At 73.4% G+C, this 57,671-nt stretch carries 49 protein-coding genes and 1 pseudogene (1 of these 50 cut by a window edge); 32 read left to right on the forward strand and 18 right to left on the reverse strand.

What is annotated here, in order from left to right:
- Positions 1–634: 634 nt before the first annotated feature.
- Positions 635–3,361 carry a hypothetical protein gene (locus tag AB0K14_RS13315; protein ID WP_360450172.1) on the forward strand — a complete coding sequence of 909 codons (2,727 nt, stop codon included), beginning with the start codon at positions 635–637 and terminating at the stop codon, positions 3,359–3,361.
- A gap of 192 nt (positions 3,362–3,553) precedes the next feature.
- Here the strand turns inward: AB0K14_RS13315 and AB0K14_RS13320 are convergent, their stop codons facing one another.
- The 3 genes and pseudogenes from AB0K14_RS13320 to AB0K14_RS13330 form a co-directional block, all read right to left on the reverse strand.
- Complete coding sequence (locus tag AB0K14_RS13320) at positions 3,554–4,345, reverse strand: SDR family oxidoreductase (RefSeq protein ID WP_360450175.1); 792 nt, start codon at positions 4,343–4,345, stop codon at positions 3,554–3,556.
- Positions 4,346–4,554: 209 nt separating this feature from the next.
- Positions 4,555–5,918 (reverse strand): annotated as a pseudogene (locus AB0K14_RS13325) (MFS transporter).
- A 21-nt stretch (positions 5,919–5,939) separates the two neighbouring features.
- The gene (locus tag AB0K14_RS13330; protein WP_360450178.1) at positions 5,940–6,569 is read right to left on the reverse strand and encodes a LysE family translocator; all 630 of its coding nucleotides are present in this window, start codon (positions 6,567–6,569) and stop codon (positions 5,940–5,942) included.
- Between the two features lie 210 nt (positions 6,570–6,779).
- Between AB0K14_RS13330 and AB0K14_RS13335 the strand changes: the two genes are divergently transcribed.
- The 5 genes from AB0K14_RS13335 (at position 6,780) to AB0K14_RS13355 (ending at position 12,215) form a co-directional block, all read left to right on the forward strand.
- A complete protein-coding gene (locus AB0K14_RS13335; protein WP_360450181.1) occupies positions 6,780–7,328 on the forward strand; it encodes a hypothetical protein in 549 nt (182 codons plus the stop codon).
- Positions 7,329–7,337: 9 nt separating this feature from the next.
- Entirely contained in the window at positions 7,338–8,543 is a 1,206-nt protein-coding gene (locus tag AB0K14_RS13340; RefSeq protein ID WP_360450183.1) for an ROK family transcriptional regulator, read from the forward strand.
- A gap of 232 nt (positions 8,544–8,775) precedes the next feature.
- Complete coding sequence (locus AB0K14_RS13345; RefSeq protein ID WP_360450186.1) at positions 8,776–9,957, forward strand: ROK family transcriptional regulator; 1,182 nt, start codon at positions 8,776–8,778, stop codon at positions 9,955–9,957.
- A 99-nt stretch (positions 9,958–10,056) separates the two neighbouring features.
- Positions 10,057–11,214 carry a Gfo/Idh/MocA family oxidoreductase gene (locus AB0K14_RS13350; RefSeq protein ID WP_360450189.1) on the forward strand — a complete coding sequence of 386 codons (1,158 nt, stop codon included), beginning with the start codon at positions 10,057–10,059 and terminating at the stop codon, positions 11,212–11,214.
- A complete protein-coding gene (locus AB0K14_RS13355) occupies positions 11,211–12,215 on the forward strand; it encodes a sugar phosphate isomerase/epimerase family protein (protein ID WP_360450192.1) in 1,005 nt (334 codons plus the stop codon). The genes AB0K14_RS13350 and AB0K14_RS13355 overlap by 4 nt, the downstream gene beginning before the upstream one ends.
- A 139-nt stretch (positions 12,216–12,354) precedes the next feature.
- On the opposite strand, the gene AB0K14_RS13360 is transcribed toward AB0K14_RS13355, so the two are convergent.
- Positions 12,355–13,524, reverse strand: coding sequence for a cytochrome P450 (locus AB0K14_RS13360; RefSeq protein WP_360450195.1), 1,170 nt, complete (start codon positions 13,522–13,524; stop codon positions 12,355–12,357).
- Between the two features lie 62 nt (positions 13,525–13,586).
- On the opposite strand from AB0K14_RS13360, the gene AB0K14_RS13365 reads away from it, so the two are divergent.
- Together AB0K14_RS13365 and AB0K14_RS13370 are read left to right on the forward strand one after the other, a co-directional pair.
- Entirely contained in the window at positions 13,587–14,891 is a 1,305-nt protein-coding gene (locus AB0K14_RS13365) for a CoA transferase (RefSeq protein ID WP_360450198.1), read from the forward strand.
- Positions 14,892–14,899: 8 nt separating this feature from the next.
- The gene (locus AB0K14_RS13370; RefSeq protein ID WP_360450201.1) at positions 14,900–15,916 is read left to right on the forward strand and encodes a hypothetical protein; all 1,017 of its coding nucleotides are present in this window, start codon (positions 14,900–14,902) and stop codon (positions 15,914–15,916) included.
- On the opposite strand, the gene AB0K14_RS13375 is transcribed toward AB0K14_RS13370, so the two are convergent.
- Positions 15,893–16,729 carry a hypothetical protein gene (locus AB0K14_RS13375; protein WP_360450203.1) on the reverse strand — a complete coding sequence of 279 codons (837 nt, stop codon included), beginning with the start codon at positions 16,727–16,729 and terminating at the stop codon, positions 15,893–15,895. The two genes, AB0K14_RS13370 and AB0K14_RS13375, sit on opposite strands and share 24 nt — an antisense overlap.
- Before the next feature lie 265 nt (positions 16,730–16,994).
- Here AB0K14_RS13375 and AB0K14_RS13380 point away from each other — a divergent pair, with 265 nt between their 5' ends.
- Together AB0K14_RS13380 and AB0K14_RS13385 are read left to right on the forward strand one after the other, a co-directional pair.
- On the forward strand, positions 16,995–18,653 hold the full coding sequence (locus tag AB0K14_RS13380) for a serine/threonine-protein kinase (RefSeq protein ID WP_360450206.1): 1,659 nt from the start codon (positions 16,995–16,997) through the stop codon (positions 18,651–18,653).
- A gap of 1 nt (position 18,654) precedes the next feature.
- Positions 18,655–19,179, forward strand: a complete 525-nt coding sequence (locus AB0K14_RS13385; RefSeq protein ID WP_360450209.1) for a GNAT family N-acetyltransferase — start codon at positions 18,655–18,657, stop codon at positions 19,177–19,179.
- Positions 19,180–19,189: 10 nt separating this feature from the next.
- Here AB0K14_RS13385 and AB0K14_RS13390 read toward each other — a convergent pair whose 3' ends face one another.
- Positions 19,190–20,131 carry a GNAT family N-acetyltransferase gene (locus tag AB0K14_RS13390; protein ID WP_360450212.1) on the reverse strand — a complete coding sequence of 314 codons (942 nt, stop codon included), beginning with the start codon at positions 20,129–20,131 and terminating at the stop codon, positions 19,190–19,192.
- A gap of 66 nt (positions 20,132–20,197) precedes the next feature.
- Here AB0K14_RS13390 and AB0K14_RS13395 point away from each other — a divergent pair, with 66 nt between their 5' ends.
- Complete coding sequence (locus AB0K14_RS13395; RefSeq protein WP_360450215.1) at positions 20,198–22,414, forward strand: M20/M25/M40 family metallo-hydrolase; 2,217 nt, start codon at positions 20,198–20,200, stop codon at positions 22,412–22,414.
- 13 nt (positions 22,415–22,427) lie between these two features.
- Here the strand turns inward: AB0K14_RS13395 and AB0K14_RS13400 are convergent, their stop codons facing one another.
- The 4 genes from AB0K14_RS13400 to AB0K14_RS13415 all read right to left on the reverse strand — a co-directional run bounded on the left by AB0K14_RS13400 (position 22,428) and on the right by AB0K14_RS13415 (position 27,743).
- The gene (locus AB0K14_RS13400) at positions 22,428–23,876 is read right to left on the reverse strand and encodes a nitrilase-related carbon-nitrogen hydrolase (protein WP_360450222.1); all 1,449 of its coding nucleotides are present in this window, start codon (positions 23,874–23,876) and stop codon (positions 22,428–22,430) included.
- Entirely contained in the window at positions 23,860–24,435 is a 576-nt protein-coding gene (locus tag AB0K14_RS13405; protein ID WP_360450225.1) for a TetR/AcrR family transcriptional regulator, read from the reverse strand. The genes AB0K14_RS13400 and AB0K14_RS13405 overlap by 17 nt, the downstream gene beginning before the upstream one ends.
- 108 nt (positions 24,436–24,543) lie before the next feature.
- A complete protein-coding gene (manD, locus tag AB0K14_RS13410) occupies positions 24,544–25,773 on the reverse strand; it encodes a D-mannonate dehydratase ManD (RefSeq protein WP_360450228.1) in 1,230 nt (409 codons plus the stop codon).
- Positions 25,770–27,743: a cellulase family glycosylhydrolase gene (locus tag AB0K14_RS13415; RefSeq protein ID WP_360450230.1), complete on the reverse strand. Its 1,974-nt coding sequence runs from the start codon at positions 27,741–27,743 to the stop codon at positions 25,770–25,772. The genes manD and AB0K14_RS13415 overlap by 4 nt, the downstream gene beginning before the upstream one ends.
- A gap of 69 nt (positions 27,744–27,812) precedes the next feature.
- On the opposite strand from AB0K14_RS13415, the gene AB0K14_RS13420 reads away from it, so the two are divergent.
- Positions 27,813–28,853, forward strand: coding sequence for a LacI family DNA-binding transcriptional regulator (locus tag AB0K14_RS13420; protein ID WP_360450233.1), 1,041 nt, complete (start codon positions 27,813–27,815; stop codon positions 28,851–28,853).
- 10 nt (positions 28,854–28,863) lie between these two features.
- Positions 28,864–29,736 carry an NAD-dependent protein deacetylase gene (locus AB0K14_RS13425; RefSeq protein ID WP_360450236.1) on the forward strand — a complete coding sequence of 291 codons (873 nt, stop codon included), beginning with the start codon at positions 28,864–28,866 and terminating at the stop codon, positions 29,734–29,736.
- A 5-nt stretch (positions 29,737–29,741) separates the two neighbouring features.
- Here the strand turns inward: AB0K14_RS13425 and AB0K14_RS13430 are convergent, their stop codons facing one another.
- Positions 29,742–30,365, reverse strand: coding sequence for a class I SAM-dependent methyltransferase (locus tag AB0K14_RS13430; protein WP_360450239.1), 624 nt, complete (start codon positions 30,363–30,365; stop codon positions 29,742–29,744).
- A 132-nt stretch (positions 30,366–30,497) separates the two neighbouring features.
- On the opposite strand from AB0K14_RS13430, the gene AB0K14_RS13435 reads away from it, so the two are divergent.
- Entirely contained in the window at positions 30,498–30,992 is a 495-nt protein-coding gene (locus AB0K14_RS13435) for a SigE family RNA polymerase sigma factor (protein ID WP_360450242.1), read from the forward strand.
- Positions 30,993–31,002: 10 nt separating this feature from the next.
- Positions 31,003–31,968: a hypothetical protein gene (locus AB0K14_RS13440; protein WP_360450245.1), complete on the forward strand. Its 966-nt coding sequence runs from the start codon at positions 31,003–31,005 to the stop codon at positions 31,966–31,968.
- Between the two features lie 9 nt (positions 31,969–31,977).
- On the opposite strand, the gene AB0K14_RS13445 is transcribed toward AB0K14_RS13440, so the two are convergent.
- The 3 genes from AB0K14_RS13445 to AB0K14_RS13455 all read right to left on the reverse strand — a co-directional run bounded on the left by AB0K14_RS13445 (position 31,978) and on the right by AB0K14_RS13455 (position 34,459).
- Entirely contained in the window at positions 31,978–32,484 is a 507-nt protein-coding gene (locus AB0K14_RS13445; protein ID WP_360450248.1) for a DUF6463 family protein, read from the reverse strand.
- A gap of 80 nt (positions 32,485–32,564) precedes the next feature.
- The gene (locus AB0K14_RS13450) at positions 32,565–33,218 is read right to left on the reverse strand and encodes a response regulator transcription factor (protein ID WP_360450251.1); all 654 of its coding nucleotides are present in this window, start codon (positions 33,216–33,218) and stop codon (positions 32,565–32,567) included.
- Positions 33,215–34,459, reverse strand: coding sequence for a histidine kinase (locus AB0K14_RS13455; protein WP_360450253.1), 1,245 nt, complete (start codon positions 34,457–34,459; stop codon positions 33,215–33,217). Before AB0K14_RS13455 ends, AB0K14_RS13450 begins: the two co-directional genes overlap by 4 nt.
- Positions 34,460–34,727: 268 nt before the next feature.
- Here AB0K14_RS13455 and AB0K14_RS13460 point away from each other — a divergent pair, with 268 nt between their 5' ends.
- Genes AB0K14_RS13460 through AB0K14_RS13500 form a run of 9 tightly spaced genes read left to right on the forward strand, consistent with a single transcriptional unit; the run spans position 34,728 to position 44,612 of the window.
- Positions 34,728–35,555, forward strand: coding sequence for a hypothetical protein (locus AB0K14_RS13460; protein ID WP_360450256.1), 828 nt, complete (start codon positions 34,728–34,730; stop codon positions 35,553–35,555).
- Complete coding sequence (locus AB0K14_RS13465) at positions 35,552–36,502, forward strand: polysaccharide deacetylase family protein (RefSeq protein ID WP_360450258.1); 951 nt, start codon at positions 35,552–35,554, stop codon at positions 36,500–36,502. Before AB0K14_RS13460 ends, AB0K14_RS13465 begins: the two co-directional genes overlap by 4 nt.
- Positions 36,499–37,665: an O-antigen ligase family protein gene (locus AB0K14_RS13470; RefSeq protein ID WP_360450261.1), complete on the forward strand. Its 1,167-nt coding sequence runs from the start codon at positions 36,499–36,501 to the stop codon at positions 37,663–37,665. The genes AB0K14_RS13465 and AB0K14_RS13470 overlap by 4 nt, the downstream gene beginning before the upstream one ends.
- A complete protein-coding gene (locus AB0K14_RS13475; protein WP_360450264.1) occupies positions 37,640–38,710 on the forward strand; it encodes a glycosyltransferase in 1,071 nt (356 codons plus the stop codon). Before AB0K14_RS13470 ends, AB0K14_RS13475 begins: the two co-directional genes overlap by 26 nt.
- On the forward strand, positions 38,707–39,750 hold the full coding sequence (locus tag AB0K14_RS13480; protein WP_360450267.1) for a hypothetical protein: 1,044 nt from the start codon (positions 38,707–38,709) through the stop codon (positions 39,748–39,750). The genes AB0K14_RS13475 and AB0K14_RS13480 overlap by 4 nt, the downstream gene beginning before the upstream one ends.
- Complete coding sequence (locus AB0K14_RS13485) at positions 39,744–41,009, forward strand: glycosyltransferase 87 family protein (RefSeq protein ID WP_360450270.1); 1,266 nt, start codon at positions 39,744–39,746, stop codon at positions 41,007–41,009. The genes AB0K14_RS13480 and AB0K14_RS13485 overlap by 7 nt, the downstream gene beginning before the upstream one ends.
- Positions 41,006–42,412, forward strand: a complete 1,407-nt coding sequence (locus AB0K14_RS13490; protein WP_360450273.1) for an oligosaccharide flippase family protein — start codon at positions 41,006–41,008, stop codon at positions 42,410–42,412. Before AB0K14_RS13485 ends, AB0K14_RS13490 begins: the two co-directional genes overlap by 4 nt.
- Positions 42,409–43,497: a glycosyltransferase gene (locus tag AB0K14_RS13495; protein WP_360450275.1), complete on the forward strand. Its 1,089-nt coding sequence runs from the start codon at positions 42,409–42,411 to the stop codon at positions 43,495–43,497. The genes AB0K14_RS13490 and AB0K14_RS13495 overlap by 4 nt, the downstream gene beginning before the upstream one ends.
- Complete coding sequence (locus tag AB0K14_RS13500) at positions 43,494–44,612, forward strand: glycosyltransferase family 4 protein (protein WP_360450278.1); 1,119 nt, start codon at positions 43,494–43,496, stop codon at positions 44,610–44,612. Before AB0K14_RS13495 ends, AB0K14_RS13500 begins: the two co-directional genes overlap by 4 nt.
- Here AB0K14_RS13500 and AB0K14_RS13505 read toward each other — a convergent pair.
- Positions 44,584–46,041, reverse strand: coding sequence for a putative glycoside hydrolase family 15 protein (locus tag AB0K14_RS13505; RefSeq protein WP_360450280.1), 1,458 nt, complete (start codon positions 46,039–46,041; stop codon positions 44,584–44,586). The two genes, AB0K14_RS13500 and AB0K14_RS13505, sit on opposite strands and share 29 nt — an antisense overlap.
- Positions 46,023–47,429, reverse strand: coding sequence for a sugar transferase (locus AB0K14_RS13510; RefSeq protein WP_360450282.1), 1,407 nt, complete (start codon positions 47,427–47,429; stop codon positions 46,023–46,025). The genes AB0K14_RS13505 and AB0K14_RS13510 overlap by 19 nt, the downstream gene beginning before the upstream one ends.
- Before the next feature lie 342 nt (positions 47,430–47,771).
- Here AB0K14_RS13510 and AB0K14_RS13515 point away from each other — a divergent pair, with 342 nt between their 5' ends.
- Together AB0K14_RS13515 and AB0K14_RS13520 are read left to right on the forward strand one after the other, a co-directional pair.
- Positions 47,772–48,599, forward strand: coding sequence for a glycosyltransferase (locus tag AB0K14_RS13515; RefSeq protein ID WP_360450284.1), 828 nt, complete (start codon positions 47,772–47,774; stop codon positions 48,597–48,599).
- Complete coding sequence (locus tag AB0K14_RS13520; RefSeq protein ID WP_360450287.1) at positions 48,599–49,915, forward strand: FAD-dependent oxidoreductase; 1,317 nt, start codon at positions 48,599–48,601, stop codon at positions 49,913–49,915. The genes AB0K14_RS13515 and AB0K14_RS13520 overlap by 1 nt, the downstream gene beginning before the upstream one ends.
- Here the strand turns inward: AB0K14_RS13520 and wecB are convergent.
- On the reverse strand, positions 49,833–51,065 hold the full coding sequence (wecB, locus tag AB0K14_RS13525; protein ID WP_360450290.1) for a UDP-N-acetylglucosamine 2-epimerase (non-hydrolyzing): 1,233 nt from the start codon (positions 51,063–51,065) through the stop codon (positions 49,833–49,835). The two genes, AB0K14_RS13520 and wecB, sit on opposite strands and share 83 nt — an antisense overlap.
- A gap of 182 nt (positions 51,066–51,247) precedes the next feature.
- Here wecB and AB0K14_RS13530 point away from each other — a divergent pair, with 182 nt between their 5' ends.
- Positions 51,248–52,195, forward strand: a complete 948-nt coding sequence (locus tag AB0K14_RS13530) for a lysyl oxidase family protein (RefSeq protein ID WP_360450292.1) — start codon at positions 51,248–51,250, stop codon at positions 52,193–52,195.
- Between the two features lie 146 nt (positions 52,196–52,341).
- On the forward strand, positions 52,342–53,241 hold the full coding sequence (locus AB0K14_RS13535; protein ID WP_360450295.1) for a serine/threonine-protein kinase: 900 nt from the start codon (positions 52,342–52,344) through the stop codon (positions 53,239–53,241).
- Positions 53,242–53,316: 75 nt separating this feature from the next.
- Here the strand turns inward: AB0K14_RS13535 and AB0K14_RS13540 are convergent, their stop codons facing one another.
- The gene (locus AB0K14_RS13540; RefSeq protein ID WP_360450297.1) at positions 53,317–54,117 is read right to left on the reverse strand and encodes an alpha/beta fold hydrolase; all 801 of its coding nucleotides are present in this window, start codon (positions 54,115–54,117) and stop codon (positions 53,317–53,319) included.
- An 80-nt stretch (positions 54,118–54,197) separates the two neighbouring features.
- Between AB0K14_RS13540 and AB0K14_RS13545 the strand changes: the two genes are divergently transcribed.
- The 4 genes from AB0K14_RS13545 to AB0K14_RS13560 all read left to right on the forward strand — a co-directional run.
- Entirely contained in the window at positions 54,198–55,526 is a 1,329-nt protein-coding gene (locus AB0K14_RS13545; RefSeq protein WP_360450300.1) for a PLP-dependent aminotransferase family protein, read from the forward strand.
- A gap of 79 nt (positions 55,527–55,605) precedes the next feature.
- Positions 55,606–56,709, forward strand: a complete 1,104-nt coding sequence (locus tag AB0K14_RS13550; RefSeq protein ID WP_360450303.1) for an ABC transporter ATP-binding protein — start codon at positions 55,606–55,608, stop codon at positions 56,707–56,709.
- Positions 56,706–57,350 (forward strand): ABC transporter permease subunit, encoded by a 645-nt coding sequence (locus AB0K14_RS13555; RefSeq protein ID WP_360450305.1) that lies wholly within the window; start codon positions 56,706–56,708, stop codon positions 57,348–57,350. The genes AB0K14_RS13550 and AB0K14_RS13555 overlap by 4 nt, the downstream gene beginning before the upstream one ends.
- Positions 57,343–57,671, forward strand: the beginning of a protein-coding gene (locus AB0K14_RS13560; protein ID WP_360450308.1) for an ABC transporter permease. The gene runs 358 nt beyond the window's last position; 329 of the gene's 687 nt are visible here — the first part of the coding sequence; the start codon lies at positions 57,343–57,345; its stop codon lies beyond the right edge, outside the window. The genes AB0K14_RS13555 and AB0K14_RS13560 overlap by 8 nt, the downstream gene beginning before the upstream one ends.

Here is a 57,671-nt window from a genome sequence, read left to right on the forward strand (position 1 = left end):
GAGAACGTAACCGTTCGTGTTTTGAGGAGGCAAGCACTGGGCGGCAATGGGTGACTCTCGTCACGTTTGCGGGTGAGCGCCGCTACGCTCTGTTGCCTGGGTCGTCACTCTGGTGTCAGAACGGTAACGGCCGGGGAAGCGGCGCGGCCCTGAACGGCGTGAACCCCGGGCTCACCGCCACGTCCACGCCCGTCAGCGGGTCGTGGGAGAGCTGCCAAGCGGGCCCGAGCGCGGCCACAGCCCACCCGGCACCACCACCCGGCACCACCACTCAGTCCCGCGCCGTCGGTCTCTTCGTCATAGCGACGGACACCGCCTGCCGTCCATAGCGACGGACACCGCCTGCCGTCGCGGTGTGACGACCAGTCCGGGGGCACGGCCAGGAGCGGCACTCCGGACCTGCGCAGGGCGACGCTCTACCCGCTCCGCCGCGTTCACCGGGCCGTTTCGCGCCATCCCGCACGAACCCGGACCACCGGGGGTGCCGTGACCGCCACCCCGAACCCGCAAGACTGCGGTGACATGGGGAAACAGTGGCGAAACCGCCCGAACCGGACGGCCCCGGCGGCTACAGTCGGAAGTCCTGCGTCACGCCGGAGAGGGTGCGACGAGGCTGGTCCGCACGAGGAGTCCGGTGGCCGAAGACGGTGCAGGGCAGGGTTTTTCGTCGGTCGAGGTCGTGGACGAGCTGGTCAAGCTCCTCCAGGACCTCACCGAACGACCGAGGTTCGGCGAGCTGCCCGGCCGCCGGGCGGGCGCGCGGGCGGGTGGCGATCGGGGCATCCCGCTGGTCTGCCTGGTCCGCGGCAAGCAGGCCGAGGGCCTGCTCGGCGCGCTCCGCTCGCACCTGCGCGGCGCGCACCCCGGCCGCGTGCCGCACGCCTACCACCGCTTCCCCGAACCGCGACCGGACGTCGTCACGCCCGAGCCCGCCACGGTCGAGGCGGTCGGTGCGGTGCTGGTGCACATCGCCCGCGAGCTGGCCCACGGCGCCAACGACCGCTACGGGCGGCACGAGTTCCGCCGCTTCGAACTCGTCTACTGGCTGATGAACCAGCGCGTGGACGGCTCGAACGCGGAGTCGGCCGCGACGTTGCTGACCCGATTACGGGAACGGGACCTGAGCCGCCGCAGCGGTGACGACCTGAAGGACGTGCTGGACAACGCCGCGGAGACCGCGCCGTGGTGGGTGCGGCTGGTGGTGCGCCTGGTGCCGTCCTTCCTGTTCCGGGCGAAGCTGCGCGGGCTCGTGCCGGGCAGCGAGTACCGGTGGCTGCTGCGTCAGCCCTACCTCGCGCCGCACGACCCGGGCACGTTCATCGGCTTCGCCGAGCGGCTCACGTCGGCGCTGGTGCCCGGCCAGAGCGCCGAGCCGCGCGAGGACACCGGCCAGCTGGCGAAACTGCTGGTCAACGCGTTCCTGGAGGACGTGCGCCACGCCTACCGGCGGTCGTGGTGGCGGATCAGGTCGGCCCGCCGCACGGTGTACCCGGTGGTGCTGCTGGACGGCATCCGCCGCGACAACGGCGGCTACGCCGTGCTGAAGATCATCAACGACGTCCGCAACGACACCGGCGCGTTCGACCCGCTGGTGATCATCAGCGGCAGCGCCAAGGTGCCGCCGGACGCGGAGAACACGGCCGAACGCGCGCCGGCGCCGGTCGGCCAGGCCGTCCACGCCTACGAGACGTGGGCCCGCAAGCTGGCCACCGACAGCCGCGCCCGCCGCCCCACCGCCTGGTTCCTGCCGTTGCAGGTGCCGGACGTCTCCTTCGTGCGGGGCGAGGTGCCGCCCACGGCCACGTTGTCGGTGCGCCAGGCACCGGTCTGGTCGCGGACCCCGGTGCTGGTGGTCGTCGTGCTGCTGCTGCTCGCGTCGGTCGCCACGGTCGGCTACCGGCACGTGCGCGGGATCAACGCCGCGAACGAGCAGTGGCGCTACGAGCACTGCGGGCTCGACCAGGACAACCCCGACGCGCACACCCTCAAGCGGATCGGCGACGACTGCGTGGGCGTCACCACGGGCCACGTGCCGTTGTTCGGCCAGGCCGACGGCGAGGACCTCAAGCGCTTCAACCGGATCCAAGAGCTGATCGTGGACCAGAACCGGCGGGTGCTGGAGGCGCACGCGCGCGACGCCACCCGCCCCTACGCGACCGTGGTGTACGTGTCGGCGATGAGCGCCGGCCGCGACGCGCTGGCCAGCAACACCGCCCGGCTGGTCGGCGTCGCGGCCCGCCAGGCGCGGCTGCTCGACCGCACCGACTCCGACGACCCGCTGATCCGGGTCCTGCTCAGCAACGCCGGGTCGGCCATGCAGCACGGTGAGGTGGTCGCCGACAAGCTCCGGTCGATGCTGGAGCACGACAAGAGCATCATCGGTGTGGTCGGCATGGCGTTGAGCAGCACGCCGACCAGGAACACCATCACCGCGCTGGGCGAGGTCGGCCTGCCGGTGGTCGCCGCGACGCTGTCGGACGACGCCATGCCCACCGCGTCCCGGATGTACTTCCAGGTCTCGCCGACCAACGACCGCCAGGCCCAGGTCGCGGCAGGGCACGTGCGCGCGGCGCACCCCGGCAAGCGGGGCGTGGTGATCGTGCACTCCAGCGCCGAGGAGGACTCCTACGCGGACAACCTGCGCGTCGACGTGGCCAAGAGGTTCGGCGAGCAGGGGTTGCGGGTGCGCGAGGAGCCGTACCGCCCGGTGACGGCCGAGCAGGGCTCCGACGCCAGGCGCCTCGGCCAGGACCTGTGCGCCGTGGGCGACGAGGACGTGGTGTTCTTCGCGGGCAGGCCGGCGGACTTCGGCAAGCTGATGGACGGGCTGAGCGCCGGGTGCAAGAACGACCCGCCGTCCCTGCTCGCCGGTGACGACGTCGCCCGTTACGCGGCCGACGACACGTTGCGCGGGCAGCACCCCGAGATCCCGTTCGAGTACGTCTCGTTCGCGATCGGCGCCCAGGGCTGCGCGGCGGCGACCGAGATGCACCAGTCGTTGCGCGAACTCCTGCCGGAGGAGTGCGAGGGCGGCGCGAACCCGTCGCTGGACGGCCACGCCGCCCTCACCTACGACGCGCTGTACCTCTTCGTGCACGCCATGATCCAGCTGGGGAGGATCCCCGTCTCGCCGGGCCACATCTGGAAGGAGATGGGTGACATCGGCGGGGCGAGGGCGTTGTCCGGCGAGAGCGGCGTGATCGACTTCGGCGGCGGCCAGGTGCCGATCGACAAGTTCCTGGCCGTGCTCCGGGTGTCCGACGGCGAGCCGCCCACCGTCCTGGCCTCGTGCGGCGACTACCCGAACCGGCAGGACGTCGACCTCCGCCGCGCCCCGTGGTGCCCGACGACGCCACGCTGACCCATCCCGCGTCGACCCGCCGTGCGCCCGGACGTGGGCGGTAGTCGCCTGCTGCCACACGACACCGTGCCGCCGGACCACCCGGCTACTCGGCCACCCGGACCGCCGGCCACTCGGCCGACCAGACCACTCGGCCACTCAGACCACCCGGCCACCCGGCCGACCGGATCGGCAGGTCGGACGACGCCGCTGTCAGTCGTCCAGGCTGCCCATCGTCAGGTTGACGGTCGTCCCCGTCATGCCGCTCGCCCTGTCGGAGGCCAGGAAGACGGCGGTGTCCGCCAACTCCGCGAACGTCATCAGCCGCCGCGGGTGGGTCCTGGCCGCGAGGAAGCCCGGCCACTGCTCCCAGGTCATCCCCGTTGCCGCGGCGCGTTCCTCGAAGGCTTCCCTGATCGCGGGCGTCTCCGGGATGGCCTGTGGCCGCAGGCCGACCACGCGCACGCCGTGGGGCGCGAGTTCGGCGGACAGGCTCCGGGTGAGCCCTTCCTTGGCGGCCATCGCCGGACCGTAGCCGCCGACCAGGGGGATGCCCGTGCGCGAGTGGAGCGCGGTGACGGTCATGATCACGCCGGACTTCTGCTCGACCATCCGCCGGGCCGCGGTGCGCGCGGTCAGGAAGTACGAGGTCACGTAGCTCGTGATCGGCAGGGAGAACCGCTCGACGTCCAGGTCGGTCATGGGCACGCCCAGGATGCCCGCGTTCGGTATCCCGATCGCGTTGAACGAGATGTCGACGCGTCCCGCCTTCTCGACCACGGACCGGAAGTGCTCCTCCACGGCCTGCTCGTCGAGCGCGTCGACCTCCGCCGCCTCGGCGGACCCGCCGGCCGAGGCGATGTCCTTGGCGACGACCTCGACGGGGGCCAGGCGGCGTCCGGTGAGGAAGACTGCGGCCCCCTCGGCGGCGAACGCGCGTGCGACCGCGCCGCCGATCGCCCCTCCGGCTCCGTAGACCACCGCGACCTTGTCGTTCAGCATCATCTCTGCTCCCTCTCGCGCACGGAGCCCGGACCGGTAGCCGGAACCGCTCGTCCATCGAGGCCGTGGCCACCGCGACCGTAGACCAGGCGCGTCACCCCGGTCTTGAGCGCAGACCGGGACGGAACCCCCGTGCCGTTGCCGCGGTGGGCCCCGTTCTCGCGGGTGGTTGCCGCGTGACCAAGCCGCTCGACGCAAGGCCGAAGGCCGGTTCAGCCACGCGCGGTGGCGGCCGGGGGATCAGGTCGGGTGGCGCCGTCCGCGCGGCGGAACGACAGCGCGATGACGCCCGCGAGCGCCATGAACGCCGCGACCACCCACATGCCGGCCCGGAAGTTGCCGGTCAGGCCCTGGAGCCACCCCGCGAGGTAGGGCCCGCGAAACCGGCGAGGTTGCCGAACGAGTTGATCAGCGCGATGCCCGCGGCGGCCCCGACGCCGACCAGGAACGAGTTCGGCAGCTGCCAGAACACCGGGATCGCGGCGAACACGCCGATCGCGCAGACCGTGACGGCCGCCATCACCAGCAGCGGCGAGTCGAGGTACAGCGCGGCGGCGATCGCGGCGGCGCCGACGAACGCGGCGGCGCCGACGAACGCGGCGATCGCGACGTGCCACGCCCGTTCGCCGGTGTGGTCGGAGTGCCGTGCCCACAACACCATCGCGACCGCCGCGAAGGCGTAGGGAACGGCGGTGACCAGCCCGATCTCGACGATGCTGAACGTGGTGTCGAACTGCTCCTGGAAGCCCTTGATGACCTGCGGCAGGAAGAACGCCAGGACGTAGAGGCCGAAGACGATGCCGAAGTAGACGACGCTGAGGGCGAGCACGCGCGGGTTGGTCAGCGCCGACCGCGTGCCGACCTCGGCACCGACCTGCCGGGCGTCCTCGGCGTCGATGGTCGACTGGAGCGCGACGCGTTCGGCCGCGGTCAGCCACTTCGCGTCACGCGGCCGGTCGGGCAGGACGAAGAACACCGCGACACCGAGCAGCACCGACGGCAGGCCTTCGACGAAGAACATGAAGCGCCAACCCGCGTCGAAGCCGAGCACGCCGTCGCCGTGCTGCATGAGCAGGGTGGAGATCGGACCGCCGACGACCGAGGACAGCGGCACCGCCAGGAAGAAGAGGGCGACGATCTTCGCCCGTTGCGCGCGGGGGAACCAGTAGGTCAGGTACAGGATGATGCCGGGGAAGAACCCGGCCTCGGCCACGCCGAGCAGCACCCGGACGACGTAGAAGCCGACCTCGCCCTGGATGAACGCGGTGGCCGAGGCCACGACGCCCCAGGTGACCATGATCCGGGCGATCCAGACCCTGGCGCCCACCCGGTGCAGCACGATGTTGCTGGGCACCTCGAAGAAGAAGTACCCGACGAAGAACAGGCCCGCGCCGAGCCCGTAGGCGGCGGCGCTGATGCCGAGGTCGGCGTTCATGGTCAGCGCGGCGAACCCGACGTTCACGCGGTCGAGGTAGTTGAGCAGGTACAGCAGGCCGAGTAGCGGGACGAGGCGCAGGCCGGCCTTGCGCACCGCCCCCGCCGTGCGTTCCTCGGACGTGGACGTGGGGAGGTCCATCGGGTTCCGCCTCTCCGCTGGTCAGCGCTCGACGGCCAGCCGGACGCCCAGCCCGATGAACACGCCGCCGGTCGCGACGTCGATCCGGCGGCGGACCGCGTGCCTGCGCCGCAACCAGCCGCCGATGCGACCGGCCAGCACGCCGACCGCGCCGTCCACCACGAACTCCAGCACGATCAGGATGGCCCCCAGGATCGCGAACTGGAGCCAGACCCGACCGAGGTCCGGGTTGATGAACTGCGGCAGGAAGGCGATCGTGAAGGTGACCATCTTCGGGTTGAGCAGGTTGGTCGCCATCCCGGTGAGGTAGGCGCGGCGGCCGGACATGCCACCGGTCACCGCCTCGCCGACCACGGTCCGCCCGCGGTGGCGGATGGCCTGCACGCCGAGGTAGACGAGGTAGGCGGCGCCGATCGTGCGGACCACCGTGAACGCGACCGGCACCGCGGCGAACAACGCGGCCAGGCCCGCGGCGGCCACGACGACGTGGATGGCCTCGCTCGTCGCCACGCCCGCGGTGGCCAGCAGGCCTGCGCGCGGGCCGCCGCGCATCCCGCACCCGAGCACGAACAACATGTCCGGCCCTGGTGTGATCATCGCGACGACGGTGGTCAGGGTGAACAACACGAGCAGGTGCTGGTCGATCGGCATGCCTCGATGCAACCACCCGCCGGGTCGACCCGCTCGCGAATTCCCGAGGACCGGAACCCGACCGCGCCGGACGGACGTGTCGCGGACCCCCACCACGACGCGAGCCCGATCATGCCGCACGAGGGCGGGTGACGTCCGGAGTGGACGCTCCGGCGGCGGCCGGGATTGTCGGACCCCTTTGGCACCATGAGGGAGTCGAGGGGAGTCGCCGTGGCGGTGCACGTGGCGAGCAGGCGGCGGGGTGCCGCGTGGCTCGCGAGGACGCATCCGGGGGCGTCGGTGGTGGACGTGACGTCGAAGGGCCCGGAGCCGTGGGTGCGGTTGAGCCCGTTCTACCCGCACGGGGGCATACCGGTGCCGTTCACCCCGGGCGTGACGGCGCAGTCGGTGGAAGGCGTCTGGCAGGCGTTGAAGGTCTTCGAGGGCGCGGACGTCGACGCGACCAAGCTCGACGTGCGGACCATGGCCGGGCTCAAGCGCACGGTCCGGCGCTTCGGCCCGGTGCGCGGCCACCGCGAGGGGTTGACCGGTGATCGCCTCCTGTCCTACGAGCAGGCGCGTCGCGCGATCTACCTGCCCACCTACCGCTGGGTGCTGGAGCACCGGGCGGCGGCGGAGGTGGCCGCCCTCGCGGAGTTGAGCGGAGCGGGCGACGTGGTGCTGCTCGACTACACGACGAACGGCGACGTGGCGGAGCTGGGGACGCCGCTGTCCCACGCCGCCCTGATCGCCGCGCACCTGGAGGAACGCCGGCCGTAAGTTGGTGCCATGAGCAGCGCGACGGGCGGCGGCCAGCAGCCGCGGGTGGTTTCCGGCAGGCAGTCGGAGCTGTTGGCCCTTCTGCGCGACGAGGGCGCGATGTCCCGGGTGGCCCTGGGCGAACGGTTGGGACTGCCCCGCGCCAAGCTGACCGCGGAACTCGCCCGGCTGATCGACGTGGGCCTGGTCCAGGTCGGCGGGCCGGCGGCGAGCCGGGGCGGGCGGCGGTCGACGCTGGTCCACCTGGCCGACGACCTGCGCGTGCTGGGCGTCGACGTGGGCGCGACGTCGGTGACGGTCGCGGTCACGGACGGCCGCTGCGAGGTGTTGGAGAGCCGCAGCGAGGACTGCGACGTCCGCAGCGGTCCGGCGCAGGTGCTGAGCCGGGTCGCCGAGCTGGCCGACGTCGTCTACGCCAAGGCGTCGGGCCGGCTCATCGGCGCGGGCATCGGGCTGCCCGGCCCGGTGAGCTTCCGCGACGGGATGCCGGTCGCACCGCCGATCATGCCCGGCTGGGACCGCTACCCCGTGCGCGACGAGCTGGCCGGTCGCTGGGGCTGCCCGGTGACCGTGGACAACGACGTGAACGCCATGGCGCTGGGCGAGCGCCACGCGGGCGTGGCCCGGTCGCTGGAAGACCTGATCTTCGTCAAGGTCGGCACCGGCATCGGCTGCGGGATAGTCCTCGGTGGGCGGGTCTACCGGGGCGTGGCGGGCACCGCGGGCGACATCGGGCACATCCGGCTGGACGACTTCGGCCCGGCCTGCGCGTGCGGCGAGGTCGGCTGCCTGGAGGCCTACTTCGGCGGCTCGGCGCTGGCCCGTGACGCCACCACGTTGGCGCGCAGCGGGCGTTCGGTCGCGCTGGCCACCGCCCTGCACGACAAGGGCGCGCTCACCGCCGCGGACGTCGGCACCGCCGCCGCGGCGGGCGACTTCGCCGCGGCCAACCTGGTGCGCGAGGGCGGCCGCCGGCTCGGGCACGTGGTCGCGTCGCTGGTCAGCTTCCTCAACCCGGGCATGGTCGTCATCGGCGGCGGCGTGTCGGGGTTGGGCCACTCGCTGCTGGCCGAGGTGCGCAGCGCCGTCTACCGCCGTTCGCTGCCGCTGGCCACGGGCAACCTGCCCATCGTGCTGTCGGAGCTCGGCGACCTGGCGGGCGTGACGGGCGCGGCCTGGTCCGCGACCGACCGCGCGTTCTCCCCGGCCGGCTGACCCCTGCCCGTCACGATCCACCCCGCGCACGTCTCCTCCGTATTCGCGAAAGCAATCACGCCAAGGGCGACCTTCCGTCAAATCGAAGCCGACTTTTGCAGCGAGAACACAAAAGTCGGCCCAAGTTCTTGTCAGATCGCGCCGGCTACTGCCAGGATCTGCCGGAACCCACCCCGGAGCGTGAGCTGGACGACCTCGTTCGATCGAACGACCCACGAAGTCGGAGACCCGGATGCAGGCGCAGACCGAAGGCAAGCGCGAGGCCGGCCTCGCCCTCCTCCTGCGCACCCTCCGCGGCCGGGGCCCCGTGTCCCGCGCCCAGCTGGCCGCCTGGTCGGGCCTGTCCAAGGCCACCGTCTCCCTGCTCCTGGCGAACCTCGAACAACGCGGCCTGACCGAACGCGCGGGCACCGGGTCGACCCGGGGCAGGCCCGGCGAACTGGTCCGGCTGCGCCCCGGCGCGGCGTGCGGGATCGGCCTGGACATCCACCCCGGCCACCTCGGCGCGACCGTCACGGACCTGACCGGCGAGGTGCTCCTGCGCCGGCAGACCAGTTGCGACACCAGCGCACCCGAGCACGCCCTGGACCGACTCGCCGCCCTGACCCGCAAGGCCCTCGCCGACGTGCCGGGAGCGAGCTGGACGGGCATCACGGTCGCCATCCCGGGCCGGGCCGACCTGGCGGCCGGCACCGCCTCCGCCGCGTGCCTGCGCTGGCGCGAGGTGGCCGTGGTGGACGGCCTGGCCGCACGGACCGGCCTGCCCGTCGGCAGGTTCGACGTCGACAACGAGGCCAACCTCGCCGCGTACGCCGAGCACGACGCCGACCCGGTCGACCACCTCGTCTACCTCAACGGCGACCACAGCGTGACGGCGGGCGTGATCGCCAACGGCGTCCTGGTGCGCGGCGCGGACAACCACGCGGGCGAGGTGGGCCACCTGGTGCTCGACCCCCTCGGCAGCACCTACTGCGCGTGCGGCCGGCGCGGCTGCTGGGGGACGCAGGTGGGGCTGGACGCGTTCCTGCACGCCTGCGCGCCGCGGCACGACCAGGTGCACGACCCGGAGTTGGCACCGGGCGAACGCATGTCCATCCTGCGTTCCCGCGCCGAACGCGGCGACGCGCGCACCCTCGACGCGCTGCACCGCACGGCCGAGGCGCTGGCGGCGGGCATCTCGGTCCTCGCCACCCTGCTCGACCCGCAGAAGGTCGTGCTCGGCGGCTACTTCGCCGCGTTGCAGGACTGGCTGCTCCCGCCGCAGGACCGGGGGAGGACCCGGGTCATCGCCTCCACGCTCGGGTTCACCGCCGGTGGCAAGGGTGCGGCGCTGGCCGCGCTGCGCCGCGTGCTGCACGACCCGACCGTCGTGCCGGTGCGGGACCACCGTCCAGGCGAAGAGGCCCCGGCATGACCATGCTCGACCCCGCTCGGGATGACGGACACCGGTGAACACCTCCCCGGTGCGCGCACTCGACGTGGTTCGGCCCGACACCGCTGCGAAAGGCTGTTGATGACGGAAGAGATCGGCGTGGGCATGGTCGGCCACGCGTTCATGGGCGCGGTGCACTCGCACGCCTGGCGCAGCGTCCACCGGTTCTTCGACGTGCCCCTGACGCCCCGGCTGGCCGTCCTCGGCGGACGTGACGCGGTGCGCACCCAGGAGGCGGCGACCAAGTACGGCTGGGCCGCGGTCGAGACCGACTGGCGCGCGCTGGTCGCCCGGGACGACGTCGACCTCGTCGACATCTGCACCCCCGGCGACACGCACGCCGAGATCGCGCTCGCCGCGCTCGCCGCCGGCAAGCACGTGCTGTGCGAGAAGCCCCTGGCCAACTCGGTCGCCGAGGCCGAGGCGATGACCGCCGCAGCGGCGGACGCGGCCCGGCGCGGCGTGCGGTCGATGGTCGCGTTCAACTACCGGCGGGTGCCCGCGATCGCGCTGGCCCGCAGGTTGGTCGAGGAGGGCCGGATCGGCCAGGTCCGGCACGTGCGCGCGGTGTACCTGCAGGACTGGCTGTCCGACCCGGAGTCGCCGATGACGTGGCGGCTGCGGCGGGAACAGGCCGGTTCGGGCGCGCTCGGCGACCTCGGCGCGCACATCGTGGACGCCGCCCAGTACGTCACCGGCGACCTGATCACCGGTGTCAGCGCCACCACCGAGACGTTCGTCCACTCGCGGCCCGACGGCGACGGGCGGGGCGAGGTGACCGTGGACGACGCGGCCGTGTTCCTGGCCCGCTTCTCGTCCGGCGCGTTGGGCACGTTCGAGGCGACCCGGTACGCGTTGGGGCGCAAGAACTCGATGCGGCTGGAGGTCAACGGCACCCGCGGCAGCCTGGCGTTCGACTTCGAGTCGATGAACGAGCTGTCGGTGTTCTCGGCCGACGACGGCTCGGCGGCCGGGTTCCGCCGGATCCTGGTCACCGAGGCCGACCACCCGTACGTGGGCGTGTGGTGGCCGCCGGGGCACCTGATCGGCTACGAGCACACGTTCACGCACGAGGCGGCGGACTTCCTGACGGCCATCGGCGGCTCGCCCGAATCCCCGGACGGGTGGGACCCGGCGCCGAGCTTCGCCGACGGCCTGCGCGTGCAGCGGGTGCTGGCGGCGGTCGAGGAGAGCGCCGCGCGGCAGTCGACCTGGACCACGATTGGAGACCTGCGATGAGCCGACCGGTCACGCTGTTCACCGGCCAGTGGGCCGACCTGCCGTTCGAGGAGGTGTGCCGGCTCGCCTCCGGGTGGGGCTACGACGGGTTGGAGATCGCCTGCGGCGGTGACCACTTCGAGGTGGACAAGGCGTTGGCGGACGACGACTACGTGCCGGCCAAGCGCGCGATGCTCGAGCAGTACGGGTTGGAGGTGTGGACGATCTCCAACCACCTGGTCGGGCAGGCGGTGTGCGACGACCCGATCGACTTCCGGCACCAGGCGATCCTGCCCGCCCGGATCTGGGGTGACGGCTCGCCGGAGGGCGTGCGGCAGCGCGCCGCCGCGGAGATGGCGGACACCGCTCGTGCCGCGGCGCGCCTGGGCGTGGACACCGTCGTCGGGTTCACCGGGTCGTCGATCTGGAAGTACGTGGCGATGTTCCCGCCCGTGTCGCAGGCCGTGATCGACGAGGGGTACGCCGACTTCGCCCGGCGGTGGAACCCGATCCTGGACGTGTTCGACGAGGTGGGGGTGCGGTTCGCGCACGAGGTGCACCCGTCGGAGATCGCCTACGACTACTGGACCACGCGCAAGGCGCTGGAGGCGGTCGGCAACCGGCCCGCGTTCGGCCTCAACTGGGACCCGTCGCACTTCGTCTGGCAGGACCTGGACCCGGTCGGGTTCATCCTCGACTTCGCCGACCGGATCTACCACGTGGACTGCAAGGACACGAAGAAGCGGTTCGACGGGCGCAACGGTCGGCTGGGGTCGCACCTGGCCTGGGCCGATCCGCGGCGCGGCTGGGACTTCGTGTCCACCGGGCACGGCGACGTGCCGTGGGAGGAGTCGTTCCGGGCGTTGAACGCGATCAAGTACACCGGGCCGATCTCGGTGGAGTGGGAGGACGCCGGGATGGACCGGTTGCGCGGGGCGGAGGAAGCGGTCGGCTTCATCCGGCGGCACCTGTTCGACCCGCCCGCCGCGTCGTTCGACGCCGCGTTCGGCACGGGGGAGTGACGTCCCGGCGCCCGCGGGTCGGCCCGCGGGCGCCGGAGTCATCCGTCACGGCAGGTCGTGCCTGCCCACCGGGCACGCGTGCGCCAGCGTCATCCGTCACGGCAGGTCGCCCCTGCCCACCGGGCGCGCGGGGGCGGGATCACCAGGTGACCGGGAGCGACCGGAGGCCGTAGATCGGCGCGTCGAACTTGAACTCGACCTGCTCGAACGGCACGGCCAGGCGGAGGTCGGGCAGCTCGGTCGCCAACGCACCCAGCGCGACGCGCATCTCCAAGCGCGCCAACAGGTGTCCGATGCACTGGTGCACCCCGCTGCCGAACGCGAGGTGCGTCCGCGCGTCCCGGCGCAGGTCGAGGCGGTCCGGCTCGGGGAACGCCGCCGGGTCGCGGTTCGCCGCGAACAGGGACGCGATCACGCCCTCGCCCGCACCGAGCACCGACCCGCCGACCGTCGCCTCGCCCGCCACCGCCCGCACCACCCCGTGGTGCACGGGGCTGAGGTAGCGCAACAGCTCCTCCACCGCGTTCTCCACCAGCGAGGGCTCGGCGACCAGCGCCTCCCACCGGGTCCGGTCCCGCTGCAACGCCAGCACCGACAACGCGATGGAGTTCGCGGTCGTCTCGTGCCCGCCGACGAGCAGCAGCACGGTCATCCCGACGGCCTCCTCGTCGCTCAGCCCCGGCTCCCGCACCAGGCGGCTGATCAGGTCGTCGCGCGGCGCCTCGCGACGAGCGCGGACCAGGTCGGCCAGGTACTCGTGCAGCTCCTCCAGCGCCGCCCCCACCTGCTCCGCCGACAACGACCGGTCGAGGTGGGCGCGGCTGCGGGTGGAGAAGAACTCCTGGTCCGCCACCGGCACCCCGAGGAACAGGCAGATCACGTCCGACGGCACGGGCAGCGCGAACGCCGTCACCAGGTCGGCCGGCCGCGGCCCCGACCGCATGGCCGCCAACCGCTCCCGCGTGATCCGCTCCACCTCCGGCCGCAGCGCGTTCATCCGCCGCACGGTGAACTCACCGGTCAACATCCGCCGGTACCGGGTGTGCTCGGGCGGGTCGGTGACCAGGAAGCTGCCCGGCGCCGCCTTGCGGTCCACCACCGGCCGCAACTGCGGGAAACCCGGCGTGCTCGGGTCCGACGAGAACCGGCCGTGATCGCGCAGCACGGCCCGCACGTCGTCGTACCGGGTCACCAGGTGCGCCTGCTGGCCGTGCCGCAGCGACACCGGGCACACCGGCGCCTGCGACCGCAACGACGCGAACTCCGCCGGCGGGTCGAACCCGGGACGACGCGCGATCGGGTAGTCCATGGTGATCGACCTTATAGCCGCCGACCACCACCGACGGCCGCCGCGAGCAGCACACTGCCCACGTGGACCCCGTGACAGCGCACGCCTGGTCGGCACTCGGTGGCCGACCCGACCTGACCGTCGACTACACCCCGGCCGGCGACGTGCTGAGCGCCCGCCTCCCCGTGCGGGACATGGCGCGCGCCACCGTCGGCGTGTGCGCGCTGGCGGCGGCCGAGCTGTCCGCCGTGCGCAACAACACCGCCACCCCGCCCGTGACGGTGCACGAGGCGGCCGTGGCCACGGCGTTCACCAGCGAACGCCACCTGAGGATCGACGGGCGCCCCGGCGCCACGTTCGCGCCGCTGTCCGGGTTCTGGCGCACCGCCGACGGCTGGGTGCGCACCCACGCCAACTACCCGCACCACCGCGACGCGCTGCTGGCCGCCCTGCACGTGCCCGACGACCGCACCGCTCTTGCCCGCGAGCTGGCCACCCGCCGAGCCGCGGAGGTCCAGGAGACCGTCTACGCCGCGGGCGGCCTGGCCGTCGCGGTGGCCACCGAACCCGACCGGACCCGACGCCCCCTGGTCGAGACGCGCGCCACCGATGCCCGCAAGCGCGTCCTCCCACCGTCCCCACGCCCGGCCGAAGGCGTCCGCGTCCTCGACCTGACCAGGGTCATCGCCGGCCCGGTCGCCACCCGCACCCTCGCGTTCCTCGGCGCCGACGTCCTCCGCGTCGACTCACCGCACCTGCCCGAGGACCCCGACATCCACGCGGACACCGGCCTGGGCAAGCGCTCCACCCTCCTCGACCTCACCGACCGCCACGACCGACGGGCGTTCGACGACCTCCTCGAACGGGCCGACGTCGTCGTCACCGGCTATCGGCCCGGCGCGCTCGACCGCCACGGCCTGGCACCCGAAGCCCTGCACGCCGCACGTCCCGACCTGGTCGTCGCCCAGCTCTCCGCGTGGGGCTACACCGGCGAGCGGGCGGGCCTGCGCGGGTTCGACAGCCTCGTCCAGGCCGCCACCGGCATCGCGGCCGTCGAGAGCACCGACGGCACACCGGGCGTCCTGCCCGCACAGGCCCTCGACCACGGCACCGGCTACCTGCTCGCCGCCGCCGTCCTGCGTGCGCTCGCCGAACCAGGGGGCCGGCACGTCAGGCTGTCGCTGGCCGGTACCGCGTCCTGGCTGCTGCACGACGTCGAACCCTCGCCGACCCGCGGCGACCACGACCACGACCCCGGGCCGTGGCTGGTCGAGACCCCTTCGCCCTACGGGACGCTGCGCCACGCCCGCCCACCGCTGACCGACCGGGGCACCTGGGACCACCCGCCGACGGTGTGGGGCACCGACGCCCCGCGCTGGCGGGCATGATCGACGGCATGGGCAGACCCCCGGCGCCGGCGTTGGACCGGGCGTTCGCGCGGCGGTGGCGCGAGCCGGCCGCCCACCGCGACCGCCGCATCCTGGTCGCGAACCTGACCTGGCTGGTCGCACTCGTGCTCGCGCTGGCCGCGGACGGCTCGGACGCCGACGCCCCGGTCCCGCGCGGCGTGCGCTACCTCGTCGTGCTCGCCACCCCGCTCGTGCTGTTCGCGCGGCCGAGGCTGGGTTGTGCGGTCGCGATCACCTCGGCGGTGCTGCTGGGCGTGGCCGGTGAACCGCCGTCGGTCGTCATCCCGTTCGCGGTGAACGGCGCGTTCTGCGCCTACTCCCTGGCGCGGTTCCTGATCGGCCCACGACGGCAGCGCCGGACGTTCGCCGAACTGGCCGCACCGGTGGCGATCAGCCTGCCGGACGACGACCCGGTCCGCCGTCGGGCACCGCGGCTGCGCTCGGGCCTGATCGGGTTGATGCTGGTGGCCTGCGCGGCGCCGGCGACGTGGGCCTGGCGCGGTGACCACCCGACGACCTGGCTGGTGGTGGGTGTGATCGGGTTCGTCGCCGCGGTCCAGGGCGCACGCCAGGTCGCCACCCGGCTCGCCGCCCGACGGCTCCTGTCCGGGCCCGGACCGGCCGCGCGGGTGGTGGTCCGGGTCGAGCCCGGGCTGCGGCTGGTGCTGCACACCGCCGACCGGTACCCGCAACGGGTGGCCTGGCTGCCGTTCGACAGCATCGACTACCGGTCGGCCGACGAGGACAAGCCCGACGTCCGCGCGGCCACCACCGCCATCACGGCCACCGGCGAGGGCGAGGACGCCGGCCGGCCGCCGAGCGACTTCTTCCCCGCCACCGTCGTCGGCGACCTCCGGGTGGGCGGGTACGTCGCCGTCGTCACCGACCACGGCGTGCTGCTGCCCGACGGCCCGGTGCGCGCCCTGTTCGACGAGGACCCGGTCGAGGTGCCGACCGGGCTGGTCGACGGTCGCCGGTGGTCAGGCCTGACGCGCCCCTCCTAGCCGCTCGACCTCCGCGTCGGCCAGTCCGAGCACGCGTTGCTCGTCCTCGCTCAACGGCCAGGTCAACAGCCCCGGTGGTCGCTCGGGCTCGGCGGCCTCCCGCCGCTGGGCCGCGACCACCGCGACGATGTCCGGCACACCGGTGCCCAGCAGCATCTCGATCAGCCGGCAGGCGTGGTCGGTGTGGGGGAACGTCGAGGCCAGGTAGTGCGTCCTGGCCTCCCGCCACACCCGCCGCGCCGCCTCGGGTCCGTCGACGTGGGCCGCGTCGTGCAGCAGGCGGCACCAGCCGACGTCGACGCGGTCGGAACAACCGCTGAACTCGCTGTCCCAGGGCGAGATCTCCGCGACTTCGCGGAACAACGCGATCGCGGCGGCGCGGTCACCGGCCTCGTAGAGGGCGTGCGCCTGCTCCAACTTCGCGTCCAGCCGTCCCCGCGGTGTCGTCCCGTGCTCGGCGACGTACTCCTCCATCGCCGCCATCTCGTCCCTGATCTCGGCGCCGAGGTTCCTCATGCGGTCGGAGTACCACCAGAACGCGAGGCTCTCGTCCTCGTCGACGCCGTTGGCCTCGGCCACCCGCAGCAGTTCGACGGCCCGGTCGTTGTTCTCGTCCATCACGTCGGGGTCGACGACGTCGTCGGCGAGCAGCTCCAGCCGGCCGTACGCGGCGGCGAGCGCCAGTGCTCCCGTCTCGCCCTCGTCCGCGTCGACGGCCGCCAGGCGCTCCTCCGCGGCGTCCCCGAACTCCGGCGGCAGCACCCCGGAGGCGACCAGCGCGGCGACGCGGTCGGGCACCGGCGGCAGGTCCATGGTCCTCCCTCGACGTGGTCCTCACCCAAGATCAAAGCAGTCGGGGTGGTGGAGCACAACCGTCACCGGTCCTGATCTGTCCACAAAGGACTCGAATGGTCGTGCGACCGCGGGGGTGCGAAGTGGCGCGCAGCTCACCTGGTCGGCCCCCGCGTGGTGAAGGGACAAACCACCAGTGGAAGTGTTACGACTGAAACGCACGTTCGAGAGGTAACCCGATCGGGTACCCCCGTCGCCGGACGTGCGCGCGACGTTGGGAGCACGGGTGGCGGAGGACCGCACTATCGCAGGCCGGTATCGGCTGACCGAGAGGATCGGCACGGGTGGGATGGGGGTGGTGTGGCGGGCCGAGGACCAGCGGCTGCGCCGCATCGTCGCGGTCAAGGAACTGCTGTCCCGCAGCGGGTTCGACCAGGAGTCGATCGACCGCGCGATCCGCGAGGGGCGCATCGCGGCCCGGTTGACGCACCCCAACGTGATCGCGCTGTACGACGTGGTCGAGCAGGACGGCCACCCGTGGCTGATCATGGAGTACCTCCCGTCGCGCAGCCTGGCCACGGTGATGACCGAACGCGGCACCCTGCCGCCCGAAGAGGTGGCCCGGCTGGGCGTGCAGCTGGCGTCCGGGCTGGCCGCCGCGCACACGGCCGGCGTCATGCACCGGGACGTGAAGCCCGGCAACGTGCTGGTCACCGAGTTCGGCACGGTCAAGGTCACCGACTTCGGCACCTCGCGCGCGGCCGACGAGGTGACCGTCACCGCGTCCGGGATGCTCGTCGGCACGCCCGCCTACCTGGCACCGGAGGTGGCGCGCGGCGGCAAGGGCGAGTTCCCGGCCGACGTGTTCGCGTTGGGCGCGACCCTGTACGCGGCGCTGGAGGGCACGCCGCCGTTCGGCGTGGACGGCAACACCATCGCCCTGCTGCACCGGGTGGCCGACGGCCGGTTCCCGCCGCCGCGCAACGCCGGGCCGCTGGAACCGGTGCTGATGCGCCTGCTCGACTCGAACCCCGAGACCCGCCCGACCATGGCCGAGGCGGCGGAGATGCTGCGCACGGTGCGGTTCGACGGGACACCGTCCCCGGTCCCGGCACCCCCGCCGACGCCGACCGCGATCCTGGCCTCGCCCCTGGAACCCGTGCCGGAACCCGACCCCGTGCCCGAGCAGGTGCCCGAGCCCGTCGCGCCCGCGCCCGCCGAGCCGGTCGCCGACCAGGCCGACCCCGAGCCCGCGCCGTCCCGACCCGCGCCCCCGCCGGCGCAACCCCGACCCATGCCCGCACCCGCGCAACCCCGACCCGCGCCCGCTCCGGCGACACCCGGCCCGGCCGACGCCGGCCCGCCCGCCGAGGGGGAACGACGCGACCGCAAGGCGCTCGTCGCGCTCGCGGTGGTGGCGCTGATCGCCGTCGCCGTCGTGGTGTACCTGGTCAACCGGGGCGAGCGCGGCGCACCGTCGGCCGGGTCGACCACCACCACCGAGGCCGCCGCCCAACCGACGTCGGACACCGCCGCGGCGAACCCGCCCGCCCAGACGAGCGCGGAGGACCAGCCCACGACGACGACCACCACCACGCAGCCGGAGCCGACGACCACGACCTCGGTCCCACCGCCCGTCGAGATCGGCCCGGACCAGGCGTTGAGCGACTACTACGGCCTGCTGCCGGGCAACCTGGAGACCGCGTACGGTCGCCTCACCGACCGGTTCAAGGCCGCCAGGTCGCCGAGCTTCGGCGACTACCAGGCCTGGTGGGGCCGGATGAGCGCGGTGAACGTCAGCAACGTGCGAGCGGTCGGGCCGGAGCAGGTGGCGGCGACGGTGTCGTACACGTTCAAGTCCGGCGGGACCCAGTCCGAGCAGCACGTCTACACGCTGGTCAAGGTCGGCGGGCAGTGGGCGATCGACGCGCAGAGCGGCGCCTAGCGTGGGGCGCACGACGATCCGCCGCGCGGTGCCGGACGACGCCGAGGGCATCGCGCGCGTGCACACGACCACCTGGCAGACGGCCTACCGGGGCGTGCTGCCGGACGGGTTCCTGGCCGCGCTGAACTGGGAACGGCGGGCCGAGGGGTGGCGTCGCGCGCTGGTCGAGGCGCCCGCGGGCGGTGACGCGGTCCTGGTCACGATCGGTCCGGAGGCCGGTGAGGTCGTCGGGTTCATCTTGACCGGGCCGGCGCGCGACGAAGACCTGCGCCAACGGGACTTCGTCGAGCTGTACGCCGTCTACGTGCGGCCGGCGGAGTGGGGGAGAGGCGTCGGGCAGGACCTGCTCGACGCGTCGCTGGCCGACGTCACCGCGCCGGGCGTGATGCTGTGGGTGCTGGAGGACAACCCGAGAGCGCGCCGGTTCTACGAGCGGGCCGGTTTCGCGCCGGACGGCGTCACGCGCACCGAGACCTTCGGCGACCGCGACGTGGCCGAGCTGCGCTACGTGAAGCGACTCCCGTGAGGGCGGCCGGTCAGGCGAACCGGCCGCGCCAGACGTCGATCACCAGCACCGGCCGCATGCCGACCGACTCGTAGAGGCCGAGCGCGGGCGTCGGGTTGTTCGAGTCGACGTGCAGGATGGTGCCCACCCGGCCGGCGGACGCGTCCCGGTGGAACGCGTGCCCCAGCAGGTGCTTCGCCACCCCGCGACCCCGGGCGGCGGCCGACACGCCCAGGTGGCCGACGTACCCGCAGTCCTCGTCGGCGAACTGGTCGGTGCACTCCAGGAACCCCGCCGGCCGGCCGTCCAGCTCCGCCAGCCACAGCCCCGACCAGTCGAAGATCGACTTGCGTGCCAGCTTCTCGTGCCACTCCTCGTAGGTCTTCGGCACGAACCCGAAGTGCCCGGCGAACGACTCGTTCCACACCTCGTGCACGGCCCGCCGCACGTCGGGGTCGACGCCCTGCCGCAGCACCAACCCGGGCACCGCCGCCGGCGGCGGCACGGCGCCGACGTGGTCGATCCGCATCCGGTGGAACGTGGTCGCGACCTCGAACCCCAGCGCCGCGACCCGCGCCCGCAACGCCACGTCGTCGCGGTAGACGCCCTGGTCGGCGGTGATCCCGTCGTGCCCGGCCGCGCGCCCGATCTCGCGGGCCCGGTCCAGCACCCTGGTGAACAGCCAGTCCGCCACCGCCGGATCGGCTGACACCACGTCCACGTCGACCTGGTCGCTGCCGCTCTTGCCGTCCGCCGTCGCGTACCCGACCGGCGCGCCCGCCGCGTCGAGCACGAGCCACGCGTCGCGCTCCGGGTCGAAGCCCGGCCGGGTCAGCTCGTCCCGCACGTCCTCCAGCGTGTAGTCGGCGAACCCGATGACCGCCGTGGTGTAGGCGTGCACCAGGCCGAGGATCGGCTCGGCATCCTCGGGCCGTGGCGGCCGCACGGTGTGACCGGCGGGAAGGGCGTCCATGGCGGACATCGTGCGCCGCCGTTCGGGCGTCTGTCGATCGCGTTTCCACCGGGTTAGGGTCTCCCGGTGATCGAGGGCGCCCGGCGGGTGTTGGTCCTGCTCACCGTCATCGCCGGGGTGGGCGTGCTGGCCGTGCTGGCGTTCCGGCCGCCCACGCCCGCGGCCGTCGCCCCACCCGGCGGGTTCGCCGCCGGACGCGCCGAGCAGCACCTGCTCGCCGTCGCCCGACGACCCCACCCGATCGGGTCGGCGGACAACGAGGGGGTCCGCGAGTACATCGCCGACACCGCCCGCGACCTCGGCGCCGAGGTGGTGGTGGAGTCCGACGACGTGGTCCTGCCGTGGCGGGGCGTGGTCCGGGTGGCCACCGCGCACAACGTCGTGGCACGCGTGCGCGGCACGGACCCGTCGGTGAGCGGCGGCAAGGCGTTGCTGCTGGTCGCGCACTACGACTCGGTGCCGACCGGTCCGGGTGCGGCGGACGACGGCGCGGCGGTCGCGGCGATGCTGGAGACGTTGCGCGCGCTGACGACCGGCGGTGTGCGCAACGACGTGGTGTTCCTGTTCACCGACGGCGAGGAGGCCGGGACGCTCGGCGCGGAGGCGTTCGTGCGGCGACACGGCGTCGACGAGGTCGGCGCGGTGCTGAACTGGGAGGCGCGGGGCAGCGGCGGACCGGTGTGGATGTTCCAGACCGGCGCCGACAACGCGCCGCTCGTGTCCGCGTTCGGCGAGGCGAGCAGCAGGCCCATCGCGAACTCGCTCGCCTACGAGGTGTACCGGCGGATGCCGAACTACAGCGACTTCACCGTGTTCCAGGAGGCCGGCGCGCGCGGGCTGAACAGCGCGTTCATCGAGCACGTGCACGACTACCACTCGCCTTACGACGACGTGGAGCGGCTGGACCGGGGCAGCCTCCAGCACCACGGCGAGACGATGGTCGGCCTGGTGCGCGCGTTGGGCGACCGCGACCTGCGGGCGGGTGCGGGCGACGTCGTCTACTTCGACCTGTTCTCGCGGGTGCTGGTGCACTACCCGACGTGGCTCGCGGTGGCGCTCGCCGCGGTGACGGTGGCCGCCCTGGCGTCGCTGCTGGTCCTGGGTGTCCGAAGTGGACGGCTGCGGTGGCGTGGTGTGTTCGCGGTGGCCGGGGTCGCGGTCGGCGCGGTGGTCGTGGCCGGTGCGTTGTCGTACGCGGCGTGGGCGCTGGTGGCGGCACTGCGACCGGGGTTGGGGTTCCTGGCGCTGTCCGAGCCGCACGAGCGGGGTTGGTTCGTCGCCGGGTTCTCGGTGCTGGGGGCGGCGGTGCTGGTCGCGGCGGCACGGGTGGTGCGGCGGTGGTCGTCGGCCGAGGTGGTCGCCGGGGTGCTGCTGGTGACGGCCGTGCTGCTGGTGGCCGCGACGGCGGCGGTGCCCGGTGCCGGTTTCCTGTTCCAGTGGACGTTGCTGCTCGGCCTGCCCGCCCTGTGGACGACCCGGCTCGTGTTCCTCCCGCCGCTGGTGGCCGCGGCGATCTTCCCGCCGCTGGTCGGCACCATGCTGGTGGCGCTCGGCATGCCGTTGAGCGCGGTCGGGGTGGTGTTCGCGATGGTGGCGGGCGTGTTGCTGCTGCCGTTGCTCGGGGCGCTGCCGCGGCTCGGCGTGACGGCGGCCGGGGTGGCCGCGGTGGCGGTGGCGTTGCTCGCGGTGGGCGTCGTGCGCTTCGGCTTCGCGCCGGACGAGCCGCGCCCCGACTCGCTCATCTACCTGCAGGACGGCGGAACGGGCCGGGCGAGCTGGCTCTCCGCCGACCCGGCGCCCGACGAGTGGACCTCGCGGGTGCTGGGGAACGACCCGGAACGGGTGGCGTCGACCGAGGTGCACCCGACGGCGGACGAGCCGATGATGCGCGCCGACGCGCCCGACCTGGACCTGCCCGCGCCCACGGCGACCCTGCTGACCTCCACCGACGCCTCCGCGCGGACGGTGACGTTCCGCGTCACGCCCACCGCGCGGGCGTGGCGGACGCACGTGACGCTGTCGGACCGGGGCCTGCGCGGCTGCCGCCTCGGCTCGACGGACCTCCCCGGCCCGATCCTGGAGCTGTACGGCCCGATCAGCCGCGAGTTCACCTGCGACCTCGACCCCGGCACCCCGCTGGACGTCGGCGTGGCAGACCACTGGGCCGGGTTGCCCGCGGAAGCGACGGCCCTGGTCGGCCCACGCCCGGCCGACACCATGCCGGTCCAGTCCGGCAACCGCCTCTACGACGCCGCCGTCGTGCGTGCCTCGTTCCGGCTCTGACCCCGCCGGCCGGTCACCTCGCCGCGGCCGTTGCGGACCGGTCGCCGCTGCCGTCGACCGACGGGCGTCTCGCGGACCGCGCCGCGGCTCCGGCGGTGATCAGGCCGACCGCCGCCAGCGCGGCGCACAGCCAGGCGAACCAGTCGCCCAGCCGCGCGTACGGCGTGGGCCCGTCTCCGGTCGGCACGTCGGCGACCACGGCGGTGAACGCGTCCGTGCCGCCGCTGTCCGCTTCCGCGAGCACCCGGCCCCGGTCGTCGGACAGCACCATCCGCGTCGTCCGCCCGCTCCACGCCACCGCCATCCCGCTCTCGACACCGCGCAGCAACGCGGTCCGGCTGTGCTGCCACCCGTTGGCGCGCTCGTCCGAGGCCGGGACGGCCAGCAGCCGTGCGCCCGCCGTGGCGTAGTCGACCGTCGGGTCGGGGTGGTTGACGTCCCCGCACACCACCACACCGGTCGAGCCGAGGATCGTCAGCTCGTGGCCCGCAGGGCTGACCGTGTCGTGGTGCTTGAGGTACCGCACGTGCTCGCCGCCGGACGCGGGGAACGTCAACGCGTAGTTGTACTTCCTGCCGTCCGTCCACTGCGCGAGCCCGACCACGATGTCGACGCCCTCCGAGCGGGCCAGTGCGGACATGGTGTCGACCAGCACCGCGGGCCGCGCCTCGCGCGCGCCGAACGCGGCCTCCGGCAGCACCGCGGTCCGGACCCCGTCCGGCAGCGCCTCGACCTGCCGCGTGTACGCCGCCACGAGCTCGGGTCCGGCCGGTGTGTCCAGGTCGGTGGCCCAGCCGTGGTGGTTGCTCGCCACCAACGCCACCCGCCGCACCGGTCCGCCGTCCTGCGCCAGCCGCACCGCGCCGTGGATCGACACCGCCGCGAGCACCACCCCGGCGGCCACGACGACCCGCGCTCGCCGGTCCGTGATCGCCGCCGCGACCGCGACGGGCACGAACAGGACCAGGTACTCGACGCCCCACGCGCCCGTGATCGCCGCGGTCTGCACCACCAGCGGCACGTCGGCCTGCGTCGTCGCCAACGTGCCCATGATGCCCGTGGGGTTGACCGACGCCACGCCGTACAGGACCGCGACCCACGCGGCCGGCGCCGTCGTCACCGCCAGGAGGGCGCGTCCGCGCGACAGCAGCGCCCGGTACAGCACGACCGCCAGGGCGAACGTCGCCGCCATGCCGACGCTGACCAGCAGGCCCCACGGCCACAGCGGCAGGTCGTGCGAACGGGCCGAGAACGCCCAGTTGTTGGTCAGGCCGGCCAGGCACGACCCGAACGCGACGCCCGCGGCCACCCACCCGGACGTGCGTGGCGCGACGAGCAGCACGGGGAGCGGTGCGAGCCAGGCCAGCGCGGCGACCGGCGCCAGCCCGGTGCCGAAGTAGAACAGGACGGCCGAGCACAACGCGGCCAGTCCCACCAGCAGGCGTTCACGCGGTGAGTCCATCGAGGACCCTTCCCGTCGTGCGCTTGCACAGCGCGCGGAAGTCGCTCTCGGAGGTGGTCATCCGACCGCCGAGGTAGAGCTGGACCAGGCCCATGACCGGCGTGGTGATGGCCAGCGTGACCTCCAGCGGGTCGTCGTCGCGCAGCACGCCCTGCGCCAGCGCCTGCGAGACGGCCGCGAAGGCGGGTGCGAACGCGGGCGAACCGCCGGCGCGGAAGTCGTCCGGGAACCGCAACGCGTCCGACCGGCGCTCGGTGACCAGGTACCGGTAGAGGTTGGGCCTGCCGAGCGCGAAGTCCAGGAACGCGTCGGTCAGCACCTCGACCCGCCGCGCGAACGGCAGGTCCCGGCCCAACCCGTCCCAGCCGCTGGTCACCTCCGCCACCTCCCGGTCCACCACCGCGCGCAACAACGCCTCGCGGTTGGGGAAGTGCCGGTAGGTGGCCATCGCGGTGATCCCGGCATCCGCCGCCACCCGCCGCATCGTCACCGCCTGCGCGCCCTCGGCCGACAGGATCGCCAACGCCGCCGCCGAGACCCGCTCGGCCGTGTCCGTCATGTGTACAACGTACACGGATCCGGTCTACGCTGTACACGTCGACTTCGGTCCGATGGCTCACGGCTCGGACCGCCTGCGGCCGACCGCGCCGCTCACCAGTCGTGCCGCTCACCAGTCGTGCAGGGTGCCGTCCGCCAGTCGGTTCACCGGCAGGTAGGCGGCGCGGTAGGGGAACCGGCCGGCGGCCGCCACGTCCAGTTCCACCCCCAGCCCCGGCGCCTCGGAGGGGTGCAGCAGACCGTCCGCGAACGTGTACGACGTGCGGAACACCTCCAAGGTCGCCGCGGTGTGCGGCATGTACTCCTGGATGCCGAAGTTGTGCACGGCCAGGTCGAGGTGCAGCGCGGCGGCCATGCCGACCGGTGAGATGTCCGTCGGTCCGTGCATCCCGGACTTGACCCCGTACACCGCGGCGAAGTCCAGCACCTTCTTCATCGCCGTCACGCCGCCGGTGTGGGTGACCGCCGAACGCACGTAGTCGATCAACCGCTCGCTCAGCAACGTGGTGTAGTCGTGGATCGAGTTGAACACCTCGCCGATCGCCAACGGGGTGGTGGTGTGCTGCCGGATCAGCCGCAGGGCCGCCTGGTCCTCGCCGGGCGTGGCGTCCTCCAACCAGAACAGGTCGTAGGGCTCCAGCGCCTTGCCCAGCCGCGCCGCCTCGATCGGGGTCATCCGGTGGTGGCCGTCGTGCAGCAGCGGCAGCGACGGCCCGAACTCCGACCGCACCGCCTCGAACACCGAGGGCACGTGCCGGAGGTAGGCGCGGGTGTCCCAGCCCTCCTCCACCGGCAACGCCGTGGGCCGCGCCGGTTCGTAGTCGTACCGGTCACCGCCGCCCGCGGCCGACGCCGCCACCCCGTACACGGTGTCCAGCCCCGGGATGCCGGTCTGCACCCGGATCGCGCGGAACCCCAGCTCCAGGTGCGACCGGATCGAGTCGAACAGCTCCGGCAGGTCACGCCCGGACGCGTGCCCGTACGCCAGCGCCCCGACCCGGCACGCGCCGCCCAACAACTGGTACAGCGGCATCCCCGCGGCGCGCGCCTTGATGTCCCACAGAGCCGTGTCGACGGCGGCGATCGCGGCCATCGTCACCGGGCCGCGCCGCCAGTACGCGCCCCGGTACAGGTACTGCCAGGTGTCCTCGACGGCCGACGCGTCGCGCCCGACCAGCAGCGGCACGACGTGCTCCCGCAGGTACGCCTCCACCGCCAGCTCACGGCCGTTGAGCGTCGCGTCGCCCAGACCGGTGATCCCGTCCTCGGTGGTGATCCGCAGCGTGACGAAGTTCCGCCCCGGGCAGGTCACCACGACATCCACCGCCGCGATCTTCACGCGTCCCTCCGCACTTCCGCCACGACCACGCCGTACGCGTCCAGCGCCACCGAGTCCGACGGCGAGCCGGCCAACGTCACCAACGACCCGTCCGCCACCACCGGGTGCACCACGACGGGTGACGGGTGCTGGCTCACGAACCACGCGAACACCCTCCCGTCGGACGAGTGCTCCATCAGTCCCGTCATCACCAGCGGATCATCGACCCGCACACGCGGTGGCACACCGGCCCATGAGGCCAGCGCCGCGTACAGCCGCCACGTCGGCTCGGGGTTCACCCGCGGCGTCCTCGCGGCCATGTGCTCCAACGGGTACGTGCACAGCACCATCCACCCGTCGCCGACCCGGTGCCGCAGCAGCGCGGGCCGACCGTGCCCGTCCACCGCGACCACCTCGGCACCACCGGACCCGTTGGCCACGTCGGGCACCACCGGCAGGTACGCCCGCGAGTTCTCCGTGCCGCCGACCCGGAACATCAGCTCCTCGCCCGCGCCGATGCCCCCGAAGTCCTGCCGGAACACCATCCGCACCGAGTCGTCCTCGATCGGGTCGACCAACCCGTACCGCAGCTGCTTCACCACGCCGAACGTCTCGTCCAGCTTCGGCCACCACGGCCCGCGCTGGTTCCGGTGCTCACCGACGAAGTACGACGCGTACACCACCGCGCCCGCCGAAGCGCGCTCCACCAACGTCCGCCACGTCGGCGCGGTGAGCTGCTTGACCGACGGCACCAGGTACAGCGCGCAGTCGTCCGGCACGCCGTCCAGCTCGCGCACCACGCCCACGGGCAAGTCCGCCTCCCGTGCCGCGATGTAGGCTTGCCGCGAGTTGTCCGCCACGCTCGTCGCGTCCTCGGGCTGCGTGAACGGGTACCGCGCCTCCAGGAACGACGACACCAGCAACGCGATCCGCGTGTCCGGCCGCCGCAACCGGGCGAAGTCGGTGCGCCGCAACACCTCCGTGAACGCGTGCACCTCCCGCAGCTGCCGCTTCGGCCGGCCGGAGGAGTCGGTCAACCCGAAGTGCATCTCGAACGGGTGGTGCCGGTACGGGTCCTGGTCGGCCAGGTCGTCGTAGTCGGTGTTGTTCCACGGTATCCAGCCCGTCGCGCCCGCGAGCAGCGTCGTGTGCAGGACCTGCCGGTAGTAGTGCGCGGCGTTGTCCTCGGAGACGTAGTCGGACGTCACGCCGAACTCCTCCAGGATTACGGGTCTGCCGCCGATGTCGAGCAGTTCGCAGACGAACGCCGCACCCAGGTGCAGCCGCAGCTGGTCGTCCTCCATCCGGTACACGTGCGGACCGTGGAAGTCGATCAGCGGCGCGAGGTCGCGGACCCGGAAGCCGTTGTCCAGCCCGGTCACCTCGACGCCCCACGCGCCGTCGCCGACCGACACCGGCTGCGTCGCGCCCGCCGCCCGGACCTCGCCGATCAGCGCCGCCGCCCACGCCGTCACCGCGGCGGCGTCGAGCGTGCCGATGCCCCGCGTCCGCCAGTCGGCGTAGATCGGGATCTCGTTGCTCAGCAGCCAGCCGGCCACCGCCTCGTGGTCCTTCCAGCGGCCGGCCAGCTCGCGGACGTACCAGCGCTGCCGGTCCAGGAACGACTCGTCGGCGAAGACGTCCCGGCCACCGCGCCACGCCGGGTCCCAGTTCTGGCCGGACATGTGACCCACGATGAACGTCGGGATCGTCCGCATGCCCAACGCGAGGTGCCGGTCGAGGAAGTCGTCGTACCTGGCCAGCAGCTCGCCGTCCAGCGCGTCCTCGGTCGGCATGAAGTCCGGCCAGTAGAAGAAGCTGCGGGTCAGGCCGATGCCGTGGTCGCGCATGGTGCGCAACTCCTCGTCCACCACCGAGGGATCGTAGTCGCGCCACATCAACGGGCCGCCGGTGCGGGACCAGTAGTTGACCCCCACCCAGACCGCGGGAGCGCCGTCGGGGCCGGTGAGCTTGGCGGAGTTGCGCTGCATGGCCACAGGTATATCGTTTAACCAGCTATCTGTCGAGGTGTGATGGCCCAGCGGTGTAACGTTCTCCCGGTGGGACGAGCACAGGGTAAGCCGACGATCGCCGACGTGGCGGCCCTCGCCGGGGTGTCGGTGGCGGCCGTGTCCAAGGCCGTGAACGGCAAGGGGGGCATCTCCGCGCCCACCCGTGAACGCATCCTGACCGCCGCGAGCAAGCTCCGCTGGACCCCGTCCGCCGCCGCCGTGGCCCTGCGCGGCGCGAAGACCCGGGCCATCGGCATGGTCGCCATGCGCTCGCCGGACCTGCTCAGCGCCGACCCGCACTTCACCCTGTTGATCTCCGGCATCGAGAGCGAGCTGTCGCCCCTGGGCTACGGCCTGCTGCTGCACATCGTCGGCGAGGAGCCGAGCGCGGAGGAGGCCGCCTACCGCAGGCTGGCCGACGAACGCTGGGTCGACGGCGTCGTGCTCACCGAGAGCCGGATCGGCGACACCCGGTTCGAGCTGCTGCGGACCCTCGACGTGCGGACCGTGCTGATCGGCACGCCGTGGCGCGACGACCCGGTGCCCTCGGTGCAGGCCACCGGGCTCGACCGCGGGATCCGCGCGGCCGTGGCGCACCTCGTGGCGCTCGGGCACCGGCGCATCGCCTACGTCTCCGGCCCCGAGGACCGGGTGCACACGCTCTACCGGCGACGCGTGTTCGAGGACGCGCTGGCCGCGCACGACCTCGCCCCCAGCCACTCGGTCGTGTCCGACTTCACCGCCGCCGGCGCGGTCGCCGCGATCGGCGGGCTGCTCGGGGACCGCCGGCGCCCCACCGCCGTGCTGTTCGCCAACGACTCGATGGCCGTGGCCGGGATGAGCGCCGCCCGCCGGCTCGGCGTGGACGTGCCCGGCGAGCTGTCCGTGATCGGCCACGACGACCTGCCGCTCGGCGAACTGGTGTACCCGCAGCTCACCACCGTGCGCCAGGACCTGGTCGGCCTCGGCCGGGCGGCGGCCCGCGTGCTGCTCGCGTCGCTGGAGGAGGTCGAGGACGCGTCGGTGGTCGTCCGCCCGCCCGAACTGGTGGTCCGCGAGTCCACGGGTCCGCCGCCCGCCCGCACGTAAAGTGGACGGCATGCGCACACGGCCGACGCTGAGCTGGACGCCGACCGGTGCGCCGTTGCCGCGCACGACCAGCCTGGACGAGGTCGTGCGGGTGGTCGCCGAGGGGCGGGTCCTGGTGCTCAGCGGCGCCGGCCTGTCCACCGAGTCCGGCATCCCGGACTACCGCGGCGCGTCGGGCAGCCTGCGCAGGCACACCCCGATGACCTACGACGAGTTCGTCGGCAGCGTCGAGGGCAGGCGCCGGTACTGGGCGCGCAGCCACCTCGGCTGGCGGACCATCGCCCGCGCCGCGCCCAACACCGGCCACCACGCCGTGGCCGAGCTGCACGCCCGCGGCCACCTGTCCGGTGTGATCACGCAGAACGTCGACGGCCTGCACCAGGCCGCCCGCACGCCCGACGTGGTGGAGCTGCACGGCAGCCTGGACCGGGTCGTCTGCCTGGACTGCGGCGCGACCGGCCCCCGCGAGGACCTGGACCGCCGGCTCCGCGCGGCCAACCCCGCGTTCGAGGCCACCGCGACCAGGGTCAACCCGGACGGCGACGTGGACCTGCCCGAGCACGAGGTGCGGTCGTTCCGGCTGGTCGGGTGCGCCGACTGCGGCACGGGCGTGCTCAAACCGGACGTGGTGTTCTTCGGCGAGAACGTGCCGCGATCACGCGTCGAGCACTGCTACGGGCTGGTCGACTCCGCCGACGCGCTGCTCGTCCTCGGCTCCTCGCTGACCGTCATGTCCGGCCTGCGCTTCGTCCGCCGCGCCGCGGCCGCGGGCAAGCCCGTGCTGATCGTCAACCAGGGCGAGACCAGGGGCGACGTCCACGCGACCGTGCGCGTCGACCTGCCCCTGGGCCACGCCCTGACGTCCCTGCTCGACCGCCTCTAACGCCTCTAACGCCTCTTCAGGCGCAGCACGACGTCCGCGCGGGTGCCGTGCTCGCCCTCCGGGCCGGTGATCTCCCGCTCGACCTGGTCGTCCACCTCCACCACCCACTCCGGGCCGAGTCGGAGTGAGGCCAGCACGTCGGCGTTGGTCGGGAACCGGTACTCGACCGGCGGGTTGTCGGCCAGCCACGTCGGCCAGCCGGCGTGGCCCACGACCAGCAGCACCCCGCCGGGCTCGACCGCCTCGGCCGCCCGCGCCAGGATGCCCTCCCGCTCACCCTCCGGCGCCACCGATGAGTGCAGGAACTGCGCCGAGACCAGGTCGAACGTCCCGGTCGGGAACGAGCGGCCCAGGTCGTGCCGCTGCCAGTCGATGCGCGCGGCCAGGCCCAGCTCGGTGGCCCGGGCCGCGCCCCTGGCCAGGGCGACGGTGGAGACGTCCACCGCGGTCACCGACCAGCCCTGCCCGGCCAGCCACAACGCGTCGCCGCCCTCGCCGCAGCCCAGGTCCAGGGCGGTGCCCGGGGTCAGGTGCGCCACCTCCCGCACCAGCAGCTCGTTGGCCTTGCCGGTCCACACCTGGTCGCGGTCGCGGTAGAACGTCTCCCAGTACTCCTCTGCGGTCTCCATGCTCCGATGGTGCGGACCACCCGGACCGATCGGCAAATAAAGTTGCTGCTCCGGCAACTCGGCGGCCGGTGCAACCCGCTCGCCCACAAGTGCGTAGAGGGGGTGACCGCAGGACATCGGGGGAGGCGACGGGTGGGGCGCGACGACGAGTTCTCCCGGTTCTTCGCGAGCCGGTTCGACCAGGCTCGACGCACGGCGCACGCGCTGTGCGGTGACTGGCTGGAGGCGGAGGAGATCACGCAGGCGGCGTTCGTCCGCATGTACGCCGCCTGGCCGAAGGTGCGGCGGGAGAGCGCGGAGGCGTACCTGCGCACCATCGTGACCAGGCTGTTCCTCGACTCCCGGCGCCGGGGGAGGGGGCGCGAGCAGGCCGTGCCCTCCCCGCCGGAGTCGGCGGTGCCTGCCGACACCTCCAGCGACGAGCGGCAACCGCTGCTGGCCGCGTTGCGGCACGTCCCGCCGCGACAGCGCGCCGTGCTGGTGCTCCGGTACGTGCACGACCTGTCGGTGGAGCAGGTGGCGGAGTCGCTGCGGTGCTCGACCGGCACGGTGAAGAGCCAGACCGCCCGGGGTCTGGAGACGCTCCGCGAGGCCTATCGCGGCACGGTCGCCCCAGAGACTGCGTGATGGAGAGTGCGTGATGTGGGAGAACGAGCAGGAGTTGCGCGGCGCGTTGCGGTCCGAAGTGGACGGCCCCGCGCCCGCCTCGCGCACCGACCTGGCGGACTTGCTCAGGCGTGGCCGACGCCGGCTGCTGGCGCGCCGGGTGGCCGCGGCGGCGGGCGTGCTGGCGGTCGTCGGCGTGGTCGGGTTCGGCACGGCCGCGCTGGGTGAGCTCGCCGCGCCGGACCACTCGCCGCCCGCCGACGGCAACAGCACCGCCGCGCCCCTGCTCACGACGTCGCCGGCGACCGTCGGTCCGGAGTGGACGACGCCCGGCCTGCCGGCGCGCGCCCCCTACGGCACGTTCACCCCGGGATCGACCGCGCCGCCCCCACCCGGCCGGGAGGTCCTGGTCGTCCCGCAGTGCGACCCGGGCGCCGGCAGCCGGTTCACCACCTGGCTCTCGCCGCGCCCGCCGGCGCCGCTGCTGGACGCGTGGGCGTCCGCCGTGCGGCAGGTCGCCGCGCCCGCGCAGGTCAGCGGACCGCACACGCGCACGATCCCGGCGAACGAGGACAAGCACCCGGACCAGGTGGACGGCCACACCCAGTGGATCGACGTCACCGACGGGGGCGGCACCGGGAGCGTGGACCTCGACCTGGGCCGCACCACCCTCGCCCCGCCGGCGGCGGCCGACGACGAGGCGTTCGCGGAGGGCAACTGCACCCCGCCGCGCCGCCTGGTCCGCGCGGACGGGACGGTGCTCCAGTTCTACCCGGTGCGGGCGAGCGAGCCGTACCAGTCGCTGCTCCAGGTGCTGCGCATCTACACCCCGAGAGGTGACACCTACGCGGTCACCGTGAGGAACTTCGGCAGCCCGGACTTCGAGTTCCGCGAGCAGGACGCGTCCTTCGACCGCACCGGCGCCGGCCGCGGGACGCTGCCGTTGACCGAGGAACAGCTGACCCGGATCGGCCTCGCCGTCGCCGACGCCGCGTGACCGCCGGGCCTACCACCGCGACGCGTTCGAGCGCGGCGCCGACCACCTCGGCTGCCCCCGCCGCGCCGAGGTGCCACCGGAGGGGGACCTCAAGGCGCCGACCACCAGCAGCACGCCGATCAGCAGCAGGGTGATCGTCCCGGTGTCGAAACCACCCAGCAGCCCGAGCAGCACGGCCCACGCGCCCACGCCCCACCCCAGCCACCCGGGCACGTGCGCGCCGCGCCGGACCAGCCACGTCACGAGGGCGCCGAGCAGGAGCAGCGGCACGCCGAAACTGCCCGGGCCGAACCAGAACGCCTCCGCGACGGCGAGCCGGTCGGGTGAGGGGTCCGACGTGACGGTGTGGGGGAATCCGTCGTCGACGATCCGCGCCCAGACCTCCCGGCGCACCACCGCGGCGGTCACGGTGTGGAAGAACCCGCCGCACGCCGCGAGGAGCCCACCCCACGCGGAGAAGTCGCACCACCAGGCGCGTGACGTCGTGGCCTCGGAACGCGTGTCGATGTCCGGCATGTGCACCAGGCTGCGCGCCGGGGCGGCGGGTGTCCTCGACCGCGGGTCGCCAACCGCTCCACCGAAGTGATGAGATCGGACTAGCTCGGACGAACGAGCCCGTTCTCGTACGCGAAGATCACCGCCTGCACCCGGTCGCGGACCTCCAGCTTGGCCAGCAGGTGGCCGACGTGCGTCTTCACCGTCGCCTCGGACAGGAACAGCCGCTGCGCGGTCTCGGCGTTGGAGTGCCCCCGGGCGATCTCCAGCAGCACGTCCCGTTCCCGTGCGGTGAGCCGCTTCAGCAGCGGCGAGGCGTCGCGGGCGACCCGTGAGGTGACGAGGTGCTCCACCATGCGGCGGGTCGTGGACGGCGCGATCACGGCATCGCCGGCGTGGACGGCGCGGATGGCGTGCAGCACCTCGGCGGCCGACGCGTCCTTGAGCAGGAACCCGCTCGCGCCGGCCCGCAGCCCGGCGAGGGCGTACTCGTCGAGGTCGAACGTCGTCAGCACGATCACCTTGGGCGGGTTCTCGCGGGCCGTCACCAGACCGGTGGCCTCGACGCCGTTCATGCCCGGCATCTGCACGTCCATCAGCACGACGTCGACCCGCGTCTCAGCGAGCTTCGCGACCGCGTCCGCACCGTCGCCGGCCTGCAGGACGATCCGGATGTCGTCCGTCGCGTCGATGACCATGGCCAGGCCGACGCGGATCAGCTCCTGGTCGTCCACGAGGGCGACTCTGATCGTCATCTCGAAGGCTCCCCAACGCCGGCGCGGAACTCCGCGCGCACCCTGAAGCCGCCCTCGACGGGGCCGGCTTCGAACACACCGCCCGCGGCTCGCACCCGCTCCCGGACACCGCGCAGCCCGGCGCCGGTGCCGGGTACCGCCCGCCGGTCGTCGGCGTCCCCGCCGTCGTCGTCGACGGTGACCACCGACGAACCCGGTGCGTGCGCGATCGTCACGGTGACCGTGGGGTGCGAGCCCGCGTGCTTGACGCTGTTGGTCAGCGCCTCCTGGATCAGGCGGTACGCCGCCGCGGCCGCGCCCGCCGTCAGGGCACCGGCCGGACCGCGCTCGGCGAAGCGGACGTCGACGCCTGTCGCGCGCACCCGTTCCACCAGGGCCGGTACCGCGGCGAGCGAGGGCCGCACGGACTCCGCGGAAGCGGCTCCCCGCAACACCTGCAACGTGCCGCGCATGTCGGCCAGGGCCTCCCGCGCGGTGTCGGCGATGACCGACAGCGCCCGGGTCGCGCGGTCCGGTGACTTGGCGGCGATGGCGGAGCCACCCTCGGCCTGGCGCACGATGACCGCCAACGAGTGGGCGACGATGTCGTGCATGTCGCGGGCGATGCGCTCGCGCTCGTCGGTCGCCGCACGCTCGGCGGCCGCCGCGGCATCCTCGACCAGGCGTTGCCGCCGGTCGAAGTGGGACCGGCCCATGGCCCAGGTGCCGGTCACGGCCGTGACCAGGACGACGAAGGTCAGCAGCAGCGTGAGCCGGCCCACCGGGAGGATGCCGTACGCCGTCGCCATCCGCACCGTGCACACCAACGCCCCGACCACGCTGATCCCGAGGGCGAGCAGGCTCTTGAGCCGTGAGCTCCGCGCGGCGACGGCGTACAGGAGCACCAGGTAGACCGCCGACGACGGGAGGAAGAACAGCGGGATCTCCAGGTCGTCGCTCGTCCCCGCCAGGCCCAGCCCCGCGGCCGAGACCACCGTGTTCGGCAGCGCGAGCGTCACCGCCATCGCCAGACCGGCGAGCAGGAAGGCGGCCTCGGGGGCGACCCGACGCAGCGCGACGGTGGCGAGCACCACGAACCCGCAGGTACCGGCCACCCACAGCACCCAGGCGGGTGCTGTGGCCACGCGGAGGATGTCGAGCGAAGCGGCCCCGATGACCGCGCCGATGACCAGGGCGAGGACGGTGTCCGGCACGACCGGGTGTGCCCGCATCCACCGATCGGTGCGGCCGGTCCAAGTCACGGCCCCGATCATAGGCTCCGACACCGCGTGACCCCGGCCGCCCGTGCCCGCGCGACGTGCGTCGTGCGGGCCGGATCGCCGCACCGGTCGGGCCGGAGGCAGAACTTCGTTGTGTAGTCGGCAATGTAACTCGATCGTGTAGTGGCCTATCGCTCGAACGAGTCGAGCACATCCGGGTTCTACGCTCCCCATCCGATATCGGGATCACACCGACCGCTTCCGCGCGCCGGCTGTCTCCACGGGCCGTTATCTCCCTGGGAAGGGTCGCGTGACTGGTTACCTCGAACTCGCAGCGTCCGCGGTGCTGTACGCGCTGGGCATCGTCGCCCAGTCGATCGCCTCCCGGCGCGCCGAGGAAGGCGGCGGCGGGCTCGGCCTGCTTGCCCGGCTCGCCCGCGACCGGCTCTACCTGCTCGGCTTCGCGGGCCAGGTCGGCGGTTTCGCGCTGGCGTTCCTGGCCCGCGCCCAACTGCCGCTCTACCTCGTCCAGGCCGGGTCGTCGTGCGCGGTCGGCCTGGCCACCCTGTTCGGCATCGTCGTGCTCGGCTGGCGGGTCCGCGCGATCGAGGTGGTGGTGCTCGTCGTGATGGCCGCCGGCCTGGTGCTGCTCGTCGCGGCGGCCACGCCGTCGGCCGCGCACGACGTCCCGCAAGGCCTCGGCATCGTCCTGTTCGGACTGCCCGTGGTCGCGCTCGTCCTGGTGCAGCGCCGGATCGGCGGGGTGGTGCCGCTGGCCGCCGCCGCGGGCCTGACCTTCGCCGTGGTCGCCATGACCAGCCGCACCCTCGCCGACGAACCGCTGCTCACCCTCCCGCTGTACCCGCTGGCGTGGCTGATGATCGTCGCCGCCCTGGTCGGCCAGTCCTACCTCGCCCTGGCCCTGCGCCGCGGCTCGGCCACCTCGACCGTGGCCACCATGGACGCCACCACCGTCGTGCTCACCTCGATCATCGGCATCGCCGCCCTCGGCGACCGGATCACCCCGGGCCGCGAGTGGTGGGTGGCGCTCGGCGTCGCGCTGGTCGTGTCCGGCGTGCTCCTGCTCGGCTACGCCGACCGCTTCACCAGGACACCGGCGACGGAGGTGAGCGGGTGAACACCGCCAGCGTCTCCCTCGACCTGGACAACCTCTGGGCCTACCTCAAGACCCACGGCGACCCGGAGTGGGAACGCCGCCCCAGCTTCCTGCCCACCGCCGTGCCGCGGCTGCTGGAGGCGTTCGGCACGCACGGCCTCACCACGACCGTCTTCGTCGTCGGCGCGGACGTCGAACGCGAGGACGGCGCACGGGCCGTCGCCGCCATCACCGCCGCCGGGCACGAGGTCGGCAACCACTCGTTCGGCCACGAACCCTGGCTGCACCGCTACACCCGCGACCGGCTCGAAGCCGAACTCGCCCGCACCGAGGACGCCATCGTCGCGGCCGGCGCGCCACGGCCGACCGGGTTCCGCGGCCCCGGCTACAGCGTCACCCGCGACCTGCTGGAACTGCTCGCCGAACGCGGCTACCGCTACGACGCCAGCACCCTGCCCACCTGGATCGGCCCGCTCGCCCGCGCCTACCACAACCGCACCGCGCCGACCGGCGGAGAACGGGACCTCTTCGGCGGCTTCTCCCGCGTCCGCGCACCCAACGCCGCCTACCGCTGGCGCGTCGGCGCGGGCCTGGTCGAACTGCCGGTCACCACCATGCCGCTGCTCCGCCTCCCGATCCACGGCTCCTACCTGCTGCAACTCCACCAGGTCTCACCCCGCCTGGCACGCGGCTACTTCACCGCCGCGTTGAGGCTGTGCCGGGCGCGCGGCGTGCAGCCGTCGCTGCTGCTGCACCCGACCGACGTCCTCGGCGCGGCCGAGGCGCCCGGCATGGAGTTCTTCCCCGGCATGGCGGTGCCCGGCGCCCGGAAGGTCGAGTTCCTGGGCTGGGTGCTCGGCGCGCTGCGCGCCCACTTCGACGTGGTCGGCACCGGCGCCCACGTCGACCGGCTCGCCGCGGACCTGCGCGAGCACGACACCGGGCTGCTGGCGCGGTGCGGCGGATGACCTGGCTGGTACGGGCACTGACCTGCGCGACGGTGTTCGTCGCGCCGCTGGAGGGCTACCTGCTCCAGGTGCACGGCCAGCTGGCCAAGGTGCCGCCCGCCCTGCTCCTGGCCGTCTGGGCCGTGCTCCGGGTGCGGCAACGCCGAGTACCCGAGCCGCACCCCGTGCACGCGGTCCTCGCGCTGCTCGCCGTGGTGCTGCTGGCGTCCTCGGCGGTGCACTCCGGCGGCGCGTTCACGCTGGACTACCTGCTCCGCTGGCTGCCGTTCCTGCTCATCACGGTGGTCCTGGTGGACGTCGTGTCCCGCGAGGTGCCGATCCGCGCGGTGCTCACGGCCACCGTCGCGGGCGCCGTGGTGGCCGCCGTCGGCGCGTTGTACGGCATGGTCACCGAGGGGCAGACGCGCGCGGCGGGGCCGTTGGAGGACCCGAACGACCTGGCCTACTTCCTGGTCGCGGCACTGCCGCTGCTGCTCGCCCTGCGCCACCGCGTGCTGCCCGCGCTGGCCGCCGTCGTCCTGGTCGCGGGTGCGGCGGCGACGTTCTCCCGGGGCGGCGCGCTCGCCCTCACCGCCGCCGTGGCGTGGCTGCTGGCCCGACGCGCGCTGCCGCTCAAGGCGTTGGCGGGCGGGGTGGCGGCGCTGGCCGTGATCGGCGTGGCCGCCGTGCTGTTCGCGGGACCCGAGCTGGACCGCGCGGTGCGCGAGAAGACCCACATCGCCGCCACCAACGTGGACACCCGCGAACTGCGCTGGCAGGCCGCCGTCCGCATGGTCGCCGACCACCCCGGCCTCGGCCTCGGACCGGGCGGGTTCCGCGCCGGCTACCCCGCCGCCTCGAACAACGCCGAGATCGACGAGCAGACACCGGTGGCGCACAACATGTACCTGGAGGTGGCCGCCGAACTCGGCGTGCCCGGCTTCGCGCTGTTCGCCGCACTCCTGGCGCTCACCGCGGTCGTCAGCGAACGCGTGCGCCGCGCCAGTCCCGACCCGCTGCCGGTCCTGGCCGTGCAGGCGTCCCTGATCGCGGTCGTGGTGGCCTCCACCTTCCTGTCCCAGCAGTACTACCTGCCGTTGTGGTCGCTGGTCGCGGTCGTGGCCGCGGCCGACCTGCGGCTGAGGAGGACGAGCGACGATGCGTGTGCTCCACGTGATCAGTGAGATGGGTACCGGTGGCGCCGAGGCGCTCGTCGCCGGGATGGCCCGGTCCGGCGCGCAGTTCGGCTGGCAGTCGGCCGTGGCCAGCGGCGGCGGGCACCGGGCCGAGGCGTTGCGCGCCCTCGGCGTGCCGACGTTCACCGTGCCGGTGGCCCGGCGCAGGGCGGCCGGCGTGCTGCGCGCCACCACGGCCACCAAGGCGGCGATCCGCAGCTTCCGACCGCAGGTCGTGCTGGCGCACAACGTCTCGGCCAGCCTGGTCGCCCGGCTGGCCGTGCTGCCGGGTCGGCTGCCGCTGCTGACCGTGTTCCACGGTGTCGCCGAGACCGACTACAGCGGGGCGGCCCGCATCCTCAAGCACACCTCGCGCACGGTCGTCGCGGTCGCCGACGCCACGGCCGACCGGCTGCGCGCCGCGGGCGTCCCCGACCCGGTGGTGATCCCCAACGCCGTGTTCCCGCAACCCGAACGGGTGAACCGGGAAGCGGTCCGCGCGGTGCACGGCGTCGGTCGGCACGTGCCGGTCGCGCTGTGCCCGGCGCGGCTGGAACCGCAGAAGCGGCACGACGTGCTGCTGGAGGCGTGGGCGAAGCTGCCCGGCGACGCGGTGCTGTGGCTCGCGGGCGACGGCAGCCTCCGCGACGTGCTGCGCGTGCGCGCCACCGAACTGGGCATCGCCGACCGGGTCCGGTTCCTCGGCAACCGCTGCGACGTGCCCGACCTGCTGGCCGCCGCCGACGTCACCGTGCTCACCAGCGACTGGGAGGGCATGCCGATCGCGGTGCTGGAGTCGCTGGCCGCCGGACGTCCCGTGGTGGCGACCGATGTGGACGGTGTGCGCCAGGCGCTGGCCGGTGGCGGCGGTGTGGTGGTGCCGCGCCGCGACCCGGCCGCGACCGCCGAAGCGTTGCGGTCGCTGCTGTTCGACCCGCGGGCACGAGCCGGACTGGCCGAGGCCGGCCGCGCGTCCGTGCGGCGGGAGCACGACCCGCGGCTGCTGATGCGGTCCTACGACGAGTTGCTGCGCACCGCGATCGGAGCGTCATGAAGAACCTGCACGCCTGGAAGAACCGGATCGGCTCGAAGGACCCGAACGGCTCGAACCACCTGAACGGCTCGAAGCGACGGCACGGCTCGGAGGAGCGGAACACCTCCGGGGACCGGTACCGCCCGAGGAACCTCAACGGTTGGAAGAACCTGCGCGTCGTACGGGCACCGGGCGTCCTGCGCCGTCCGCTGCCGGTCAGCCTCGGCGTCGCGCTGCTGGTCGCGCTGACCGCGGTGCTCGCCGTCGAGCTGGGCGGCGCCGAGTACGAGAGCCGCGTCGGCCTGCTCGCGGTGGCCACCGACCCCGGCGAGTCCGCCCAGGCCGGTTTCGGCGAGGTCGTCGCCCTGTCGCTGCCCGCGCTGGTCGAGGTGGCGCGCACGCCGACGGTGCTGCGCGCGACGGCCGACGAGCTGGGCACCACGACCGACGACCTGGCCCGCCGGGTGTCCGTGGAGCTGGTGCCCGCCTCCGGCCTGGCCCGCCTGTCGGTGCGCGCCTCGACCGCCGACCAGGCCGCGCAGGCCGCGACGCGGATCGCGCAGACCGTGGTGGACGCCGACCTGCTCTCGCCCGTCGCCCGGCTCCGCCTGCTCGACCGGCCCGAGACGACCCAGGTGGCGCCCGACCGGCCGCTGGGGTTCGGCTTGGCCCTGGTGGCCGGGATCGTGGCCGGTCTGGCCGCGTTCGCCGTCGGCCACCTGCGGCGGACCCGGTCCCGCGACGACGTGCGCGCCGCGCTCACCGCCGGTGGCGTGCGGCGCCCGGTGGCCGTGCTGCCGGACGACGACCCCGACCTGGCGCGGCGGTTGGCGGTGCTGTGCGAGGCGTCGGCTCGACCCGCGCGCGTGGTGGCGGTGGTCCCGGAGCTGACCGATCGCGCCGAGGAACTGGCCGCCGAGCTGCCGGACAAGACCGGGGAGCCCGCCGACGGCGACGCGGTGATCGTCCTCGCCCCGGCCGCCGGGCGGCCCGAGGAGCTGGCGGCGGTGGTGGGCGCGCTGCCGACCACGGCGACCGTGGTGGCGGTGGTGACGTGCTGAAGACCGTTGCGCTGAAGGAGAAGACCCGCCTCCTCACCGCCCTGGTGGCGTTCGTGGGCGCCGTGGCGGCGTGGCGCGCGCTGCGGCCGTCGTGGGAGGTGCCGCTCCCGACCGCGGCGACCCGGCCCGAGGAACGGTTGCAGGACTTCCGCGACGCGCTGTACTTCCCGATCCGGGAGTTCCTGGCCGGCGGCAACCCCTACCTCCCCGCCACCATGTTCGACCACTGGCCGGTGCGGCAGGGCTTCAACCTCTACCAGCCCTACCACCTGCTGCTGCACGCGCCGTTCGCGCTGCCGGGCTACCGGGTGGGCGCGGTGGCGTTCACGGTGGCCTCGTTGCTGCTGCTGGTCGTGCTGGCGCTGCTGGCGGCGGGCCGGCTGCGCCCGCACGTGCCGCTCGCCCTGGGCACGGCGGTGATCGTCACGCTGCTCGTGCTCAGCCAGGTGGGCAAGGCGCAGCTGTACGTCGGCCAGGTGAACCCGCTGATCGCGGTCGGCGCGGCGGGCGCGTTGCTGGCCCGGCGTGACGCGCCGAGGTGGGCGTCGGCCGCCTTGGCGCTGGCCTGGCTCAAGCCGCAGTTCGGCCTGCCGCTGGCGGTGCTGCTGTTCGTGCGCGGGTCGCGACGGGTGGCGTTGACCGGGACGGCGGTCGCGGCGGCGGCCAGCCTGGTCGTCGTGGTGCCGCTGGTCGTGCGCGACGGCGGGGTGGGGCCGTTCCTGGACGTGATCGCGGCGAACCTGGCCCACGCCGGCCAGACCGCCTACGGCGCGGTGGACTCCATGACGGCGCAGCGGATCGACCTCGCCGCCGTCTGCTACCGCGTCGTGGGATGGCTGCCGCCCGGCGCGGAAGCCCTGGCGCTGGTCGGTGTGCTCGCGACGAGCGCGGTGCTGGCGCGGCGGCTGGACCGGATGGGTGAGCCGGCCGCGGCGGACCTGCTGACGTGCCTGGCGGTGGTGGTCGCGGTGGTGCACCAACCCGGTGACGTGCTGATCGCCGTGCCGTCGGTGGTGGCGGTCGGTGTCGTGTGGTGGCGTCACCGGCGGGAACGGGGCTGGTGGCGCGTCGGGCCGGCGGTGCTGCTGCTCCTGGTGCCGTTCGCGCACCTGCACTTCGTCAGCCAGGCGGTCCGCGCGGTGTTCGGCGCACGGGTCGACGTGACGGTGGACGGCGTGGCCGTCGTGGCGGCGTGGCTGGTGGTGGTGGGGTTCGCGGCCACCCGCCGGTGCGCGAACGTCGGCGCGGTCCGGGCGTGACACCCGTCGGTCAGCGGGCCGTGCGGGGCTCGCTGTGGCTGTTCGCGGTCAACCTGGTCAGCAAGGGCAGCCAGATGGCCGTCACGCTGGTGCTGGCCGCCTTCCTCACCGAGGAGGGCCTGGGCCTGGTGGCGTTGGCCGTGGCGCTGGTGAACATCGGCCAGGTCGTCCAGTCGATGGGTGTGTACGACGTGGTCAGCCGGACCGACCGCGACCCCCGTCGCGTCGCGGGCACGCTCCTGGTGCTCAGCGCGGGCGCGGGCCTGGCGCTGGCCGTGGCGCTGGTCCTCGCCGCGGACGGGATCGCCCGCGCGTTGGACGCGCCGACGGTCGCGCCGCTGGTGCGGCTCGCGGCGGTGAGCCTGCCGTTCTCGGCCGTGGCCGGCGTGCAGATGGGACTGCTGCACCGCGACCTGGACTTCCGCCGCCGACTGCTGCCCGACGCGGGCGGCGCGGTGCTCGGCGCGGCCGTGACGATCGCGCTCGCGGTGGCGGGCGCCGGACCGTACTCCCTGGTCATCGGCCTGCTGTGCACGGCGGTGGCGCAACCCGTGCTCGCCGTGGTGGTCGGTGTGCGGGTGCGGCCGGTGTGGGACGCGGACGCGGCGGTCGAGGCGGGGCGGTGGATCGCGGTGGTCGGGCCCGGCGCGCTGGTGGCCGTGCTGCTGATCAACGTGGACTACCTGGCGATCGCCAGGGTGCACGGGCCGGAGGTCGTCGGCGTGTACTCGTTGGCCTACCGGATCGCCTGGGTGCCGTACATCCTGGTCGCGGTCGTGCTCGGCGGCGTGGTGCTCCCGTTGTGCGCCAAGCTGATGCGCGACGGGCAGGGACTGTCCGAAGTGGTCGGACGGTTCACCTGGGCCGTGCTGGTGGTGACCGGCGGCCTGTACGCGGTGACGGCGACGTTGGCCGACCGGGTCGTGGTGTTCGGCGCGCGGTGGGCGGAAGCGGCGACGCCGTTGGCCCTGCTGTGCCTGTACGGCCTGGGCATCAGCCTGCTGCACCTGTGGTACCAGGTGCTCAAGGCCGCCGGGCACGCCCGCCGCTACCTGGCGCTGGAGGCGACGCACCTGGTGCTGCTGGTGGGCGGGCTGCTGCTGTTCACCCGGCACGGCGTGGTGGCGGTCGCGCTCGTCCAGGTCACCGCGGCGTGGCTGGTGGTGCCGTGCACGTGGTGGGCGTTGGCACGACGGGGTGTCGGCCCGCCGTTGCGCGCGCTGGCCCGCGGCGTGGCCGGTGTGGTCGCGGCGGCGGGGTGCTGCGCCGCGGTGGCGTTCCTGATCGGTGACGTGTTCGGGCCACCCGGATCCGTGGTGGCCGCGCTCGGTGAAGGGGTCGTGTTGGCGGTGTTGTGCGGCGTGGTCGTGCTGGCGGCGAACCGGGAGGTGGTGCGCCGGTGAGGGTCGTGCACGTGAGCCAGCCCGTCACGGCGGGCGTGGCGGCGGTGGTGGTGGAACTGGCCCGTGCGCAACGGGAACTCGGCTGGTCGGTGGCCGTCGTGTGCCCGCCGGGTCCGCTGGCCGAACGGGCGCGTGACGTCGGCGTCGAGGTGCGCGCCTGGCCCGCCCGTCGGCAGCCCGGCATCGGGACGGCGGCGGAGGTGCTGCGGCTCCGGCGCGTGCTGCGCGACCTCGCGCCGGACGTCGTGCACCTGCACAGCTCCAAGGCGGGGCTCGCCGGACGGCTGGTCGTGCGCGGGCGGCGGCCGACGCTGTTCCAGCCGCACATGTGGTCGTTCCAGTCCGCCGGCGGGCCGGTGGCGCGCGCGGCCCGTACGTGGGAACGGCTGGCGGCGCGGTGGACGCACCAGCTCGTGTGCGTGAGCGACGACGAACTGACCGCCGGGCGTGCCGTAGGGGTGGCGGGGCCCGCGGAGGTGGTGTGCAACGGCGTGGACGTCGACCGGTTCCGGCCCGCCGACCGGGTCGCGGCGCGGTGGCGGCTGGGACTGCCGGACGTGCCCACGGCCGTGTGCGTGGGACGGCTCGCGCCGCTCAAGGGCCAGGACCAGCTGCTCGCGGCGTGGCCGGAGGTGCGGGCGAAGGTGCCGGACGCGCGGCTGGTGCTGGTCGGCGACGGCCCGATGGCACAGCGGTGGCGGGAGGTCTGCGACGACGAGTCCGTGCGCTGGTGGGGTCACGACGACGCGGTCGCCGACTTCTACGCCGCCGCGGACGTGGTCGTGCTGCCGTCGCGGGCTGAGGGGATGGCGCTGGTGCCGTTGGAGGCGATGGCCTGCGGGCGGTCGGTGGTGGCGTTCGACGTCAGCGGCGTGCGGCAGAGCGTCGGCGAGGCCGGGGCCGTGCTGCCCGCCGGTGACGTCGCGGCGCTGGCCGACGCGGTCGCCGTGCGGCTCGCCGACCCCTCGGCTGCGGACCTGGAGGGCGCGCACGGCAGGCGGCGGGCGGAGTTGCTGTTCGACCGGCGCCAGGTGGCCGACCAGATCGCGACCCTGGTCGACAAGCTGCTGGTGGGCGCGCGGTGAGCCGGGTGCTGCGGGTGGCGTACCTGCTGACCCAGGACAGCGGCGGGCCGGTGGACGTCACCGTGCGCCTGGCGCGGGCCCTGATCGCCTCCGGTGAGGCGGACGTGCGGGTGTTCGGTCCGGTGCCGCGTCGGGGCGCGGAGGCGTTGAGCGGTCACCACGAGCACGTGGAGGTCGGCGACAAGGCCGACGTGCTGGCCGGGAAGCGGGCGCGGGCGGCGGTGCGGGCGTGGCGGCCGGACGTGGTGCACGCGCAGGATCGGCGGGCCGGACTGGTCGGCGCCGGGCTGCGGTGGCGGCACCGGGTCGTCCAGACCTACCACGGGGTGCCCGACGACGTGGGGGAGGAGTGGTTCCGGGGTGTGCCGCGGGCGGCGGGGCCGTCGGCCTACACGCGGACCGTACTGGCGGCCGACGCGGTGGTGGCGCGGGCCGTGCACCGCACGGTGGTGCCCGCGCGGGCCATGGGCCGGTTCCTGTCGACCAGGCTGAAGGTGCCCGGGGACCGGGTGGCGCACATCGACAACTGCGTGGCGCCGGCGCACGTGCAGCCGCCGGTCGGGCCGGTGCGGCGGCTGGTGTTCGTCGGCCTGCTGGTGGAGCGCAAGGGGTTGGCGGCGCTGCTGGCGGCGCTGGCGTTGCCGGGGGTGATGCCGGCGGACGCCACGTTGACCGTGGTGGGCGACGGACCGGAACGGGCGAGGGCCGAACGGCTGGCCCGCGCGCTGGGCGGGCGGGTGGAGTTCCTGGGGTTCCGCGCCGACGTGCCGGACCTGCTGCGCCACCACGACGCGCTCGTGCTGCCGTCCACCATGGAGCAGCAGCCGCTGGTGGTGGCCGAGGCGATGGCGGCGGGCAAGCCCGTGGTGGCCACGGACACCGGCGGGGTGGCCGACATGCTGGGCGGTGCCGCCGCGGGTGGCGCGCTGGCCGCGCCGGGTGACGTCGACCAGCTGGCCGACCGGCTGCGCGCGTTGTTCGCGGAACCGGACCCGGGCCGCATCGGCTTGGCGCACGCCGAACGGGCGCGGGAGCGGTTCGCGCCGCACGTGTGCGCGCGGCGGCACCTCGACCTCTACCGCGAACTCATGGGCTGGGACTCGGCGACGGCATAGGGGCCGGGGTCGTCGTGGTCGTGGTGGTAGTGGTCGTCGTCGGCTCGGAGGTGGCCGGGGAGGTCACCGTCGTGGTCGTGGTGGTCGTCGGGACCGTGGTGGTGGTGGTCGTCGTCGTAGCGGTGGTGGTCGTGGTGGTCGGCGTCGGCGCGGTCGTCGTGGCGCCGGTGGGCCTGACCAGGATCACGGCGTCACCACCGGCCAGCTCGATCGTGGCCGGCGCGGCCGCGCCGCCGTCGATGTCGACCAACCCCGGTGGCGGCGTCACCTGCGCGGCGGTGCCGGTCGGGTTCACCGCCACGTACCCGCCGGTGAACCGCCGGTCCCACACGCCGGAGGGCAGCCGGTTGGCCGTCTCGACCGCCTCGCCGAGGCCGGCGTCCTGGTACTTCGACCAGTCCGGGTCGCGGTAGTCCTTCGTGGTCGCACCGGACCAGCACGTGTGGGGGCTGGCCAGCAGCGCGGCGGTGGCGTACCCGACGCGCTCCTCCCGCGCGCCCTTGGTGTGGGTGATCAGCAGGAGCCAGCTCTCGCCGAGCGCGGCCTGGGACCGCAGCTCCTTCCACTCGTTGCCCTTGAACGTGAGCAGCTCGCCCGTGCCGTTGTCGCGCAGGCCGAAGTTCTCCTCCATCGCGCCGTGGTAACGCGAGTGCGCCGTCCACCGTCCCGCGGTCAGATGGGATTCGGACACGTTCGGGATCAACATCTTCCCGGCCTTGTGCAGCGCGTCACCGGCCGCGGTGAGGAACTTGTCCATGCCCTCGCGGATCAGCCGATCGGACTCCGCCGCGTCCGCCGTGCCCTTGAGCACGGCCGACGAGTAGTACTTCAGGCTGCTGAAGTCGTTGTCCGCCAGCACGCCGTCCCAGCCCTCGCGCACGACCTCGGCGGTGACCGCGTCGCTCCAGGCCTTCTGGTAGGCCGGGTCCCACACGGTCATCTGCCAGTGCTTCGGGTACGAGTTCCACTCGATGCGGTTGTTCTTGGTGTCCACCGCGAACCAGTGCGGGCTCTCCCGCTGGGCCTTGAAGTAGCCGATGCCGGTGGGCAGCAGCGGCGCGTCCGCGTCGCCCTCCACCGCGCCGGGGTAGTTGCGCGCGCTGGCCAGGTCTTTGTAGACCAGCACCTTGATCTTCGGGTTGAGGTGCTTGAGCCTGCGCAGGGCCGAGGTCTCGGTGGCGTTGAGCACCACCAGGCTGTAGCGCTGCGCGGCGAACGTGATGTCCCGGTTGCTGGGCGGCTCGCCGATGCCGTACCACCAGCCGCACGGCGCGAGAGGTTTCGGCACGGGCCCGAGCGGTTCGGGTGGCACCGGTCGCCCGGGAGCCGCGCCCGCCGTGCACGCCGCGGCCGACACCAGGAGCACACCGGCGCACAGCAGGGCGAGGGTGCGGCGGTGTCGTCGTCGGTTCAGCGGTTCCTTCGGCACAACAGCTCACCCACCGTCTGCAACAGGATTTTCACGTCCAGCCACAACGACCAGTTGGCTATGTAGTAGTTGTCGTATCGAGACCTGTCGACAATCGAGGTGTCGCCTCGCAGGCCGTGCACCTGCGCGAGCCCGGTAAGCCCCGTGGGGACTCGGTGCCGGGCCCAGTATAGCTCGTGGATAGCCGAGAACTCGCGCACGAAACCCGGTCGCTCCGGTCGCGGTCCGACGATCGACATGTCACCCCGGATGATGTTCCACAACTGGGGTAGTTCGTCCAACGAAGTGCTGCGGAGGAATCGGCCGACTGGTCCGACCCGGCGATCTCCGACCACCGACCAGGTGACTTGGGAATCGTCTTCACCGTTCATTCTCACGCTGCGCAGTTTGTAGAGCACGAAAGGCTGATCATCCATCCCGACCCGGATCTGGCGGAAGATGACCGGCCGGCCGCTCTCCAGGAGCACGGCCAGCGCGCACAGGCCGATCACCGGCGAGAGCACGACCAGCGCGACGGCGGCCAGCAGCACGTCCATGGCGCGCTTGACCCACCAGCTCGGCCTGCTGGTCGGCGCGGTGCCCAGGCGCATCAGCGGGTAGCTGCGCAGCCGTTCGATGTCCGGCCCGTCCTGGTAGAGCTCGAACATCCGGGGCACGACCAGGGTGGTGCACCCGAGCCGGTGCGCGGTGATGGCCGAGTCGACCACCGACGACTCGCGGGCGTGGGAGAACGCCAGCACGACCGTGCCGACGCCCAACCGGGTGATCGCGGCGGCCAGGTCCTCGTCCATCAGCTCGACCGGCAGGGCGGCCGGGTCCAGCGCGGGCTCCGGGTCGACGAACCCGACCGGGCGCAGGCCGAACTCCGGGTGCGCCAGCATCGCGCCGACCAGGTCGACGCCGACCTTCCCGGCGCCGACCACGATCGTGCGGTCGCAGCGGTGGAACCTGCGGCGGCACCAGCGGCCGAAGGCGAACACGGCCAGCCGCGCCGGTTCGCTCAGCGCGGCGAACGCCAGCACCGACCACTGGGCGGCGACGGTGGCGCCCGGTGGCCCGCCTTCCACCAGCCCGACCAGCGTGACCAGGGCGAACGCCACGGCCGTCGCGCCCGCGGAGCGCGGCAGGTCGTGGAACCACGACAGCCACAGCCGCCGCCGGTACAGCCGGCACGCCGCCCGCACGCCCAGCAGCGCCACCGCCACCACCGTGGTCCACCGCGCGCCCGGCGAGTACCGGGCGGCCACCGCCGCGATCGCCGTCACGTCCACCGCGACCAGCAGCACGGCCACCGCGTTCACCCGCCGCAGCAGGTCCGACCCTGCCGCCTCACCCGGCCCGGGCTGCCGCCGCCGCGACACCAGGAACGACGCGGTTGCCGAGCCCACGCCGTTCACCTCGGACCGCCCTTGCCAGGGACCGAGCGCGTCCCGTCCACGCCACACCACATTCGGACGACGTCCTTCCCACCACGAACCCGATATTGGTCACCCGTTCGAGTCCATACGAACGGGAATCTCTGCTCACTCCGTGTGCATCAAGCGCGATTCATTGGTGTTGATTCACTCTTTCGGTGAACACTATTCCCCTTTCCGGTGGTGCTCAGGTCCGTTCGCTCCGTCAATTCTCCCCGTCGTGCGACGAGATACCGCCGGGGTGGTCGAATCTAGTCGCGGCCCGGAGGCGAATAATTCTGGCCCGTCATCCGCCATCAAGTGAAATGGGGCCCTTTGACCGTCGACGAAGGCGACGTGCGCACCGCGTCGGAACAGGGCGGACCGGCCCTTTCCGACGGCGCGCGCGTCCACCCGCGTGCCCATGTCGTGCTGCCCGCCTACAACGAGGCCGCCTCGCTGCCGCCGCTGCTGACCAGGCTGGCCGATCTCGCGCTCGCCCAGGAGCTCGTCACCTGGGTGGTGGACGACGGCTCGTCCGACGGCACCGCCGACGTCGTCGCCGACGGCTGGCCGGGCCTGGACGTCCGGCTGGTCAGGCACCCGGTCAACCTCGGCCTCGGCCAAGCCGTCCAATCAGGACTGCGCGCGGTGCTGGCCGAGGCCGACGACCAGGACGTCGTCGTCGTGATGGACGCCGACGACACCCACGACCCGGCCCTGATCCGCGACCTGGAGCGGGAGATCGCGGCGGGCGCGGACGTGGTGATCTGCTCCCGGTTCGTCGCCGGCGGCGACGACGCGACCGCGCCCGCGCTGCGCCGGCTGCTGTCGCGCGGCGCGGCCGTGCTGTTCCGCCGCGTGCTGCGGGTCGACGGCGTCCGCGACTTCACCAGCGGCTTCCGCGCCTACCGGGTCAGCCTGCTGGCCCGCGCCGCCGGCCACTGGGGCGAGCGGCTGATCGAGGAACGCGGGTTCGCGTGCATGGTCGAGCTGCTGCTCAAGCTGCGCCACTGCCGCCCGGTGGTCGCCGAGGTGCCGCTGGCCCTGCGCTACGACCGCAAGCAGGGCCCGAGCAAGATCCGGATCGCCCGCACGGTCTGGCAGTACGTGAAGCTGCTGGTCCGCGACCGGCTCTCGCCCGCGCCGTACCGGGCGCTGTGATGGGACGCGAGGACCACGGGCACGTGGTGGTGGTCGGCGGCGGGATCTGCGGCCTGGCCACCGCGCACCGGCTCGTGCGCGCCGGCACCAGGGTGACCCTGCTGGAGGGCAGCGACCAGCTCGGCGGGCTCGGCACGTTCTTCGCCTGGCGCGACCGCTGGGTCGAGCGCTTCTACCACTGCGTGATGCCGACCGACGACCACCTGCTCGACCTGCTGGGCGAACTCGGGCTGCGCGACTCGATCACCTGGCGCCCCACCCGGATGGGCATGGTCGTCGACGGTCGCGACTACCCGTTCAACACGGCCCTGGACCTGCTCAGGTTCACCCCGTTGGGTGTGCTCGACCGGCTGAGGTTCGGCGCGGTCTCGGTGCTGCTGCGCCGGCTCGGGCGCGGCAAGGACCTCGACCGCACCCGTACCGAGGACTGGCTGCGCGGGCTGTACGGCGACCGGGTGTGGGAGCTGCTGCTCGCGCCGCTGTTCGGCGCGAAGTTCGGCGCGCGGTTCGGCGACGTGCCCGCGCTGTACCTGTGGCAGCGCCTGGGCCGCGAAGGCGCCGTGTCGGTGCGCGGGTACCCCGACGGCGGCTACCGGGCCGTCATCGACGCGCTGAGGGCGTCGATCGAGGCCGGTGGCGGTGTGGTGCGGCTCGGCGCGCCGGTGCGGCGGATCGGGCTGACCGGCGGCGGCGCGCGGGTGCGGCTCGTGCTGGACGGTGACGAGGTCGTGTCGGCGGACCGGGTGGTGTCCACGCTGCCCCTGCCGCTGCTGCGGCAGCTCGCCGACGACGACCTGACCGCGCGGCTGCCCGACGTGCGGCTGCCCTACCAGGGCGTGGTCAACGCGCTGTTCTTCCTGCGCCGGCCCCTGTCCGGGCACTACTGGACGCCGGTGGTGCGGTCGGGCACGGAGTTCGACGGCCTGATCCAGATGACCCCGCTGGCCGGCGTGGACCCCTACGACGGCAGGCACCTCGTCTACGCGATGCGGTACACCGACCGGGAGTCCGCGCTGTTCCAGGAGGACGACGCGGCGATCGCGGCGCGGTGGACCGCGCAGCTGCTGGCGCTGCACCCCTCGTCGGTCCGCGAGGACGTGGAGGACGTGCGGGTGTTCAAGGCGCCGTTCGTGGAACCGGTGTACCCGCTCGGGTACCTGGCGCAACGCCCGCCCGTGGTGGTCGCCGGCACTCCGCTGCTGCTGGCGACCACCGCGCACGTCTACCCGGACGTCACGAGCTGGAATTCGAGTGCGGCACTCGCGCGACGGGTCGTCGCGACGCTGGCGGGGGCACCACAACCCGTTCCGGGCTGAGCTCGACCGGCCTGAGCTCGGCCGCCCGGCAGTGCACCGGCTCGCCGCGGACCAGCTGTCGCAGCGCGGCGGCGATCCGGGTCGACGGCGAGCCGGTGCCGTAGGGCGAGGGGATGTGCTCCAGGCGTTCCCGGTGGCCGGCCACGTCGTCCAGCCACCGCAGCACCTCCGCGCACACCCGCGGCCCCGGCGGCACGAGGGTGCCGAACGTGCCCTCGATCTCGGGCCGCTCGGTGCTGCGGCGCACCACCACCACGGGCCGCTTGAGCACGCTGACCTCCTCCTGGATGCCGCCGGAGTCGGACACGACCACGGCCGCGCAGCGGGCCAGCGCCAGGAACGCCGGGTACGCCTGGGGTTCGGCCACCCTGAGCCGCTTCAGCAGGGCGGACAGGCCGAAGCCCTCCACCCGCTTGGCCGTGCGCGGGTGCAGCGGCAGCACCACCGGCAGCGGCAGCCGGTTCAGCTCGCGCAGGATCGACTCCAGGTTGACCGGGTCGTCCACGTTCTCCGGCCGGTGCAGCGTGGCCAGCACGTAGCCGTCGCGCCTCAGCTCGTGCGCGGCGAGGACCACGGCCTCCTCGTCGGCGCCGGGCAGCGCGGTCACCAGGGCCTCGACCACCGTGTTGCCGGTGATCGCGATGCGCTCCTCCGGCACGCTCTCGGCCAGCAGGTTGGTGCGGTTGAGCGGCGTCGGCGCGCAGCACAGGTCGGCGAGGTGGTCGATGGCCACCCGGTTGTGCTCCTCGGGCATCGCCCGGTCGAAGCTGCGCAGGCCCGCCTCCACGTGCACCAGCGGCACGTCGTTGGCGTTGGCGGCCAACGCGCCGGCGAGCGCGGACGTCGTGTCGCCCTGCACGATCACCGCGTTCGTCGGGTGCCGGGCGAGCACCTCGTCCACCGCCGCGACGGCCGCGCCGAGCTGGCTGCCGCGCCGGCCGCCGCCGACGGTCAGCTCGTGGAACCGGCCGGGCAGGCCGATGTCCTGCCGGATCCGGTGGTACATCGCGGTGTCGTAGTGCTGTCCGGTGTAGACGACGGTGGCGGCGGCCCCCATCACGCGGATCAGCGGGGCGAGCTTGATCAGCTCGGGCCTGGTGCCGCACACCATCGTGACGGTGCCGGGAACTCCCTGGTCTATCGGACCCACCTCCAGTCGCGGACGACGCGCGCCGGGGCGCGATCGCGGTGAAGGTTAGAGTCCCCTGGGGAGATTTCCCTTGTGCCTCAGTCGATCGAGTGAACTTGGCCGGTGTCGGGCCCGGGTTGTCGGGGTGGCTCAGTAGGTTGGTGAGTGGATCATTCTGCAGTGGACTCCCGGGGAGAAGAGTGGTGCGAAGACACGCGGGCTTGTTCGTCACGGCGGTGCTGGTCACGGTGCTGGTGGGGCCGTCGCACGCGCAGGCGGTCGGCGAGGTGCTGCTACCCGACCTCCGTCAGGCGCCGGTGGGCTGCGCCGGCGGTTTCTCCGGCAACCCGTCCTCGTGCGTCGACTGGGACGTGTGCCCGGTGGTCGACCCGACCGCGCCGAACGGCGAGTGCGTGCGGGAGGCTCCCATCGGGGCGGTCCGGTTGCGGTTCACCACGTCGGCGGACAACGTCGGCGACGGTCCGCTGCTGATCCACGGCAGCCGGCCGAGCGCCGACCAGCGGGAGATGACCGCGCGCCAGGCGTTCCAGTCCGCTGTGGACGGTTCGGTCCCGATGACCTACGGGCAGGCGCAGCACGCGATCCCGACCACGTTGTACTACGAGCCGGCCGTCACGCACGAACACTGGCACCTGCTCGGCTTCGAGCACTTCCAACTGCGCACGCCGGCGGGTCGGACGGTGGTGACCGACCGGAAGACCGGCTTCTGCCTCGGCGACCGCTACGTGACGCGCGACCGGCTGCCGAACCGGCCGGGCGCGGACGGCAGCCCGCAGGCGGGGTTGGCGGCGTTGCTGCGGGAGAACCGGTGCGGCCACCACGCGCCGGGGGCGTTGAGCGTGGTGCAGGGGATCTCGGTGGGGTACGGGGACGACTACCCCCACACGGTGGACTTCCAGTGGCTGGACATCACCACCGTCCCGTCGGGCGTGTACGACGTGGTGAACGTGGTCAACAGCGACCGGTCGCTGGTGGAGAAGTCGTACGAGAACAACGCCTCGTCCATCGCGATCTCGCTCACCTGGCCGGGCAACGCGACCACACCACCCGCCACGATCACCCACCCACCGCAGGTGAGGCTGCTGCGGAGCTGCCCGGGCACGGCCCGCTGCGCCACCCCACCCCGCTGACCGCCCGCGCGGCTCGCCGGTGTCGGCGGGTGTCGGACCCGGCGGCCGCGCGGGCCGCGGCTCAAGCGGCCCGGCGGTGCGGGCGTCGTCCGCGCTTCGACCGGGCGTCATCCGGTCGGGTCACCTCGGCGTTTGGGGGAGTGGTCGTGCGGGAACTCGGGGACGTCCGGATAGGCGACCCGAAGGGTGGGGCCATGTCGCTGGCCACCGAGCACCGCGTCCTCGCAGGTCGCTACGAACTCACCGGCAAGCTCGGCGCGGGCGGTGCGGCGGAGGTGCACCGGGGGTGGGACGCGGTGCTCCGGCGCTTCGTCGCCGTCAAGGTGTTCGAGGGCAACGACGACCCCTCCGACGAGCGTCGGTTCGACAACGAGGTGCGCACGCTGGCCGGGCTGTCCCACCCCGGACTGCTGTCGGTCTACGACGTCGGCACGTGCGGTGGGACGTCGTTCGTCGTGATGCAGCTGATCGAGGGCACGACGCTGCGCGACCGCCTGCCGGCGGGCACGTTCACGCCCGCGCAGGTCCGCGCCCTCGGCCACCAGCTCGCCGACACCCTCGCCCACGTGCACGACAACCGCCTCGTGCACCGCGACGTCAAGCCGTCGAACATCCTCCTCGACGGCTCCGACACCGCCTATCTCGCCGACTTCGGCCTCGCCCGCGAGCTCGGCGCGACCAGGACCGGCGTCGGCAAGGTCGTCGGCACCGCCTCCTACCTGGCCCCGGAACAGGTGCGCGGCGAGGAGGTCGGCCCGGCCGCGGACGTCTACGCGCTCGGCCTGGTGCTGCTCGAATGCCTCACCGGCTACCGCGAGTACCAGGGCAACCGGGTGGACGCGGCCGTCGCCCGCCTGCACCGCCCGCCGGTGATCCCGCACGACGTGCCCGCCGGCCTGGCCCGCCTGCTCGCGGCGATGACCTCGCTGTCCGCCCACCGCCGCCCCACGGCCGCCCAGGTCGCCGACCGGCTCCGCCCCGCACCGGCGGCCCTGCCGCGCGACCGGCTCCTGTGCGGTGTCCGGTCGTCCGCGCGACCTGCCTAGCGCCGACCTGCTTAGTCCGCGAGATCTGCCTAGCCCGACGTGTCTAGTCCGCGAGATCTGCCTAGCGCGACCTGCCTAGTCCGCGAGATCCGCCTGGATCGTCGCCAGGAACCGCTCGACGGCCTCGGTGAACTCCTCCGGCCGTTCGAGGTTGGGCAGGTGGGCGGCGCCGGGGATCACCGCCAGCGTCGAGCCGGGGATGATCGCGTGCATCCGCCGTGCCACGGAGACCGGCGTGAACTCGTCCTCCTCGCCGACCACCACGAGCGTCGGCACGGCGACCCGGGCCAGGGACTCCAGGTAGTCGGGCCGTTCCGCCCGCCCGCGCAGTGCCGCCGCGGCACCTTCCGGCGACGTGCCGCGCATCATCCGCAGCAGGTGCTCGGCGACCGCGGGCAGCGCGACGACGTTGTACGGGGAGATCATCTTGTCCAGCACTTCCTCGGCATAGGGGCCCATGCCTTCACGGAGCACGCGCTCCGCCGCCTCATAACGCACCGCACGACCCTCCGCCGTGTCCGCCTCGGGGAACGTGTCCGCGAGGACGATCCCGCGCACTCGGGACGGGTGGGTGCGGTGCAATTCCATCACGATCTGACCGCCCATCGACAACCCGCACAGCACCACCCGGTCGAGGTCGAGGCGGTCGAGGAGCCCGATCAGGTCGTCGGCGAACACGCTCAACGGCGTCGTGCCGGGCACCACCGTCGTCTCACCGTATCCGCGCAGGTCGGGGGTGATGACGCGATACCGGTCGCTGAGTCGCTCGACCTGCGGCGACCACATCGAGCGGTCGAACGGGTGACCGTGCACGAACACGATCGGGAGCCCGTCGCCCTTGTCGTCGTAGGCGATGTCGATGTCGTTCACGCGCATGCGTCCCCCTGGATCCGTTGACGTCACCAGCGTAGGAACGCCACCGCGCTCGGTGCAATAAAAACAATGCTCTCGGTGCAATGTGCGATGCTGGTGCGGTGGACTACCGCCTGATCGCCGACCGGCTCGCCGCCGACATCGCGGCCGGCCTGCTCAAGCCCGGTGACCGCCTGCCGCCGCAACGGGCGTTCGCCCGCAGGCACGGCATCGCCGGGTCGACGACGGCCCGCGTCTACGGCGAGCTGGTCCGGCGTGGTCTCGCGGTCGGCGAGGTCGGGCGGGGCACGTTCGTGCGCGCGACCCGGCCGTCGGCGGAACCGGCGTTCGCCGAGCCGGGCGGGGCGCGGGTCGACCTGGAGCTGAACTTCTGCGTGCTGCCCGACCAGCCGGACCTGCTGGCACCGGGCCTGGACCGGCTCGTCCGGCACGACCTCGGCGAAGCGCTCACCCCGATCGGCGTCCGCGGCACCCCCGAGGCGCGTGCCGCCGCCGCGCAAGCGTTGACGCGCGGCGGGTGGGTGCCGGACGAGCGGCGGATCCTGTTCACCGGCAACGGCAGGCAGGCCATCGCGGCCGCGGTGTCGGCGTTGACGCCGGTCGGCGGTCGGCTCGGCGTCGAGGCCGTGACCTACCCGGCGGTGAAGGCGATCGCGGCCCGGCTGGGCGTCACGCTCGTCCCGCTGTCGGCGGACGAGGAGGGCGTGCTGCCGCGGGCGATCCGGGCGGCCGACGTGCGCGCGGTCTACCTCCAACCGATCCTGCACAACCCGCTCGGCACCACCATGCCCGAACGCCGCCGCGCCGAGCTCGCCGACACGGTCCGCGAGCTGGACGTGCAGGTGATCGAGGACGCCATCTACGCCTTCCTGGGCCCCGACCTGCCGCCCCTCGCGCCCGAGCGCACCACCGTGGTGGACAGCCTGTCCAAGCGCCTCGCGCCGGGCCTGACGGTCGGGTTCGCCGTGCCGCCCGACCACCTCGTCGACCGGGTCGCCGCGGCGGCGCGGTCCGGCGGCTGGGCGGCGGGCCACTTCGCGATCGCGGCCGCCACCGGCTGGCTCGCCGACGGCACCGTGCGGTCCATAGTGGACAAGAAACGCGCGCTGGCGCTGGCGCGGCAACGACTCGCGCGCGAACGCCTGGCCGGTTTCGACATCCGCGCCGACCCCGGCTCCTACCACTGCTGGTGGCGACTGCCGGACCGGTGGCGCGCCGAGACGTTCGTGGCCGCCGCCGGCCGACGTGGCATCGCCATCACACCCGCCGCCGCGTTCGCGGTCATCCCCGGCCACGCGCCGAACGCCGTCCGCCTGGCACTGGCCTCCACGTCCGCCGGGACGCTGACCGCCGCACTGGACGTCCTGGCCGCACTCGCCGCGGGCAGCCCCGAGGACGAGCAGGTCGACTAGGTCCTGCGCCCCTTGACACTGCTCTGCACGGCCCAGAGCATGAATGAACGTATTCACACAGGACAAGAGGTGAATCGTCTTGATCAGTTTCGAGGCCGTGAACAAGAAGTTCGCGGACGGCACCACGGCAGTGCGCGAACTCGACATGGAGATCCCCGAGGGGCAGCTGACGGTCCTCGTGGGTTCCTCGGGCTGCGGCAAGACCACGACGCTCCGCATGATCAACCGGATGATCGACGCGACCAGCGGCAAGGTCCGGGTCGACGGTCGCGACGTGAGGGACGTCAACGCCTCCACGCTGCGCCGGGGCATCGGCTACGTCATCCAGCAGTCGGGCCTGTTCCCGCACCGCACGGTCGCCGACAACATCGCGACCGTGCCGCGCCTGCTGGGCTGGGACCGCCGGAGGACGCGCGATCGCGTCGCCGAACTGCTCGACACCGTCGGGCTCGACCGCGGCCTGGCCGGGAAGTACCCCCACCAGCTCTCCGGCGGTCAGCAGCAACGGGTGGGCGTGGCCAGGGCGTTGGCCGCCGATCCGCCGATCCTGCTGATGGACGAGCCCTTCGGCGCGGTCGACCCGGTGGTGCGAGCCCTCCTGCAGGACGAACTCCTGCGGTTGCAGGACGAGTTGCACAAGACGATCGTGTTCGTCACGCACGACATCGACGAGGCGGTCAAGCTCGGGGACCGGATCGCGATCTTCAAGACGGGCGGCCGGCTCGTGCAGTTCGCCACGCCCGCCGAACTCCTGGCGCATCCGGCGGACGAGTTCGTGGCCGACTTCCTCGGCTCCGAACGCGGCCTGAAGCTGCTCACCCTCACGTCGTTGGCCGACGTGCCGGTGGAGCCGGTCACCAGCGTCACCGAGTCCACACCGGTCGCGGACGCGAGGAGGGCCGCCGACCGCTGGGTCCTCCTCGTGACCGACGACGGCAGGCCAAAGGGCTGGCTCGACCTCGACCACGTGCCGGACGGCGGCGTGCTGGCCGACGCCGAGCCGATCGTGGCCACCGGCCTCACCGCGCGGGCATCGCTGCTCGCGGCGCTGGATGCCACCGTCTCCTCGCCCGTCGGCCTGGCCGTCCGGGTCGACGGCGACGGACGCGTGGTCGGCGTGTCGAGCCCTCGGCTGATCAACGAGCGCGCCGCGCGGTTCCGGGCCGAGGTGCTGGTGCCGTGAAGTGGTCCTGGATCCCCGACCACGCCGGAGAACTCGCCATGACGACGCTGGAGCACAGCGCGATCGCGGGGGTCGCCGTCCTCCTCGGACTCGTGCTGGCGCTGCCGCTGGGTGTGCTGGCCGTGCGGTTCCCGGTGCTCAAGGGTGTGGTGCTCGGCGCCTCGGGGGTGCTGTTCACGATCCCTTCGCTGGCGCTGTTCGTCCTCCTGCTGCCGCTCACCGGCCTGAGCTACGAGACGGCGGTCATCGGGCTGACCGTCTACACGCTGGTCGTGCTCGTCCGCAACACCGTGGAGGGCTTGGCGGCCGTGCCGCCGCACGTCCGCGAGGCCGCCCGTGCGATGGGCTACGGCGGCACCCGCACCCTGCTCGCGGTCGAGCTGCCGCTGGCCCTGCCGGTGATCGTGGCGGGTGTGCGGGTCGCGACCGTGATGACGATCAGCCTGGTGAGCGTCGCCGGGTTCATCGGGCACGGTGCGCTCGGCCAGCTGTTCATCGACGGGTTCCAGCGGGACTTCGCGGTGCCGGTCATCGCCGGTGTGGTGCTCACCCTGCTGCTGGCGCTGGTGGCCGACCTGATCCTGGTCGCCGCCCAGCGGGCGCTCACGCCGTGGACCAGGAGGGGCGGCAGGCATGGGTGAACTCGTCGCCGACGTGCTGCGCTGGTTCGCCGACGGCTCGCGGTGGGCCGGCCCCGACGGCGTCGTCCAACGCCTGTTCGAGCACCTCCAGTACTCGCTGCTGTCCACCGTGGTCGCCGTGCTCGTCGGGCTGCCGATCGGCTTGGTGATCGGCCACACCGGCCGCGGCGCCTTCCTCGCGATCAACCTGAGCAGCTTCGGGCGCGCCCTGCCGACCGTCGGCGTGGTGATCCTGGTGTTCCTGGTCAGCGGGCTGAACCTGTGGCCCGTCTACGTGGCGCTCGTGGTGCTGGCCATCCCGGTGATCGTCACGAACACGTA

It is taken from the genome of Actinosynnema sp. NPDC050801 (assembly GCF_040673975.1).
Taxonomy (GTDB): domain Bacteria; phylum Actinomycetota; class Actinomycetes; order Mycobacteriales; family Pseudonocardiaceae; genus Actinosynnema.

What these genes read in the sequence shown, in the direction of transcription:
- AB0K14_RS13450 (WP_360450251.1), bottom strand. Translation starts at nt 33,218, where the DNA reads ATGACGATCAGAGTCGCCCTCGTGGACGACCAGGAGCTGATCCGCGTC.
- AB0K14_RS13480 (WP_360450267.1), top strand. Translation starts at nt 38,707, where the DNA reads ATGAAGAACCTGCACGCCTGGAAGAACCGGATCGGCTCGAAGGACCCG.
- AB0K14_RS13340 (WP_360450183.1), top strand. Translation starts at nt 7,338, where the DNA reads ATGAGCAGCGCGACGGGCGGCGGCCAGCAGCCGCGGGTGGTTTCCGGC.
- AB0K14_RS13540 (WP_360450297.1), bottom strand. Translation starts at nt 54,117, where the DNA reads ATGCGCGTGAACGACATCGACATCGCCTACGACGACAAGGGCGACGGG.
- AB0K14_RS13415 (WP_360450230.1), bottom strand. Translation starts at nt 27,743, where the DNA reads ATGCAGCGCAACTCCGCCAAGCTCACCGGCCCCGACGGCGCTCCCGCG.
- AB0K14_RS13360 (WP_360450195.1), bottom strand. Translation starts at nt 13,524, where the DNA reads ATGGACTACCCGATCGCGCGTCGTCCCGGGTTCGACCCGCCGGCGGAG.
- AB0K14_RS13445 (WP_360450248.1), bottom strand. Translation starts at nt 32,484, where the DNA reads ATGCCGGACATCGACACGCGTTCCGAGGCCACGACGTCACGCGCCTGG.
- AB0K14_RS13425 (WP_360450236.1), top strand. Translation starts at nt 28,864, where the DNA reads ATGCGCACACGGCCGACGCTGAGCTGGACGCCGACCGGTGCGCCGTTG.
- AB0K14_RS13330 (WP_360450178.1), bottom strand. Translation starts at nt 6,569, where the DNA reads ATGCCGATCGACCAGCACCTGCTCGTGTTGTTCACCCTGACCACCGTC.
- AB0K14_RS13470 (WP_360450261.1), top strand. Translation starts at nt 36,499, where the DNA reads ATGACCTGGCTGGTACGGGCACTGACCTGCGCGACGGTGTTCGTCGCG.
- AB0K14_RS13345 (WP_360450186.1), top strand. Translation starts at nt 8,776, where the DNA reads ATGCAGGCGCAGACCGAAGGCAAGCGCGAGGCCGGCCTCGCCCTCCTC.
- AB0K14_RS13390 (WP_360450212.1), bottom strand. Translation starts at nt 20,131, where the DNA reads ATGGACGCCCTTCCCGCCGGTCACACCGTGCGGCCGCCACGGCCCGAG.
- AB0K14_RS13400 (WP_360450222.1), bottom strand. Translation starts at nt 23,876, where the DNA reads ATGGACTCACCGCGTGAACGCCTGCTGGTGGGACTGGCCGCGTTGTGC.
- AB0K14_RS13375 (WP_360450203.1), bottom strand. Translation starts at nt 16,729, where the DNA reads ATGGACCTGCCGCCGGTGCCCGACCGCGTCGCCGCGCTGGTCGCCTCC.
- AB0K14_RS13430 (WP_360450239.1), bottom strand. Translation starts at nt 30,365, where the DNA reads ATGGAGACCGCAGAGGAGTACTGGGAGACGTTCTACCGCGACCGCGAC.
- AB0K14_RS13520 (WP_360450287.1), top strand. Translation starts at nt 48,599, where the DNA reads ATGGGACGCGAGGACCACGGGCACGTGGTGGTGGTCGGCGGCGGGATC.
- AB0K14_RS13320 (WP_360450175.1), bottom strand. Translation starts at nt 4,345, where the DNA reads ATGATGCTGAACGACAAGGTCGCGGTGGTCTACGGAGCCGGAGGGGCG.
- AB0K14_RS13545 (WP_360450300.1), top strand. Translation starts at nt 54,198, where the DNA reads ATGTGCGATGCTGGTGCGGTGGACTACCGCCTGATCGCCGACCGGCTC.
- AB0K14_RS13405 (WP_360450225.1), bottom strand. Translation starts at nt 24,435, where the DNA reads ATGACGGACACGGCCGAGCGGGTCTCGGCGGCGGCGTTGGCGATCCTG.
- AB0K14_RS13350 (WP_360450189.1), top strand. Translation starts at nt 10,057, where the DNA reads ATGACGGAAGAGATCGGCGTGGGCATGGTCGGCCACGCGTTCATGGGC.
- AB0K14_RS13355 (WP_360450192.1), top strand. Translation starts at nt 11,211, where the DNA reads ATGAGCCGACCGGTCACGCTGTTCACCGGCCAGTGGGCCGACCTGCCG.
- AB0K14_RS13370 (WP_360450201.1), top strand. Translation starts at nt 14,900, where the DNA reads ATGGGCAGACCCCCGGCGCCGGCGTTGGACCGGGCGTTCGCGCGGCGG.
- AB0K14_RS13475 (WP_360450264.1), top strand. Translation starts at nt 37,640, where the DNA reads ATGCGTGTGCTCCACGTGATCAGTGAGATGGGTACCGGTGGCGCCGAG.